Source organism: Variovorax sp. GW821-FHT10D07 (assembly GCF_059415325.1).
This window is the reverse complement of sequence record NZ_JBWKMZ010000021.1, coordinates 1-53,953: the sequence shown is the minus strand read 5'-3', so window position 1 is coordinate 53,953 and position 53,953 is coordinate 1. Positions and strand designations below refer to the sequence as shown.

60 protein-coding genes (1 of these 60 cut by a window edge) are annotated in these 53,953 nt (G+C 69.9%); 38 read left to right on the top strand and 22 right to left on the bottom strand.

Annotated features, from left to right (window positions below):
- The 19 genes from AC07PU_RS38115 to AC07PU_RS38025 form a co-directional block, all read left to right on the top strand.
- Positions 1–53, top strand: partial view of a gamma-butyrobetaine hydroxylase family protein gene (locus tag AC07PU_RS38115; RefSeq protein WP_093340991.1) — the final stretch only. 361 nt of this gene lie to the left of the window's left edge; 53 of the gene's 414 nt are visible here — the last part of the coding sequence; its start codon lies off the left edge, out of view; the stop codon is at positions 51–53.
- Positions 54–200: 147 nt separating this feature from the next.
- On the top strand, positions 201–932 hold the full coding sequence (gene ubiE, locus AC07PU_RS38110) for a bifunctional demethylmenaquinone methyltransferase/2-methoxy-6-polyprenyl-1,4-benzoquinol methylase UbiE (RefSeq protein ID WP_057592061.1): 732 nt from the start codon (positions 201–203) through the stop codon (positions 930–932).
- Between the two features lie 31 nt (positions 933–963).
- A complete protein-coding gene (locus AC07PU_RS38105; RefSeq protein ID WP_203202632.1) occupies positions 964–1,980 on the top strand; it encodes a Tim44 domain-containing protein in 1,017 nt (338 codons plus the stop codon).
- A 51-nt stretch (positions 1,981–2,031) separates the two neighbouring features.
- The gene (locus tag AC07PU_RS38100; RefSeq protein WP_296795472.1) at positions 2,032–2,598 is read left to right on the top strand and encodes a hypothetical protein; all 567 of its coding nucleotides are present in this window, start codon (positions 2,032–2,034) and stop codon (positions 2,596–2,598) included.
- Complete coding sequence (gene ubiB / locus AC07PU_RS38095) at positions 2,595–4,160, top strand: ubiquinone biosynthesis regulatory protein kinase UbiB (RefSeq protein ID WP_495323117.1); 1,566 nt, start codon at positions 2,595–2,597, stop codon at positions 4,158–4,160. Before AC07PU_RS38100 ends, ubiB begins: the two co-directional genes overlap by 4 nt.
- Positions 4,161–4,236: 76 nt before the next feature.
- Positions 4,237–5,685, top strand: a complete 1,449-nt coding sequence (locus tag AC07PU_RS38090; protein ID WP_287753028.1) for a high affinity choline transporter 1 — start codon at positions 4,237–4,239, stop codon at positions 5,683–5,685.
- Between the two features lie 106 nt (positions 5,686–5,791).
- Entirely contained in the window at positions 5,792–6,118 is a 327-nt protein-coding gene (locus tag AC07PU_RS38085; protein WP_296787535.1) for an FmdB family zinc ribbon protein, read from the top strand.
- A gap of 42 nt (positions 6,119–6,160) precedes the next feature.
- Positions 6,161–6,796, top strand: coding sequence for a DUF502 domain-containing protein (locus tag AC07PU_RS38080; RefSeq protein WP_093340983.1), 636 nt, complete (start codon positions 6,161–6,163; stop codon positions 6,794–6,796).
- A 35-nt stretch (positions 6,797–6,831) separates the two neighbouring features.
- Positions 6,832–8,643: an aspartate--tRNA ligase gene (gene aspS, locus AC07PU_RS38075; RefSeq protein WP_093340982.1), complete on the top strand. Its 1,812-nt coding sequence runs from the start codon at positions 6,832–6,834 to the stop codon at positions 8,641–8,643.
- Between the two features lie 64 nt (positions 8,644–8,707).
- Positions 8,708–8,989, top strand: a complete 282-nt coding sequence (locus tag AC07PU_RS38070) for a type II toxin-antitoxin system prevent-host-death family antitoxin (protein ID WP_495323116.1) — start codon at positions 8,708–8,710, stop codon at positions 8,987–8,989.
- On the top strand, positions 8,990–9,301 hold the full coding sequence (locus tag AC07PU_RS38065; protein ID WP_495323115.1) for a CcdB family protein: 312 nt from the start codon (positions 8,990–8,992) through the stop codon (positions 9,299–9,301). It abuts the gene before it with no gap.
- Complete coding sequence (gene nudB / locus AC07PU_RS38060; RefSeq protein ID WP_495323114.1) at positions 9,291–9,767, top strand: dihydroneopterin triphosphate diphosphatase; 477 nt, start codon at positions 9,291–9,293, stop codon at positions 9,765–9,767. Before AC07PU_RS38065 ends, nudB begins: the two co-directional genes overlap by 11 nt.
- Entirely contained in the window at positions 9,764–10,519 is a 756-nt protein-coding gene (locus AC07PU_RS38055; RefSeq protein WP_093340976.1) for an endonuclease/exonuclease/phosphatase family protein, read from the top strand. Before nudB ends, AC07PU_RS38055 begins: the two co-directional genes overlap by 4 nt.
- A gap of 72 nt (positions 10,520–10,591) precedes the next feature.
- Positions 10,592–11,323, top strand: coding sequence for a GTP cyclohydrolase I (folE, locus tag AC07PU_RS38050; protein WP_093340974.1), 732 nt, complete (start codon positions 10,592–10,594; stop codon positions 11,321–11,323).
- Position 11,324: 1 nt separating this feature from the next.
- Positions 11,325–11,747, top strand: coding sequence for a BLUF domain-containing protein (locus tag AC07PU_RS38045; protein WP_093340973.1), 423 nt, complete (start codon positions 11,325–11,327; stop codon positions 11,745–11,747).
- 74 nt (positions 11,748–11,821) lie between these two features.
- A complete protein-coding gene (locus AC07PU_RS38040; RefSeq protein WP_495323112.1) occupies positions 11,822–12,703 on the top strand; it encodes an EamA family transporter in 882 nt (293 codons plus the stop codon).
- Positions 12,704–12,706: 3 nt separating this feature from the next.
- Positions 12,707–13,552 carry a DUF429 domain-containing protein gene (locus AC07PU_RS38035; protein ID WP_495323111.1) on the top strand — a complete coding sequence of 282 codons (846 nt, stop codon included), beginning with the start codon at positions 12,707–12,709 and terminating at the stop codon, positions 13,550–13,552.
- Between the two features lie 147 nt (positions 13,553–13,699).
- Entirely contained in the window at positions 13,700–13,897 is a 198-nt protein-coding gene (locus tag AC07PU_RS38030; RefSeq protein WP_093340968.1) for a CsbD family protein, read from the top strand.
- A gap of 68 nt (positions 13,898–13,965) precedes the next feature.
- Positions 13,966–14,472, top strand: coding sequence for a BON domain-containing protein (locus tag AC07PU_RS38025; protein WP_093340967.1), 507 nt, complete (start codon positions 13,966–13,968; stop codon positions 14,470–14,472).
- 86 nt (positions 14,473–14,558) lie between these two features.
- On the opposite strand, the gene AC07PU_RS38020 is transcribed toward AC07PU_RS38025, so the two are convergent.
- From AC07PU_RS38020 to AC07PU_RS37995, 6 genes are all read right to left on the bottom strand, one after another.
- The gene (locus tag AC07PU_RS38020; protein ID WP_093340965.1) at positions 14,559–15,113 is read right to left on the bottom strand and encodes a ferritin-like domain-containing protein; all 555 of its coding nucleotides are present in this window, start codon (positions 15,111–15,113) and stop codon (positions 14,559–14,561) included.
- The gene (locus tag AC07PU_RS38015) at positions 15,110–15,646 is read right to left on the bottom strand and encodes a hypothetical protein (RefSeq protein WP_495323110.1); all 537 of its coding nucleotides are present in this window, start codon (positions 15,644–15,646) and stop codon (positions 15,110–15,112) included. Before AC07PU_RS38015 ends, AC07PU_RS38020 begins: the two co-directional genes overlap by 4 nt.
- Entirely contained in the window at positions 15,633–16,016 is a 384-nt protein-coding gene (locus tag AC07PU_RS38010) for a hypothetical protein (protein ID WP_093340962.1), read from the bottom strand. The genes AC07PU_RS38015 and AC07PU_RS38010 overlap by 14 nt, the downstream gene beginning before the upstream one ends.
- 33 nt (positions 16,017–16,049) lie before the next feature.
- Complete coding sequence (locus AC07PU_RS38005) at positions 16,050–16,421, bottom strand: hypothetical protein (RefSeq protein WP_093340961.1); 372 nt, start codon at positions 16,419–16,421, stop codon at positions 16,050–16,052.
- Positions 16,422–16,472: 51 nt separating this feature from the next.
- A complete protein-coding gene (locus AC07PU_RS38000) occupies positions 16,473–16,637 on the bottom strand; it encodes a DUF1328 domain-containing protein (protein WP_082321940.1) in 165 nt (54 codons plus the stop codon).
- Between the two features lie 213 nt (positions 16,638–16,850).
- Positions 16,851–18,161, bottom strand: a complete 1,311-nt coding sequence (locus AC07PU_RS37995) for a CHASE3 domain-containing protein (protein WP_296787548.1) — start codon at positions 18,159–18,161, stop codon at positions 16,851–16,853.
- Between the two features lie 131 nt (positions 18,162–18,292).
- On the opposite strand from AC07PU_RS37995, the gene AC07PU_RS37990 reads away from it, so the two are divergent.
- Positions 18,293–18,925: a response regulator gene (locus tag AC07PU_RS37990; RefSeq protein ID WP_057592041.1), complete on the top strand. Its 633-nt coding sequence runs from the start codon at positions 18,293–18,295 to the stop codon at positions 18,923–18,925.
- A 24-nt stretch (positions 18,926–18,949) separates the two neighbouring features.
- Here AC07PU_RS37990 and AC07PU_RS37985 read toward each other — a convergent pair whose 3' ends face one another.
- Complete coding sequence (locus AC07PU_RS37985; RefSeq protein WP_093340958.1) at positions 18,950–19,348, bottom strand: response regulator; 399 nt, start codon at positions 19,346–19,348, stop codon at positions 18,950–18,952.
- Between the two features lie 282 nt (positions 19,349–19,630).
- Here AC07PU_RS37985 and AC07PU_RS37980 point away from each other — a divergent pair, with 282 nt between their 5' ends.
- Positions 19,631–21,649 (top strand): AsmA family protein, encoded by a 2,019-nt coding sequence (locus AC07PU_RS37980; RefSeq protein ID WP_495323109.1) that lies wholly within the window; start codon positions 19,631–19,633, stop codon positions 21,647–21,649.
- 16 nt (positions 21,650–21,665) lie between these two features.
- On the opposite strand, the gene AC07PU_RS37975 is transcribed toward AC07PU_RS37980, so the two are convergent.
- The 3 genes from AC07PU_RS37975 to gpmA all read right to left on the bottom strand — a co-directional run bounded on the left by AC07PU_RS37975 (position 21,666) and on the right by gpmA (position 24,818).
- Positions 21,666–22,430, bottom strand: coding sequence for a HesA/MoeB/ThiF family protein (locus AC07PU_RS37975; RefSeq protein ID WP_495323108.1), 765 nt, complete (start codon positions 22,428–22,430; stop codon positions 21,666–21,668).
- Positions 22,431–22,522: 92 nt separating this feature from the next.
- Entirely contained in the window at positions 22,523–23,965 is a 1,443-nt protein-coding gene (locus tag AC07PU_RS37970; RefSeq protein WP_093340955.1) for a S41 family peptidase, read from the bottom strand.
- A gap of 109 nt (positions 23,966–24,074) precedes the next feature.
- The gene (gpmA, locus tag AC07PU_RS37965) at positions 24,075–24,818 is read right to left on the bottom strand and encodes a 2,3-diphosphoglycerate-dependent phosphoglycerate mutase (protein WP_093340953.1); all 744 of its coding nucleotides are present in this window, start codon (positions 24,816–24,818) and stop codon (positions 24,075–24,077) included.
- 108 nt (positions 24,819–24,926) lie between these two features.
- On the opposite strand from gpmA, the gene AC07PU_RS37960 reads away from it, so the two are divergent.
- The 6 genes from AC07PU_RS37960 to nadA all read left to right on the top strand — a co-directional run bounded on the left by AC07PU_RS37960 (position 24,927) and on the right by nadA (position 29,278).
- On the top strand, positions 24,927–25,310 hold the full coding sequence (locus AC07PU_RS37960; RefSeq protein ID WP_281077002.1) for a rhodanese-like domain-containing protein: 384 nt from the start codon (positions 24,927–24,929) through the stop codon (positions 25,308–25,310).
- A gap of 20 nt (positions 25,311–25,330) precedes the next feature.
- On the top strand, positions 25,331–25,597 hold the full coding sequence (gene grxC, locus AC07PU_RS37955; protein WP_093340951.1) for a glutaredoxin 3: 267 nt from the start codon (positions 25,331–25,333) through the stop codon (positions 25,595–25,597).
- A 130-nt stretch (positions 25,598–25,727) separates the two neighbouring features.
- Entirely contained in the window at positions 25,728–26,192 is a 465-nt protein-coding gene (gene secB, locus AC07PU_RS37950) for a protein-export chaperone SecB (RefSeq protein ID WP_093340950.1), read from the top strand.
- Between the two features lie 29 nt (positions 26,193–26,221).
- Entirely contained in the window at positions 26,222–27,250 is a 1,029-nt protein-coding gene (locus AC07PU_RS37945) for an NAD(P)H-dependent glycerol-3-phosphate dehydrogenase (RefSeq protein WP_495323107.1), read from the top strand.
- Positions 27,251–27,275: 25 nt separating this feature from the next.
- Positions 27,276–28,151 (top strand): carboxylating nicotinate-nucleotide diphosphorylase, encoded by an 876-nt coding sequence (nadC, locus tag AC07PU_RS37940; protein WP_495323106.1) that lies wholly within the window; start codon positions 27,276–27,278, stop codon positions 28,149–28,151.
- 11 nt (positions 28,152–28,162) lie between these two features.
- Entirely contained in the window at positions 28,163–29,278 is a 1,116-nt protein-coding gene (nadA, locus tag AC07PU_RS37935; protein ID WP_495323105.1) for a quinolinate synthase NadA, read from the top strand.
- Between the two features lie 9 nt (positions 29,279–29,287).
- Here nadA and AC07PU_RS37930 read toward each other — a convergent pair whose 3' ends face one another.
- From AC07PU_RS37930 to AC07PU_RS37895, 8 genes are all read right to left on the bottom strand, one after another.
- On the bottom strand, positions 29,288–30,142 hold the full coding sequence (locus AC07PU_RS37930; protein WP_495323104.1) for a 5'-nucleotidase, lipoprotein e(P4) family: 855 nt from the start codon (positions 30,140–30,142) through the stop codon (positions 29,288–29,290).
- A gap of 154 nt (positions 30,143–30,296) precedes the next feature.
- Entirely contained in the window at positions 30,297–30,659 is a 363-nt protein-coding gene (locus AC07PU_RS37925) for a 6-pyruvoyl trahydropterin synthase family protein (protein ID WP_208507614.1), read from the bottom strand.
- Positions 30,660–30,687: 28 nt separating this feature from the next.
- On the bottom strand, positions 30,688–31,326 hold the full coding sequence (gene queE, locus AC07PU_RS37920; RefSeq protein WP_495323103.1) for a 7-carboxy-7-deazaguanine synthase: 639 nt from the start codon (positions 31,324–31,326) through the stop codon (positions 30,688–30,690).
- Between the two features lie 61 nt (positions 31,327–31,387).
- Positions 31,388–32,239 (bottom strand): pantoate--beta-alanine ligase, encoded by an 852-nt coding sequence (gene panC, locus AC07PU_RS37915; protein WP_398501226.1) that lies wholly within the window; start codon positions 32,237–32,239, stop codon positions 31,388–31,390.
- A gap of 47 nt (positions 32,240–32,286) precedes the next feature.
- Positions 32,287–33,180: a 3-methyl-2-oxobutanoate hydroxymethyltransferase gene (panB, locus tag AC07PU_RS37910; RefSeq protein WP_395350388.1), complete on the bottom strand. Its 894-nt coding sequence runs from the start codon at positions 33,178–33,180 to the stop codon at positions 32,287–32,289.
- A gap of 70 nt (positions 33,181–33,250) precedes the next feature.
- Positions 33,251–34,840 carry an L-aspartate oxidase gene (gene nadB / locus AC07PU_RS37905; RefSeq protein ID WP_495323102.1) on the bottom strand — a complete coding sequence of 530 codons (1,590 nt, stop codon included), beginning with the start codon at positions 34,838–34,840 and terminating at the stop codon, positions 33,251–33,253.
- Between the two features lie 127 nt (positions 34,841–34,967).
- Complete coding sequence (locus AC07PU_RS37900; RefSeq protein ID WP_057597651.1) at positions 34,968–35,810, bottom strand: segregation and condensation protein A; 843 nt, start codon at positions 35,808–35,810, stop codon at positions 34,968–34,970.
- Positions 35,811–35,885: 75 nt separating this feature from the next.
- Positions 35,886–36,092: a DUF3460 family protein gene (locus tag AC07PU_RS37895; protein WP_057597652.1), complete on the bottom strand. Its 207-nt coding sequence runs from the start codon at positions 36,090–36,092 to the stop codon at positions 35,886–35,888.
- 41 nt (positions 36,093–36,133) lie between these two features.
- On the opposite strand from AC07PU_RS37895, the gene AC07PU_RS37890 reads away from it, so the two are divergent.
- The 4 genes from AC07PU_RS37890 (at position 36,134) to AC07PU_RS37875 (ending at position 42,919) form a co-directional block, all read left to right on the top strand.
- Positions 36,134–36,640, top strand: a complete 507-nt coding sequence (locus AC07PU_RS37890; RefSeq protein WP_281077866.1) for an outer membrane protein assembly factor BamE — start codon at positions 36,134–36,136, stop codon at positions 36,638–36,640.
- Between the two features lie 26 nt (positions 36,641–36,666).
- A complete protein-coding gene (locus tag AC07PU_RS37885; protein WP_495323100.1) occupies positions 36,667–37,437 on the top strand; it encodes a response regulator in 771 nt (256 codons plus the stop codon).
- A complete protein-coding gene (locus tag AC07PU_RS37880; protein WP_495323099.1) occupies positions 37,437–39,254 on the top strand; it encodes a sensor histidine kinase in 1,818 nt (605 codons plus the stop codon). The genes AC07PU_RS37885 and AC07PU_RS37880 overlap by 1 nt, the downstream gene beginning before the upstream one ends.
- A gap of 131 nt (positions 39,255–39,385) precedes the next feature.
- Positions 39,386–42,919, top strand: coding sequence for an autotransporter outer membrane beta-barrel domain-containing protein (locus AC07PU_RS37875; protein ID WP_495323098.1), 3,534 nt, complete (start codon positions 39,386–39,388; stop codon positions 42,917–42,919).
- 4 nt (positions 42,920–42,923) lie between these two features.
- On the opposite strand, the gene AC07PU_RS37870 is transcribed toward AC07PU_RS37875, so the two are convergent.
- A complete protein-coding gene (locus tag AC07PU_RS37870; RefSeq protein WP_495323097.1) occupies positions 42,924–44,357 on the bottom strand; it encodes an amidase in 1,434 nt (477 codons plus the stop codon).
- Between the two features lie 142 nt (positions 44,358–44,499).
- Here AC07PU_RS37870 and AC07PU_RS37865 point away from each other — a divergent pair, with 142 nt between their 5' ends.
- Positions 44,500–45,252 (top strand): response regulator transcription factor, encoded by a 753-nt coding sequence (locus AC07PU_RS37865; protein WP_495323096.1) that lies wholly within the window; start codon positions 44,500–44,502, stop codon positions 45,250–45,252.
- Positions 45,253–45,275: 23 nt separating this feature from the next.
- Here the strand turns inward: AC07PU_RS37865 and AC07PU_RS37860 are convergent, their stop codons facing one another.
- Both AC07PU_RS37860 and metG read right to left on the bottom strand, forming a co-directional pair.
- Positions 45,276–45,494, bottom strand: a complete 219-nt coding sequence (locus AC07PU_RS37860) for a hypothetical protein (RefSeq protein WP_490879950.1) — start codon at positions 45,492–45,494, stop codon at positions 45,276–45,278.
- Between the two features lie 29 nt (positions 45,495–45,523).
- Positions 45,524–47,620: a methionine--tRNA ligase gene (gene metG, locus AC07PU_RS37855; RefSeq protein ID WP_495323095.1), complete on the bottom strand. Its 2,097-nt coding sequence runs from the start codon at positions 47,618–47,620 to the stop codon at positions 45,524–45,526.
- A 109-nt stretch (positions 47,621–47,729) separates the two neighbouring features.
- Here metG and AC07PU_RS37850 point away from each other — a divergent pair, with 109 nt between their 5' ends.
- From AC07PU_RS37850 to AC07PU_RS37830, 5 genes are all read left to right on the top strand, one after another.
- Entirely contained in the window at positions 47,730–48,368 is a 639-nt protein-coding gene (locus AC07PU_RS37850) for an LbetaH domain-containing protein (RefSeq protein ID WP_495323094.1), read from the top strand.
- Complete coding sequence (locus AC07PU_RS37845; protein ID WP_495323093.1) at positions 48,365–48,730, top strand: DUF4180 domain-containing protein; 366 nt, start codon at positions 48,365–48,367, stop codon at positions 48,728–48,730. Before AC07PU_RS37850 ends, AC07PU_RS37845 begins: the two co-directional genes overlap by 4 nt.
- 112 nt (positions 48,731–48,842) lie before the next feature.
- Complete coding sequence (locus AC07PU_RS37840) at positions 48,843–49,874, top strand: isocitrate/isopropylmalate dehydrogenase family protein (RefSeq protein ID WP_093340921.1); 1,032 nt, start codon at positions 48,843–48,845, stop codon at positions 49,872–49,874.
- Between the two features lie 26 nt (positions 49,875–49,900).
- Positions 49,901–50,629, top strand: coding sequence for a phosphodiester glycosidase family protein (locus tag AC07PU_RS37835; protein ID WP_431510238.1), 729 nt, complete (start codon positions 49,901–49,903; stop codon positions 50,627–50,629).
- Between the two features lie 31 nt (positions 50,630–50,660).
- Entirely contained in the window at positions 50,661–51,341 is a 681-nt protein-coding gene (locus AC07PU_RS37830) for a YceH family protein (RefSeq protein WP_296792017.1), read from the top strand.
- A gap of 11 nt (positions 51,342–51,352) precedes the next feature.
- Here AC07PU_RS37830 and AC07PU_RS37825 read toward each other — a convergent pair whose 3' ends face one another.
- Positions 51,353–52,570 carry a patatin-like phospholipase family protein gene (locus AC07PU_RS37825; protein ID WP_495323092.1) on the bottom strand — a complete coding sequence of 406 codons (1,218 nt, stop codon included), beginning with the start codon at positions 52,568–52,570 and terminating at the stop codon, positions 51,353–51,355.
- Between the two features lie 76 nt (positions 52,571–52,646).
- Here AC07PU_RS37825 and apbC point away from each other — a divergent pair, with 76 nt between their 5' ends.
- Positions 52,647–53,738: an iron-sulfur cluster carrier protein ApbC gene (gene apbC, locus AC07PU_RS37820; RefSeq protein WP_495323091.1), complete on the top strand. Its 1,092-nt coding sequence runs from the start codon at positions 52,647–52,649 to the stop codon at positions 53,736–53,738.
- Positions 53,739–53,953 lie beyond the last annotated feature (215 nt).

Here is a 53,953-nt window from a genome sequence, read left to right as displayed (position 1 = left end):
ATCGCGACGCACCGATGGCCGAGAAGGGCGGCCACGCCTGCGGCAGCCATTGACCGGCGTTTGCTATTGAAAGCATAGCTTCGTCGGTAGACGTGACGGGCGTTACAAGACCTCAGCGTTTGCAGAAAAAGCAACAAATGACCGCCGGTACAGCGGGGTCGTCGTCTTGATGCGAGGACGAACGGCCTAACATCGGTCGCATGACCACCACCCATTTCGGCTTCGAGAAAGTCGACGAGAGCGAGAAGGCCGGCCGCGTGCGCGGCGTGTTCGACTCGGTCGCCACGCGCTACGACCTGATGAACGACCTCATGTCGATGGGGCTTCACCGCGCATGGAAGGCCTACACCGTCATGGTCGCGAACGTGGGCGAAGGCTCGCGCGTGCTCGACATCGCGGGCGGCACCGGCGACCTCGCGCTGGCCTTCGCGAAGAAGGTCGGCGCCAGCGGCCAGGTGGTCCACACCGACATCAACGAAGCCATGCTGCGCACCGGCCGCGACCGCCTGCTCGACGCCGGCGTGGTGCTGCCCACCACGGTCTGCGACGCCGAGAAGCTGCCGTTCCCCGACGACCACTTCGACGTCGTCACCGTCGCCTTCGGCCTGCGCAACATGACGCACAAGGACGTCGCGCTCAAGGAGATGAACCGCGTGCTCAAGCCGCGCGGCAAGCTCCTGGTGCTCGAGTTCTCGAAGGTCGCGAAGCCGCTCGAGAAGGTCTACGACTGGTATTCCTTCAACGTGCTGCCGCGCCTGGGCAAGGTGGTGGCGGGCGACGACGCGAGCTACCGCTACCTGGCCGAATCGATCCGCATGCATCCGGGCCAGGACGAGCTCAAGTCCCTCATGAAAGAGGGCGGTTTCGGGCATGTGGACTATCACAACATGACGGGTGGCGTGGTCGCCCTCCATGTTGGAATCAAGTGTTGATCAGACGAGATTTCGTTCGAGAGGAGACCTTATGAAGAGTTTGAGTACTTTGCTTCTGGCTGGCGCACTCGCGCTCGTCAGCATCCAGGCCGACGCGGCGCGCATGGGCGGCGGTAAATCCGTCGGCCGCCAATCCTCGAACGTGACGCAACGCCAGGCCACGCCGCCGGCCGCGCCCGCGCAACAGAACGCCACCAATGCGGCCGCCAAGCCCGCCACGCCGGCGCCCGCCGCCGCGGCACCGAAGCGCCCGTGGGGCGCCATGCTCGGCGGCCTGGCCGCGGGCCTGGGCCTCGCATGGCTCGCGAGCTCGCTGGGCCTGGGCGCGGGCTTCGGCAACATCCTGCTGATCGGCCTGCTGGTGCTGGCCGCGGTGTTCGTGTGGCGCATGATCAAGTCGCGCTCGCAACCCGCCGGTGCACGCCAGGGCGGCTTCGCCTTCCAGGGCGCGGGCGGTCCGGGCAACCCGGCAGCGCCGGCGCAGTACAGCCCGAGCAACGTCGGCAACGACGCCTCGGCCCGTCCGTGGGAGCGCAACGCCACCAACTTCGATGCCACGCCCGCCGCGACCTCGCACGGCAGCAGCCTCTCGTCCGCGGGTGCCGCGGCCGGTGGCGGCAGCATGATCGGTTCGGCCCTGGCCGGTTCGCAGAGCTGGGGCATCCCGGCCGGCTTCGATGTCGACGGTTTCCTGACCGCCGCCAAGCGCAACTTCGTGACCCTGCAGGATGCCTGGGACCGTGCCGACATCACCATGCTGCGTTCGATGATGACCGACGAGATGATCGAGGAAATCCGCAGCCAGCTCGCCGACCGCGCCAGCCACACCGGTGGCGTGTCGAACAAGACCGAGGTGGTCATGCTCGACGCCAAGCTGCTCGGCATCGAGGAACTGGCCGATGCCTACATGGCCAGCGTGGAGTTCTCCGGCATGATCCGCGAAGACGCCTCGGCGGGCCCGGGCCCGTTCCGCGAAGTCTGGAACATGACGCGTCCGACCACCGGCGGCAACGGCTGGCTCGTGGCCGGCGTGCAAGCCCTGCAATAAGCAGCGGCTTCGAGGGCGGCCCGGCCGCCTGCAGAAAGGATAATGGGGACCATGGCCACACCATCGTCCCCTTTTTCTTTGCTCGGCGATCTGTTCAATCGCGTCGGCGAGCGCCTGCAGCCGCCGCCCTGGGCCGTGCACGAGATCCAGCACCGCGCCGTGCTGTTCCTCAACCACGTGCTGCAGCAGGAGCCCGAGGCCCAGCAGCGGCTGGTGCGCCAGCAGGGCCGCGTGGTGCGCTTCCAGTGGCGCTTCGTCACGATGGAGCTGGTGGCCACGCCCGCCGGCCTGCTCGACCTGGCGCCGCCGGGCTCGCTGCCCGAGCTCACGCTGTCGGTCACCGATGACAACCCCTTCGAGATCGCGCGCGCCACGCTGCGCGGCGACAAGCCCTCGGTGCAGATCGTGGGCGACGTGCAGCTCGCGGCCGAGGTCAACTGGCTGGTCGACCACGTGCGCTGGGACGTCGAGGACGATCTCGCGCGCGTGATCGGCGACGTGCCCGCGCATGCCATCGGCAATGCGGTGCGGCGCGTGGTGGGCGCGTTGCGCCAGTTCGTGGGCAACCGCGCGGCGGCCGGCAGATCCGGTATCGGTTCGGCGGGCGCCGCCGAATGAGCCGCTTCTATCGCAGCCTCTTCATCGTCTGGGTCGCGCTGCGCTACGGCCTCGACGAGCTCGTGCTCACGAGCTTCCAGAAGCCCTGGCTGCGGGTGGTCGCACGCATCGTCTCCTTCGGCCGCCGGCTCGACGCACCGCGCGGCCAGCGCTTGCGCGAGGCGCTCGAGCGGCTGGGCCCGATCTTCGTCAAGTTCGGCCAGGTGCTCTCCACGCGGCGCGACCTGTTGCCGCCCGACATCGCCGACGAGCTGACCTTCCTGCAGGACCGCGTGCCGCCGTTCCCCTCGGCGGTGGCCGTGGCGACCATCGAGCGCGCATTCCGCCGACCCGTCGGCGACGTGTTCGTGCAGTTCGACGAAACGCCGATCGCGAGCGCCTCGATCGCGCAGGTGCATTTCGCGACCATCCGCACCGGCGACGGCCAGCTGCGCGAGGTGGCGGTCAAGGTGCTGCGCCCCAACATGCGCGGCGTGATCGAGAAGGACCTGGGCCTCATGGCCATGATGGCCGGCTGGGTCGAGAAGCTGTCGCCCGACGGCAAGCGGCTGAAGCCGCGCGAGGTGGTGGCCGAGTTCGACAAGTACCTGCACGACGAGCTCGATCTGGTGCGCGAGGCCGCCAATGCCGCGCAGCTGCGCCGCAACATGGCCTCGCTCGACCTGGTGCTGATCCCCGAGATGTTCTGGGACTTCTGCCATCCCGAGGTGATCGTGATGGAGCGCATGAACGGCGTGCCGATCGCGCAGCTCGAGCGGCTGCGCGCCGCGGGCGTCGACATCCCGAAGCTCGCGCGCGACGGCGTCACCATCTTCTTCACCCAGGTGTTCCGCGATGGCTTCTTCCATGCCGACATGCACCCGGGCAACATCCAGGTCAGCCTCGAGCCCCAGACCTTCGGGCGCTACATCTCGCTGGACTTCGGGATCATCGGCACGCTCACCGAGTCCGACAAGGAGTACCTGGCGCAGAACTTCGTGGCCTTCTTCCGGCGCGACTACAAGCGCGTGGCCGAGCTGCACCTCGAGAGCGGCTGGGTGCCCGAGGGCACGCGCATCGACGAGCTCGAGGCCGCGATCCGCACCGTCTGCGAACCCTACTTCGACCGGCCGCTCAAGGAGATCTCGCTCGGCATGGTGCTGATGCGGCTGTTCCAGACCTCGCGCCGCTTCCATGTCGAGATCCAGCCGCAGCTGGTGCTGCTGCAGAAGACCCTGCTCAACATCGAGGGGCTGGGCCGCCAGCTCGATCCCGAGCTCGACCTCTGGCACACGGCCAAGCCCTTCCTCGAGAAGTGGATGGTCGACCAGATCGGGCCCAAGAAGCTGTTCCAGCAGCTCAAGGACGAGGCGCCGCGATACGCCAAGCTGTTGCCGGAATTGCCGCGCCTGCTGCACGATTTCCTGGAGAATCGGCCGCCCGACCACCGGCGCGAGCTGCTGGAGCTGCTGGCCGCGCAGAAGCGCACCAACCGGTTGCTCCAGTCCATCCTCTACGGTGGCATAGGTTTTGTATTGGGTCTGCTGGCCATGCAGCTGCTGGTGCGCGTTCGGATTTTCTGAACCGCGGCACTGTCCGCCACGGCCTGGAAAAAGATGGGCGTGCTGCCTTGGAATCGAGGAAAGAGGAGAACCTGACGTGCTGCTGACCCTGGTCATCGTCTATCTGTTGCTCACTATCGCCATCGGCCTGTATGCGGCCCGGCGCGTGAAGAACACCACCGACTTCGCGATCGCCGGGCGGCACCTGCCGCTCTTCATGATCGTCACGACCACCTTCGCGACCTGGTTCGGTTCCGAGACGGTGCTGGGCATTCCGGCCAAGTTCATCGAGGGCGGCCTCAACGGCGTGGTCGAAGACCCGTTCGGCGCCGGCACCTGCCTGATCCTCGTGGGCCTGTTCTTCGCGGGCAAGCTCTACCGCATGACCTTGCTGACCATCAGCGACTACTACCGCGAGCGCTACGGCCGCGGCGTGGAAGTGGCCTGCACGCTGATCATCATGCTGAGCTACCTGGGCTGGGTCTCGGCGCAGGTCACGGCGCTGGGCCTGGTGTTCAACGTGCTCTCGGGCGGCGCCATCGGGCTGTCGACCGGCATGGTGATCGGCGTGGTCTCGATCCTGGCCTACACGCTGTTCGGCGGCATGTGGTCGGTGGCGGTCACCGACTTCATCCAGATGATCATCCTGGTGGCCGGCCTGGCCATCATCGCGATGTTCGCGGGCAACATGGCCGGCGGCGCCGACAAGGTGGTCGCTTTCGCGGTCAGCAAGGACCTGTTCAAGTTCTGGCCCGAGCCCAACTGGCACGACATGGTCTTCTTCTTCGCGGCCGCCATCACCATGATGCTCGGCTCGATCCCGCAGCAGGACGTGTTCCAGCGCGTGATGTCGGCCAACAGCGTCAAGGCCGCCACGCGCGGCCCGGTGATCGGCGGCCTGGCGTACATCCTGTTCGCCTTCGTGCCGATGTTCCTCGTGGCCAGCGCGCTCCTGATCATGCCGGAGCAGACCGCCACGCTGCTCAAGGAAGATCCGCAGAAGGTGCTGCCCACGCTGGTGCTCGAGAAGATGCCGTTCGTGATGCAGGTGCTGTTCTTCGGCGCGCTGCTGTCGGCCATCAAGTCGACCGCCTCGGCCACCTTGCTGGCGCCCAGCGTCACCTTCACCGAGAACATCTGGCGCCAGTTCCGCCCCGCGGGCACCGACCGCGAGAACCTCCGGACCATGCGCATCACGGTGCTGCTGTTCAGCGCCGCGGTGCTGGCCTATGCGATCCGCATGCAGGGCACGCCGATCTACGAACTGGTCTCGGGCGCCTACCAGGTGCCGCTGGTCGGGGCCTTCATCCCGCTGGTGTTCGGTCTCTACTGGAAGCGCGCCACCACCCAGGGCGCGATCGCCGCGATCCTGTTCGGCATCGGCACCTGGCTGCTGTTCATGGCGATGCCCTGGGGCGCGGTGTTCCCGGCCCAGCTCGCGGGCGTGCTGGCCTCGTTCGCGGGCATGGTGCTCGGTTCGCTGGCGCCGCAATGGGTGGTGAACACTCACACGCCGCACCGCCCGCTGGCGACCGAAACGGCCTGAATCTCGCGCCAGGCGCAATCCCCGGGGCGCCGGCCGGCCGGGGGGCGCCCCTATAATCGAGGGCTTTGCGAGCGGCCGCCCGGTCGCTTTCCCCACTCGATTTCCCATGCCCATCTACGCCTACAAGTGCAGCGCCTGCGGCTTCGCCAAGGATGCCCTGCAGAAGATGTCCGATCCGCCGCTCACGGTGTGTCCGGCATGCGGCGCGAGCGCATTCGAAAAGCAGGTCACGGCGGCCGGATTCCAGCTCAAGGGCTCGGGCTGGTACGTCACCGACTTCCGTGATGGCGGCGGCAAGAAGTCCGAAGCCGCCACCGCGCCGGCCGCCTCGGGCGACGGCGCCGCCAAGTCCGCCGATGCACCCGCCGCCGCGCCCAGCCCGGCTCCCGCGCCGGCCCCTGCGCCCGCGCCGGCCGCCAAGAGCGCCGACTGAGGCGCCGAACCGCCCGTCGCTCTCCAGAGAAGAAACCTCCCCATGCTCGCCCTGCGCAAATGGTTGCTGTCCGGCCTGCTGGTGATCGTGCCGCTGGTCATCACGCTCGGCGTGCTGAACTGGATCATCGGCACGCTCGACCAGACGCTGTGGCTGCTGCCCGAGCAGTGGCAGGTCTGGCTCAGCGACCACCGGGTGCGCGGCCTGGGCGTGCTGCTCACGCTGGCGATCCTGCTGGTGGTGGGCGCCGCCGCGAGCAATTTCGTCGGCAAGCGCCTGCTCGGCTGGGGCGACGCCGTGGTGCGCCGCATCCCGGTGGTGCGTTCGATCTACTCGAGCGTCAAGCAGGTCTCCGACACGCTGTTCTCCGAGAACGGTAACGCTTTCCGCACCGCGGTGCTGGTGCAGTGGCCGCGCGAGGGCGTGTGGACCATCGCCTTCGTCACCGGCGCGCCCGGCAACGAGGTCGCGGAACACCTGGGCAACGAGGAGTTCCTCAGCGTCTACGTGCCCACCACGCCCAATCCCACGGGCGGCTACTTCGTGATGCTCAAGCGCAGCGACTGCATCGAGCTCCTGATGAGCGTGGACGAGGCGCTCAAGTACATCGTCTCGATGGGGGTCGTCGTTCCCGGCAGTCCCGCCAGCATCGCGACGACCAAACCGTCCAACCCATAAAAACGAACGCGCCGCAACGGCGCCGGAATCTAGCCATGGCCATGCGTACTCACTATTGCGGTCTCGTGACCGAAGCCCTGTTGGGCCAGACCGTCACCCTTTGCGGCTGGGTCAACCGTCGCCGTGACCACGGCGGCGTGATCTTCATCGACGTGCGCGACCGCGAAGGCTACGTGCAGGTGGTGTGCGACCCCGATCGCGCCTCGACCTTCGCCGTCGCCGAGAACCTGCGCAACGAGTTCTGCGTGCAGATCACGGGCCTCGTGCGCGCACGCCCCGAAGGCACCACCAACGACCAGCTCAAGAGCGGCAAGATCGAAGTGCTGGCGCACGAGCTCAAGGTGCTCAACCCCTCGGTCACGCCGCCGTTCCTGCTCGACGACGACAACCTGTCGGAAACCACGCGCCTCACGCACCGCGTGCTGGACCTGCGCCGCCCCGCGATGCAGCGCAACCTGATGCTGCGCTACAAGGTGACGATGGAAACGCGCAAGTTCCTCGACGCCAACGGCTTCATCGACATCGAGACCCCGATGCTCGGCAAGTCCACGCCCGAAGGCGCGCGCGACTACTTGGTGCCCAGCCGCGTGCACGACGGCAGCTTCTTCGCGCTGCCGCAGTCGCCGCAGCTGTTCAAGCAGCTGCTGATGGTGGCCGGCTACGACCGCTACTACCAGATCGTGAAGTGCTTCCGCGACGAGGACCTGCGCGCCGACCGTCAGCCCGAATTCACGCAGATCGACATCGAGACCTCGTTCCTCGCCGAGGAAGAGATCCGCGAGATGTTCGAAGGCATGATCCGCAACGTGTTCCGCAACGCCGCGGGCATCGAGCTGCCGGTGTTCCCGACCATGACCTACGGCGAGGCGATGTTCAAGTACGGCTCGGACAAGCCCGACCTGCGCGTGAAGCTCGAGTTCACCGAACTCACCGAGCTCATGAAGCGCGTGGAATTCAAGGTGTTCTCGAACGCCGCCACGATGAAGGGCGGTCGCGTGGTCGCGCTGCGCGTGCCGGGCGGCGGTGCCGAGGGCGGCCTGTCGCGCGGCGAGATCGATGCCTACCAGGAGTTCGTGAAGATCTACGGCGCCAAGGGCCTGGCCTACATCAAGATCAACGATGCGGCCGCGGGCCGCGAGGGCCTGCAGAGCCCGATTGTGAAGAACCTCGACGACAACGCGCTGGCCGAGATCATCGCCCGCACCGGCGCGCGCAACGGCGACATCCTGTTCTTCGGTGCCGACAAGGAGAAGGTGGTCAACGACGCCATCGGCGCGCTGCGCGTGAAGATCGGCCACAGCGCCTTCGGCAAGAAGAGCGGCCTGTTCGACGACCGCTGGGCACCGCTGTGGGTGGTCGACTTCCCGATGTTCGAGTTCGACGAGGAAGGCCAGCGCTGGAGCGCCGTGCACCACCCGTTCACCGCGCCGAAGGACGGCCATGAGGACCTCATGGACACCGCGCCCGAAAAGTGCATCGCCAAGGCCTATGACATGGTGCTCAACGGCATCGAGATGGGTGGCGGCTCGGTGCGTATCCACCGCGAGGAAGTGCAGAGCAAGGTGTTCCGCGCGCTGAAGATCAGCGCCGAGGACGCGCAGCTCAAGTTCGGCTTCCTGCTCGACGCGCTGCAGTACGGCGCGCCGCCGCACGGCGGCATCGCCATCGGCCTGGACCGTCTCGTCATGCTGATGACCGGCGCCGAGTCGATCCGCGACGTGATCGCCTTCCCGAAGACCCAGCGCGCGCAGGACCTGCTGACGCAGGCGCCGAGCCCGGTCGACGAGAAGCAGCTGCGCGAACTGCACATCCGGCTGCGCAACGTGCAGCCGCAGCAGGCGGCCTGATCGGCGGCGCTTGCTCCGGGAAGGGCGGTGGCTAAAATGGCTAATCACTCCCCGGGAGCCAGCCATGCAGATCACCGCCACCGAAGCCAAGAACCGATTCGGCTACTACCTCGGCCAGGCCGAGCGTGAGCCGGTGCATGTGATGAAGAACGACCGCGTGGCGGTCGTTCTCGTTTCTGCGGCGCGCTTTGCGGAACTCGAAGCGCTGGAGCAGAAGAAATCGATGGCTCAGCGCAAGCGCGAGTTCAATGCGCAATACAAGGACTGGATCGCCGAGCAGAACGAACTGGTGGAGAAGCAGGGGTTGTGGTGCGAGGGGATGGTGGCCTGGCAGGAGGCGTCTTGAATGGCGCAGTTCGACATCTACGAGAACCCTCGGTCTGAAGCGCGCCGAACGGTTCCCTACGTCGTCGACGTGCAAAGCGGGCTGCTCGATCACTTGTCGACCCGCCTTGTCATTCCCGTGTTTCGCGTCGGCGCGCGCCAGGCACCGGTCAACTTGTGCCCGCCGGTGGAAATGGGCGGGGAGACCTTGTCCCTGATGCCGCACCTGGCGGCCCCTCTGTCGGCCAAGCTTCTCAAGAAACCGGTCGCCTCGCTCGCTTCCCGCGCCGGTGAGGTCGCAGCCGCCATGGATGCCGTGCTCAGTGGCTTCTGATACGCGCCCCTTCAAGATCCCCCAGTCCGTACTGGTCGTGATTCACACGCCCGCCCTCGACGTGCTGCTGATCCGCCGCGCCGACGCCGAGACCGAGTTCTGGCAGTCGGTCACGGGCAGCAAGGACGCGGAGGACGAGCCGCTGGCGCTCACGGCCGCGCGCGAGGTCGCGGAGGAGACCGGCATTCTGTGCGGGCAGGGCAGTGCGCTCGCGGCGCAGCTGGTCGACTGGGGCCTGTGCAACGTCTACGAGATCTATCCGCGCTGGCGTGCGCGCTATGCGCCGGGCGTCACGCAGAACACCGAGCACCTGTTCGGCCTGTGCGTGCCCGAGCGCGTCGCGCCGGTGCTGGCGCCGCGCGAGCACACCGACTGGCGCTGGCTGCCGTACCGCGAGGCCGCCGACGCCTGCTTTTCCCCATCGAACGCCGAAGCCATTCTGTTGCTGCCAGAATTTGCGCGATGAACTCGCAGACGCCCAACTTCCGGGTCGCCACCTACAACATCCACAAGGGGGTGCAGGGCATCGGGCCCGCGCGGCGGCTCGAAATCCACAACCTCGGCCATGCCATCGAGCAGCTCGACGCCGACATCGTCTGCCTGCAGGAAGTGCGCAAGATGAACCGTCAGGCGGCGGTGCGCTTTCCGCGCTGGCCCGAGCTGCCGCAGGCCGATTTCCTCGCGCCCGAGGGCTACACGGCGGTCTACGAGACCAATGCCATCACGCGCCACGGCGAGCACGGCAACGCGCTGCTCACGCGCTGGCCGGTGCTGCGCACTAACCACCAGGACATCTCCGACCACCGCTTCGAGCAGCGCGGCCTGCTGCACGTGGTGATGGAGGTCGAAGGGCGGCCGGTGCACGCCATCGTGGTGCACCTGGGGCTCATCAAGGGCAGCCGCGTGCGGCAGGTGGCGCGGCTGCGCGAATTCATCGAGCGCGAGGTGCCGAACGGCGAGCCGGTGGTGGTGGCCGGCGACTTCAACGACTGGGGCGCGCGCATGCGCTACGCGATGAACGCCATGGGCCTGCGCGACACCAGCGACCTGCGCGGCCCGCGCACGCTGACCTATCCCTCGCGGCTGCCGGTGGCGCAGCTCGATTTCATCTACGGCCGCGAGATCGAACCGCTGACCAGCAGCGTGCCGCGCGGCCCGATCTGGGCCCGCATGTCGGACCACCTGCCGCTGGTCACCGACTTCTTGCTGCCGAATTGATAGCAAGGCCCGCAGAAGGAGCGGGCATTCGCGGCCCGAACGGCGGCATGCATTCACTGGTACGATGGCCCGATGCTGAGGAAAACCGAAGTGGACACGCTCCCCGTTCCCAAAGACGACGACGAGGGCACGCCCGTCTCCGTGAAGATCCGCGAACGCCTGCACGCGGCGCGCCGGCGCTTCAACGCCAACGACAACATCGCCGAGTTCATCCAGCCCGGCGAGCTCGAGGCCCTGCTCGACGAGGTCGAGGTCAAGATGAAGGGCGTGCTCGACAGCCTGGTGATCGACGTCGAGAATGACCACAACACCGACAACACCGCGCGGCGCGTGGCCAAGATGTACGTCAACGAGGTGTTCCGCGGTCGCTACGTGCCGCCGCCTTCGCTGACCGAATTCCCCAATGCCGAGCACCTCAACGAGCTGATGATCGTCGGCCCGATCACGGTGCGCAGCGCCTGCTCGCACCACTTCTGCCCGATCATCGGCAAGCTCTGGATCGGCGTGATGCCCAACGAGCACACCAACGTCATCGGCCTGTCGAAGTACGCGCGCCTCGCCGAATGGGTGATGGGCCGTCCGCAGATCCAGGAAGAGGCCGTGGTGCAACTGGCCGACCTGATCCAGGAAAAGACCCAGCCCGACGGCCTCGCGCTGGTGATGGAGGCCGAGCACTTCTGCATGGCCTGGCGCGGCGTGAAGGAAATGGACAGCAAGATGATCAATTCCGTGATGCGTGGCGTGTTCCTCAAGGACCCGAGCCTGCGCCGCGAATTCCTGTCTCTCCTGCCCCGAAAGAGCTGACATGCTGGTCCGACTCCTCTACGCCAGCCGCGCCGTCGACACCAGCCCCGCGGCCATCGAAGCGATCCTCACGCAATCGCGCTCGCACAACACGACCTGCGGCATCACGGGCATCCTCTGCTACGGCGGCGGCACCTTCCTGCAGGCGATCGAAGGCGGCCGCATGGCGATCAGCGAGCTCTACGGCCACATCCAGCGCGATGCGCGCCACAAGGACGTGGTGCTGCTGCACTACGAGGAAATCTTCGAGCGCCGCTTCGGTGGCTGGACCATGGGGCAGGTCAACCTCTCCAAGCTCAACGCCTCCACGCTGCTGAAATACTCCGAGAAGCCCGAGCTCGACCCGTACAAGGTCTCGGGCAAGGTCTCGCTGGCGTTGCTCGAGGAGCTGATGGCCACGGCGGCCATCGTCGGGCGCCACTGAAATGCGTCGGGGGCTTCGGCCCCCTTTTTGTTGCCCGCCGGCCGGTGGGCGAGCGACTTCCCTGATCTGATCCCGTGCCTCTTTCCGCATTCGCGCTGATCCTGCTTGCAGGGCTCATCCACGCGGGCTGGAACATCGTCGCCAAGAAGGCCAACGGCGACGTGCGCTTCAGCTTCCAGACCAGCGTGTTCAACATGCTCATCTGGGCGCCGGTGGGCATCGTGCTGGGCTGGAACGTGGTGCCCCACTGGGGCGCGACCGAGTGGGGCTTCGTCGTGCTCAGCGGCGTGCTGCACATCTTCTATTTCATCGTGCTGCTGCGCGGCTACCGCAAGTCGGACCTCACGGTGGTCTATCCGCTGGCGCGGGGCTCGGGGCCGTTGCTGTCGTCGCTGGTGGCGGTGCTGTTCCTCGGCGAGAAGATCAGCCTCGTGGGCGTGGCGGGCATCCTGGGCGTGGTGGGGGGCGTGTTCCTGGTCGCTGGTGGCCCGAAGCTCTGGCACAAGGCGCACGACCCGGCGCAGCGCGAGCGCGTGCACAAGGGCATCCGCTACGGCGTGCTGACCGGCGGCTTCATCGCGGCCTACACCGTGGCCGACAGCTACGCCGTCAAGTTCCTCGCGATGTCGCCGATCCTGCTCGACTACTTCGGCAACCTCGTGCGCCTGGTGCTGCTGCTGCCGGCCGCGCTGCACGACCGCACCACCACCGCGCGCATGTGGCGCGCGCAGTGGAAGTACGCGCTGGTGGTGGCGGCCGTGAGTCCGGTGTCGTACGTGCTGGTGCTCTACGCGGTGCAGCAGGCGCCGATCTCGCATGTGGCGCCCGCGCGCGAGGTGTCGATGCTGTTCGCGGCGCTAATCGGCGGCCACCTGCTGCGCGAGGGCGACCGGCTGCTGCGCTTGCTGGGCGCGCTCTTCATCGCCGCGGGCGTGGTGGCGCTCGCGCTGGGCTGAGCCATGAGCCAGACGCGTCCGGGCCCGCTGCTGTTCGGCTGCGATTTCTCGAGCGCACCGACCGCGCGCAAGCCGATCGTGGTCGCCACCGGCGAACCGATGCCCGATGGCGCCGTGGTGTTGCACGAACTGCGGCGCTTCAGCGCGCTCGATGCCTGGGGCCGCTGGTTGCACACCACGCCGGCCTGGGTCGGCGGTTTCGACTTTCCGTTCAGCCTGCCGCGCGAACTGGTCGAGCACCTGGGCTGGCCCGTGCGCTTCGAGCCGCTGATCGCGCATTACGCCGCGCTCACCCGCGCCGAGATCCGCGAGACCTTCGCGGCCTTCTGCGCCGCGCGGCCGGTGGGCGGCAAGTTCGCGCACCGCGCCACCGATGCGCCCGCGGGTTCCAGCCCGTCGATGAAGTGGGTCAATCCGCCGGTGGCCTTCATGCTGCACGCCGGGGTGCCGCCGCTGCTGTCGGCCGGTGCCCATCTGCCGGGGCTGCGCGCGGTGCAGCCGGCCGATCGGGTGGCGCTCGAGGCCTACCCCGGGCTGCTGGCGCGCGAGCTGATCGGCCGCCGCAGCTACAAGAGCGACGAGCTCGCCAGGCAGACGCCCGAGCGCCGCGCGGCGCGCGCCGAACTGCTGGCCGCGCTCGAGGCCGGCCGCACGCGGCTCGGCCTGCGCCTCGTGCTCTCGGCCGGGCAGCGCCGCGAACTGCTCGACGACCCGCGCGGCGACGACCTCGATGCCGTGCTGTGCCTGGTGCAGGCCGCCTGGGGCATGCAGCGCGCGGACAGCGCGGGCCCCGGTTACGGCCTGCCCACGGGCATCGATCCGCTCGAGGGCTGGATCGTTTCCGCCTGACCCTGGCCGGGCCCGGTTGTCCTACAGCGCTTCGAGCCGCCGTCGCGGCGCCATCGCCCGATCCCGTCGCTAGATTGACGTCATGGGCCGCCGGCCCATGCGCCCGATCTCCGGGTGCTTCGTGACCGAATCAGGAAGGACATCGCAATGAACAAGGATCAAGTGGCAGGCCGCGTCGACCAGGCCAAGGGCAAGCTCAAGGAAGTCGCCGGCAAGGTCGTGGGCAACGAGAAGCTCGAAGGCGAAGGCGTTGCCGACCAGGCCGCCGGCAAGGTGCAGAGCACCTACGGCGACGTGAAGGAAAAGGCCAAGGACGCGATCAAGTCCGGCGCCGACAAGCTCTGAGGCGACATGGCTGCGGCCCGCAAGGGCGCAGCCTTTTTTCTTTTCATTCCATCGATGTGGAGGTTCCCATGACCATTTCGATACAGCCGTCCGCTTCGCGCACGCGCACCTGGCTCGCCGTGCTGGCGATCGCCGGCGGCAGCCTCGCGCTGGCCGCCTGCGACAAGAACGATGGCCGCACCGCCGGCGAGAAGCTCGACAGCGCCGTGGCGCGCACCGAGCAGGCCGTCGACACCGCGCGCGACAAGACCGTGAAGATGGCCGAGGAGGCCAAGACCCGGATCGATTCGCAGAGCGTGAAGGATGGCGCGGCCAACGCGAAGGAAGCCGTGAAGGACGCCGGCAGCGCCGTCGCGAACACGGTGGACGACGCGGCCATCACCGCCGCCATCTCGGCCGGCCTGGCGAAGGATCCCGACCTCAGCGCCATCAAGATCGATGTCGACACCAAGGCCGGTGCCGTGAGCCTGCAGGGGCCCGCGCCGAGCGCCGCCGCCAAGGAGCGCGCCGAGCAGATCGCCAAGGGCGTGCAGGGCGTGACCTCGGTCGACAACCGGCTCGAGGTGAAGGGCTGAGTTTTTCCGAGTCTTCGGACTCGTTTCCTCCCGCCCCCAAAGAAAAAGCCCGGCATGTCCGGGCTTTTTCCTGGGTGGCCGCCGGGTTAGTGGCCCAGCCAGTCCTTCAGCTCGTCGGCGTGCTCTTCCTCGTCCGAGAGGATGTCCTCGAGCATGCGGCGGGTGGTCGGGTCCTTGTCTCCGATCAGATTGATCATCTGGCGGTACGACTCGACCGCGATGCGCTCGGCCACGAGGTTGGCGCGCACCATGGCCTGCAGGTCGGTCGATTCGTCGTAGCCGGCATGGCTGCGTTCGCGCAGGTGATCGGGCGCGAAATCGGGTTCGCCGCCCAGCTGCACGATGCGTTCGGCGATGCGGTCTGCATGGCCCGATTCCTCGTTGGCATGCACCAGGAATTCGTCGGCGATGGCCGGCGACTCCACGCCGTTGGCGGTGAAATAGTGGCGCTTGTAGCGCAGCACGCAGACCAGCTCGGTGGCGAGCGCGTCGTTCAGCAGCTTGACGATGTCGTCGCGCCACGGGCCGTAGGCCGGGGTGACGGCGCCGTCGTCGAGGCTGTGGGCCGCGGCATCGAGGCCCTTCTGGTCCAGCACCAGGTGCTGGTGGTCCTTCGCCGGAGTGGAGGCATTGGCTTTCATGGGGGATCCTTTCGTGGGGGAGTTGTTTTCTGCTGCATGAGCGTGTTCACGATGTCGGCCAGGTCGGAGGTCTTGAGCACCGCGGCCAGCACCGCCGTCACCGACAGCAGCCGCCAGGGCCTGACCAGCACCACCACCGCGCCGGTGGCCGCGGCAATGGCCATCAGCTTGGCCGGCTCCTTGCGCGCGTAGCGCTCGAGCAGCGGCCGGGCCAGCTGGCCCGCCGCATGCGCCGGATGGCGGCGCCACCAGCGCTCGGCCATGCTGCGCGCGACCGAGGCCCAGACGCGGGCATTGCCGCCGCGTCCATCGCCCGCATCGTGCGCGCGCTGGCCTTCGAAGGCGGCGCCGGCATCGTCGGGGTCGGACTGCGCGAAGGCCGCTTCGGCATCGCGCCGGGCGCGTTCCTGCTGCGGCGTGCGCGGTTCCGGCTCGAGTTCGCGGCCGCCGTTGAGTTCGCGCACCAGGGCGCGGCGCGACAGCGCCAGCCGTTCCTTCGGCGTCAGCAGCGCGCGGGGATCAGTGCCGGCCATGGCGGCCTCCGGCTTCGTGAAGGGCCTGCAGGTCGGCGTCGACCTGCGCACGCAGATCGTCGAACCCATGGGCGATGAAGGGACGGGATGCGATCCAGGCACAGATCGCGGCGATCGCCAGCGCCACGCCGGGAACCGCGATCAATACCCAATGAAAACTGCCGTGCAGCACGCCCAGCAGCACCGCCACGCCGATGAGTCCCAGCGCCAGCACGAAGGTGGCTGCGGCCAGGATGCCCGCGACGATGCGGGCGATCAGCCCGCGGGCCGCGGTGCCGGATTCCTGCCGGACCAGGGCCGCGTAATTGGCGATGTGTTCGGCGATGAGCTCCGGGTGCCCGAGCACCGTGGAAAAGATCGGATGAAGCATGGTGCTGCGGAGCGGGGCCGATGCTTCAGGCGATCAATAGTCGTCCCGACGGCGGCTGGCCAGCACGATCAGTGCGGTGATGGCGGCACCGGCCGCGGCGGCGATCAGCACCGAGCGCACGGGCTGGTCGGAGATGTAGCGGCCGGTCGAGTCGGCGGCCTGTTCGAGGCGGCGCTGGGCACGGGCGCTGGTGGTCGATGCGGCATCGAGGCCGCGCTGCACGGCCTGCTGCACGCGCGCTGCGAGCTGTTCGACCGCCGGTTCCGCGTCGCGACGCAGCTCGCGGACCTTTTCGCCCGCCGCATTCACCGCATTCTGTGCATAGGCACGCGTGGTATCGACAGCGTCGTTGGCGGTCTGGCGTGCGTCATCGGCGAGTTGCTGGGGGGTCTTGGTCGTGTTCATGAAAAGTCCTTTCCGGGAATGATTTGCGAGAGCCTGTGAATCGTACCGACGCTACTTGCTTCGTAGCAAGCCGGCCAGGAAGCTCGCGATGGCGAGTACGGCGAAGATCACGAAGAGGATCTTGGCGATGCCGACGGCGCTGGCGGCGATACCGCCGAAGCCGAACAAGGCGGCGATCAGCGCGATGACCAGAAAGACCACTGCGTAGTGCAACATGCGGAACTCCTTGGAGGCTACCCTCGTTGTTGGAAAAGCCGCGTGTCCGATGGGGAGGAACACGGCATGGACAGACCTTAAGGGTCGGCCCATGGCGGACCTGTCAGTGGCAGGGGGGGCGGGGCGTAGGAGATGGCCGAGTCCGCCCGGCCGCCCATCAAATCGCGTGAAATCCGGCACGAATGCGCCGGCACACGAGGCAGGGCTTCGGGCCTATGCCACCGGCAGCATCGCCGCGATGCGCGTGCCGTGCCCGGGCGTCGATTCCACCGTGAGCTTGCCGTGCGCCGCTTCCACGCGGTGGCGCATGCCGGCCAGCCCGTGGGTCGACGGGCGCATCTTCAGGGCGTCAAAGCCCTTGCCGTTGTCGACCACCTCGACCACCACGTGCGTGCCGTGGTCCTTCATAGAGATCGTGGCCTCGGTGGCCTCGGCGTACTTGCCGATGTTGGTCAGGCTCTCCTGCACCATCCGGTAGATGGTGAGCTGGCGCGACTCGTCGGTGCTGACCGGCTCCAGCTGCATGTCGACGTGGATGCCCGAACGTTCGCCGAACTCGCGCCCGAGGATCTCGAGCGAGGCCACCAGCCCCAGGTTGGCCAGCGAGGAAGGGCGCAGGTCCTCGATGATGCGGCGCTTGAGCGCGATGCCGCTGTTGAGCAGCTCGGTCAGATGCTGCAGCCGCTGGATCGCATCGGGCGAATCGGCCAGCCGCGACTTGAGCCGCGCCACGTCGAGCTTGGCGGCGGTCAGCAGCGAGCCCAGTTCGTCGTGCAGCTCGCGCGCCAGGAAACCGCGCTCGGTCTCGCGCACGTCCTGCAGGTGGGTCGCCAGCTCGGCCAGCGAGGTGGTGCGCTCGCGCACTTCGTCCTCCAGGGCATTGCGCTCGCGCTGCAGGGTCTCCTGCTGGCGCTCGCCGATCGAGCGCAGCACGTGCGTCTGGCGCAGGTACAGGAAGAAGGCGAACAGGGCCGCCAGCGCCACGATGCTGGTGCCGAAGCGCGCCAGCCGCAGCGACAGCATCACCTGGGTCTGGCTGTCGTGCAGGGTCTTGTTGCTGAGCTCCACCAGGCCCCGGGCCTTCTCGCGGATGGAATCCATCTCCTCGCGGCCGACGTCGGTGGTGATGACGAACTTCCAGGCGTCCTCCTTGCCGTCCGAGCGCAGGCGCACGCTCATGTCCATCTCGGACACCTTGCGCAGCACGTGTTTCGACAGCTCGGCCAGCTGGGCCGTCTCGGCCGGCCGGCCGGCATACTGCTGGCGCAGGCTCGCCAGGTTGCCGTCGATCTGCTGGATGGCGTTGTCGTAGGGTTGCCGATAGGCGGCTTCCCCTGTCAGCAGATAGCCGCGCTGGCCCGTTTCTGCATCGAGGATGTTCTGCAGCAGCTGGTTGAGCACGCTGCGCACCTTCTGGGCGGCATCGATCTCGGCCAAGGCGATACTGGACTGCCGGTAGCCCGCCTCGTTGATGCCGACGAGCGCCAGCGCCGCCAGTGCCGCGAGCAGCAGGCTCAGGGCCATTTTGGGGAAGGCTAGCCAACGCATGAAACTATTGAGTCCGCTTTCAAGACAAGATCGTGAATAATTGACAACGATCAGGGAACCGGCATGTTGCGGCCCGCGGACCGGCAACACAACGACGAAAGTAACAGATGATCAAAATTGGAATTGTGGACGACCACGCCATCGTGCGATCGGGCCTCAGGCAGTTCTTCTCCGAGCACGTGGATCTGCGCGTGGCCGGCGAGGCCGCCAGCGGTCGCGAGGCGATCGAACTCGTGCGCACGACCGAACTCGACGTGCTGGTGATGGACCTGTCGATGCCGGGCCAAAGCGGGATCGATGCGCTCGCCATGATCCGTGCCAAGGCGCCCGACGTCGGCATCCTGATCCTGAGCGGGTACCCCGAGGAACACTACGCGATGAACCTGATCCGGCAGGGCGCGAGCGGCTACCTCAACAAGGAGTGCGATCCGATGGAGATCGTCAACGCGATCCGCACCATCGCGCTGGGCCGCCGCTACATCACCCCCGCCGTCGCCGAACTGCTGGCCCGCCAGCTCGACCGCAAGGACGACGCCGCGCCGCACGAGCAGCTCTCGGAACGCGAGTTCCAGGTGTTCCTGAAGCTGGCCAAGGGCGAGACCGCGGGCGACATCGCCAAGACGCTGTCGCTGTCGGTGAAGACCGTGAGCACCTACCGCACGCGGCTGATGGAGAAGATGAACCTCTCCTCCAACAGCGACCTCACGTACTACGCCCTCAAGAACAAGCTGATCGACTGAGAGAGCCACCGTTCGCGCCGGGGCTCAGCCCGGCCCCGGTGGCTGCGACGCCACCGCGCGCAGGCAGAAATCGACCAGCGCGTCGATCTCGTTGGACTTGTCGAACACCGCGTCCACGCCGAACTGCGCACAACGCCTGCGGATGTCGGGCGTCGCATAGTTGCTGAGCACCACCACCTTCTGTTCGGGGCGCCGCTCGGTGCAGGCCTTCAGCACGCCCAGCCCGCTGCCCTGCTTGAGGAACAGATCGACCACCGCGAGGTTCCATTCGGCGGCATGGGTGCGCAGCCATTCGATCGCGTGGTCTTCGGTTTCCGCATAGCCGACCACCACGGTGCGCGCCAGTTCTTCCAGGGTGCCGATGAGGTTTTCACGGATCGTGAGGTTGTCCTCGACGATGTAGGTCTTCAATCTGGAATCCATGACGAACCGCGCTTCCTCCGACGTTGCCCGAATGATGTGTGCCGCGCGGCCGGCGCTCTGAGACAGAGGGCTGGTGCTGGCTGGACCGGGCTCTGGACGATGAGGCCTCCCTGCCGCGCATCATGCAGGGTTCAGTGCGAGGCATCTGTAGGCGGGTTCCGACGCACCCGCAGGCGAGGGCCCTGGCGTCGCTCGGCGCGCGGTAGGTGATGCCGTACGCGGGTTGCGGCCCTGCGCCGACCTGGACGGCGCGCGCGATGCGGTCATCATGCAGGCATGGCGATGGATCACACCCGCACCCTCCCGCGCAGATTTCCGCTGTGGCAGAAGCTGATCGTGCTGCTGCTCGCGCTGTTCGCGGCGCTGGTGATCGCCATCCTGTTCTTCCCCTGGGACGTGCTGCGCGAGCCGGTCAACCGCTACGTGAGCGAGAAGACCGGCCGCAAGTTCGAGATCACGCGCCGGCTCGACGTCGATCTCGGCTGGCGCCGCGCCACCGTCAAATTTGACGGCATCGAGTTCGCCAACCCCTCGTGGGCGCGCGATCCCTACCTCGTGAAGGCCGAGCGCGCCGAGTTCGACATCCGACTCTGGCCGCTCATCTCGCGCCGCATCGAGATCCCGCGGCTGGTGCTCGCCTCGCCCACCGTGGGCCTGCAGATGGAGGCCGACGGCCGGCGCACCTGGGCCTTCGGCAAGGACACCTCCGACGCCGGCACCGCGCCCGTGATCGGCACCATCGAGATCGACGGCGGCGCCATCGACTTCCTGGCCAAGCACCTGGGCGTGGACATCCATGCCGACGTCAGCTACGACACCGCTCGCGGCGCGCTGCCGGTGCACTACCGCATCAAGGGCCGCTACAAGGGCCAGCCGCTCACGGCCCAGGGCCGCACCGGCAACGTGATGCAGATCAACGCGGCCGGCGCGCCGCCGTTCCCGCTCGAGATCGACGCGGCCGCCGGCCAGACCAAGCTCAAGGCCAGCGGCACCGTGGGCTCGCTCGCCGACCTCGACGGCATCGATGCCAAGTTCGACATCCGCGGCCAGACCCTGGGCGCGCTGTTCCCGCTGCTGGGCATCGCGCTGCCGCAGACCTCGCCCTACGCGGTGCGCGGCACCCTGAGCAAGCGCGGCAGCCTGTGGGAGGCCAAGGCGCTGCAGGGCAAGCTGGGCCTGTCCGACATCGGCGGCGACATGCGTTTCGACCAGGCCGCCCAAGTGCCCTACCTCGCGGGCGAGCTGCGCTCCAAGGTGATGGACATGGACGATCTCGGCCCGCTGATCGGCCTGCCGCCCACCGCGCGCACCGCCGCCACCGTCGAGGGCGTGGCGCCGCCGCCGACCGTGACCCAGGTCAAGCGCCCGGGCGGCAAGGTGCTGCCGACCGCGCCGCTGGACTTCGAGCGCCTGCGCGCGATGAATGCCGACGTGAAGTACACGGCCGAGCGCATCCGCAACGTGCGCGAGGTCCCGCTCGACAGCGGCAGCGTGCAGGTCAAGCTCAAGGACAGCGTGCTCACGCTCGACCCGCTCGAGCTCGGCGTGGCCGGCGGCAAGCTGGCCGGCGCGATCCGCATCGACGGCTCGAAGAACCCGGCCGACATCCGCGCCGCGCTCGACGTGCGCGCGATGCAGCTCGCGCGGCTGTTCCCCAAGCTCGAGACCACCGGCAACAGCCTGGGCCGGCTCGATGGCCGCATCAACCTCTCGGGCTCGGGCAGCACCGTGGCCAACTGGCTCGGCGGCGCCTCGGGCGACGTGGCGGTGCTGGCCGGCCGCGGTCAGTTCGGCAATCTGCTGCCGGTGTTCGCGACGCTGGTGGGCGGCGACATCCTCAAGTTCCTGCTGCGCGGCGACCGCGACGTGGAACTGCGCTGCGCGGCCGTGGCCTTCGACGTGAACAAGGGGCTGGCGACCGGCCGCACCCTGCTGGTGGACACCACCAATGCGCTGTTCACGGCCACGGGACAGGCCAATTTCGCCACCGAGGGGCTGGATTTCGTGATCCACCAGGAGCCCAAGAGCAAGAGCCTGCTGTCGATCCGCACGCCGCTGGTGGTCAGCGGCAGCTTCGGCGATCCCAAGGGCGGGCTGCAGGTCGGGCCGCTGGCGGGCCGTGGACTGGCGGCCCTGGCACTGGGCGCGGTCAACCCGCTGCTGGCGCTGGCCGCGACCATCGAAACCGGCCCCGGCGAGGATTCCGATTGCAAGGCGGTGCTGGCCCAGGCCAACAAGCCGACCGCCGGCGCCGCCGCCAACGGCGCGGCGCGGGCCAAGGGCGCGAAGCAGCAGCCCTGACCCCGAGCGGGGCTGGCTAGGGTGTGGCGCGCTGCGCCGCGCAGACGCCGCAGTGCGGATCGCGTGCCACGCGCAGCGTGTCGAACGAGGCGCTGCGCCCGTCGAACATCAGCAACCGGCCCGCCAGCGACGGCCCGATGCCCGCGAGCAGCTTGAGCGCCTCGAGCGCCTGCAGGGTGCCGATGGTGCCGACCACCGGCCCGAACACCCCGAGCACCGCGCACAGCGTCTCCTCGAAGGCCGCGTCGGGCGGGAACAGGCAGGCATAGCAGGGCGAGGCCGGATCGCGCACGTCGTACACGCTGAGCTGCCCGTCGAAGCGGATCGCGGCCCCCGCCACCAGCGGCTTGCCGTGCGCCACGCAGGCGCGGTTGACGGCCTGGCGCGTCACGAAGTTGTCGGTGCAGTCGAGCACCACGTCGGCCGCGGCGACCAGCGCCGACAGCTGCTCGGCGTCGGGGCGCAGCACATGGGTCTCGATGGCGATGCCGGGATTGATGTCGCGCATGGCCTGCGCCGCCGATGCCACCTTGGGCTGGCCCACGCGCGCCTCGGTGTGGGCGACCTGGCGTTGCAGGTTGGTGAGATCGACCTCGTCGTCGTCGACCAGCACGATGCGCCCCACGCCCGCCGCCGCAAGGTAGAGCACGGCCGGCGATCCCAGCCCGCCGGCGCCGATCACCAGCACCCGGCCGGCGCTCACGCGCGCCTGGCCATCGATGCCGAACTCCTCGAGCAGGATGTGGCGCGAATAGCGCAGCAGGTCGTCGTCTTCGTTCATGGCGGGGGAGAAAGCAAAAGGGACCGGTCTGGCCGGTCCCCTGCGGTGGGATGCGAAGTCGGAGCGTCCGGAGGGGCTCGCGCCCCGGCCGGTCAGTTCTCCTTCTTCTCTTCCTTGTTGTCGACGATCACCTGCGTCTTGCTGACCAGCACCGGCTGGCCCTTGAGGCGGTTGAGCGCCTGCACCAGCGGGAAGTCCTTGTCGGAGCCGAACTCGGGCACCTTGCGGTCCTGCGGCGGCTTCTTGGCTTCTTCCTCGAGGCGCTTGCGGGCCTCGTCGCGGGCCTTCTCGCGCTCGGGGTCCTTCACCTCGGGGCCCTGGCCGCTGGCCAGGTGCTTCTCGAGGTCGGCCTCGCGCATGCGCAGCGCGGCGAAGGGGCTGCCCTCGGCGCTCTCGTCGACCAGCACGTTCGGCACGATGCCCTTGGCCTGGATCGAGGTGCCGCTGGGCGTGTAGTAGCGCGCGGTGGTGATCTTCAGGCCGGTGTCGGGGCCGAGCGGGCGCACGGTCTGCACCGAGCCCTTGCCGAAGGTCTGGCTGCCCATGATGGTGGCGCGCTTGTGGTCCTGCAGCGCGCCCGCGACGATCTCGCTGGCCGAGGCCGAGCCTTCGTTCACGAGCACCACCAGCGGCACCGACTTCAGCGAGGCCGGCAGGCTGCGCAGCGGGTCGCTGCCGGAGCGGCGCTGGTAGAACTCGGGCGCCGCCTTGTAGACCGCCTTGCTCTCGGCGAGCTGGCCGTCGGTGGTGACCACCGTGGCGTTCTCGGGCAGGAAGGCCGCCGACACCGCCACGGCCGCGTCGAGCAGGCCGCCCGGGTCGTTGCGCAGGTCGAGCACCAGGCCCTTGAGGTTCGGGTCTTCCTTGTACAGGTCGTCGATCTTCTTCACGAAGTCGTCGACCGTGCGCTCCTGGAACTGCGACAGGCGGATCCAGCCGTAGCCCGGCTCGATCATCTTGCCGCGCACCGATTGGGTGCGGATTTCCTCGCGCGTGATCGTGACCGGGAAGGTGCGGCTCTCGTCCTTGCGGAAGATCGTCAGCAGCACCTTGGTGTTGGCCTCGCCGCGCATGCGCTTGACCGCCTCGTTGAGCGACAGGCCGCGCACCGCGGTGTCGTCGATCTTGGTGATCAGGTCATTGGGCTTGAGGCCGGCGCGGAACGCGGGCGAGCCCTCGATCGGGGAGACCACCTTGATCAGGCCGTCTTCCTGCGAGATCTCGATGCCCACGCCGACGAAGCGGCCGGTGGTGCCTTCCCTGAATTCCTTGAAGGACTTCTTGTCGAAGTACTGGGAATGCGGGTCGAGCCCGGCGACCATGCCGGAGATGGCGTCGGAAATCAGCTTCTTCTCGTCGACCGGTTCGACGTAGTCGCTCTTGACCATGCCGAACACGGCAGCGAGCTGCTGCAGTTCCTCGAGCGGCAGTGGCGCGAGCGAGCCGCGCGCGACGGTCTGCAGCGAGGCGGTGGTCAGGACGCCTGCAACGGCGCCGGCGGCGACCCAGCCGGTGATCTTGAGTTTCTGGCCCATGGGTAAGTGTCCTTGTCGGCTGTCGAACCAATATACACAGCTTGGAAACAAATTGCCCGCCGGGGTTCCACGGGTGGAGCGGCGGGCACGGTTTTTCTACAGCGCGGCTTCAGCCTTTGCCTTGCGAGGCGACCGCGGCGGCGGCTTTCTCGGCGGCGGCGGCATCGCCCAGATAGTAGTGCCGCAGCGGCTTGAGATCGTCGTCGAGCTCGTACACCAGGGGAATGCCGTTCGGGATGTTCAGGCCGACGATGTCGTCGTCCGAGATGCCGTCCAGGTACTTCACCAGCGCGCGAATCGAGTTGCCATGCGCCGCCACCACGAGGCGGCGGCCGGTGCGGATGGCCGGGGCCATCGACTCGTTCCAGAACGGCAGCACGCGCGCCACCGTGTCCTTCAGGCATTCGGTCAGCGGGATCTGCTCGGGCGAGAGCTTGGCGTAGCGCACGTCGCTGCGTTCGCTGCGCGGGTCGTCGGCTTCCAGCGGCGGCGGCGGCGTGCTGTAGCTGCGGCGCCAGACCAGCACCTGCTCGTCGCCGTACTTCTTGGCCGTTTCGGCCTTGTTCAGGCCCTGCAGGCCGCCGTAGTGGCGCTCGTTGAGGCGCCACGAATGCACCACCGGCAGCCAGGTGCGGTCGAGCTCGTCGAGCGTGTGCCACAGGGTGCGCGTGGCGCGCTTGAGCACGCTGGTGTAGGCCACGTCGAAGTCGTAGCCCTCGGCCTTCAGCAGCCGGCCCGCCTGCTTGGCCTGCTCGACGCCGGTCTCGGTCAGGTCGACGTCGGTCCAGCCGGTGAAGCGGTTTTCGAGGTTCCAGGTCGATTCGCCGTGGCGGATCAGTACCAGTTTGTGCATGTCGGAGGCCTTTGGCAGCGCTTTGTAAACCCGACATTCTAAAATCCCGGGTTTGCCTCTCTCCAAGGAACCCTCGTGAAATTGATCGAATTCGTCACTGCGAACTGGATGCTGGTCCTGATCGTGCTCAGCTCGGGCGCCATGCTGGCCTGGCCGCTGATTCGCGGCGCGGGGGGCGGCACGCTGACGGCCGACGCGGCGGTGCACCTCATCAACCGCGAGCGCGCGGTGCTGGTCGACCTGCGCGATCCCGAGGAATTCGCTGCCGGCCACATGATCGGCGCCAAGAACGTGCCGCTGGCCCAGCTCGAGGAAAAGCTCGCCTCCACGGTCAAGAACAAGAACGTGCCGCTGCTGCTGGTGTGCGAGAACGGCTCGCGCGCGCAGCGTGCGGTGGCCGCGGCCAAGAAGCTGGGTTACGAGCAGGCCCAAGCGGTGTCCGGCGGGCTCAAGGCATGGAAAGCGGCTAATCTGCCGGTTGAAAAGGCCTGAACCCCACCGAGATACGAACCATGCAAGCCGTCAAGATGTACACCACCGCCGTGTGCCCCTACTGCACACGCGCCAAGCAGATCCTCAAGTCCAAGGGCGTCGAGCAGATCGAGGAGATCCGCATCGACAGCGATCCCCAGGCGCGCATCGCCATGATGGAGATCACCCAGCGCCGCACGGTGCCGCAGATCTTCATCGGCGACACCCACGTGGGCGGCTGCGACGACCTGATGGCGCTCGACAGCCGCGGCGGCCTGGTGCCGCTGCTGCAGGGCCAGCCGGCCTGATCCGAGCCCGGCCGACCGCCGGTCCGAAGCCGTCACATCGCCGGGCGATAATCGCCCGCTCACCCATCTGCGGCCCGCCGCGGGAAACCATCCCCCGGCGGGCCTTGTTTTGACCCTCGAAAGTTCAGCCATGGCCGACCAGCAAGCCCAAGATCCCGTGTTCCAGATCCAGCGCGTCTACCTCAAGGACCTGTCGCTCGAACAACCCAACTCGCCCGCGATCCTGCTGGAACAGGAACAGCCCACCGTCGACATCCAGCTCGGCGTGGACGCCCAGCCCGTGGCCGACGGCATCTTCGAGGTGTCGGTGTCCGCCACCGTGCAGACCAAGATCGGCGACAAGACCGTGTTCCTGGTCGAAGCCAAGCAGGCCGGCATCTTCGAGATCCGCAACCTGCCCGAAGACCAGATGGGCCCGATCCTCGGCATCGCCTGCCCGCAGATCGTCTACCCCTACCTGCGCGGCAACGTGGCCGACGTGATCCAGCGCGGCGGCTTCCCGCCCGTGCACCTGGCCGAAATCAACTTCCAGGCCATGTACGAGCAGCAGCAGGCTCAGGCCGCCGGCCAGCCTTCGCCCATCATCACGCAGTAAGCCCGACGGTACGCAACGCCGCGACGCCGATGAAGATCTGCGTTCATGGCGCCGGCGCCTGGGGCACGGCGGTGGCCGTCAATGCGGCCGCCCGCCACGAGGTCACGCTGTGGGCCCGCGACGCGGCCCAGGCCGAGACCATCTCCCGGGCCCGCGAGAACACCCGCTACCTGCCGGGGCTGGCACTGCCGGCCTCGCTCGCGGTGCGCGCGGGCGGCATCGGCCAGGCGCAGGCCGGCGCCGACCTTGTCATCGTGGCCACGCCCATGGCGGCGCTGCGCCAGCAGCTCGAGACCCTGCGCGACAGCGGCACCCGCGTGCCGGTCGCCTGGCTCTGCAAGGGCGTCGAGCCCGCGCAGGCCGCGAACACCACCGCTTCCTCCTTCGGCCTGCTGGCCCACGAGATTCGCGCGCAGGTCGCGCCCGATCTGCTGGCCGGCGTGCTCAGCGGCCCGAGCTTCGCGCAGGAAGTGGCCGAGGGCCGCCCCACCGCGCTGGTCGCCGCCAGCCCGCATGCCGCCGTGCGCGACGCGCTGGTCGATGCCTTCCACGGACCCGCGCTGCGCGTCTATGCCAACGACGACATCGTCGGCGTCGAGGTCGGCGGCGCGGTCAAGAACGTGCTGGCCATCGCCACCGGCCTGTGCGACGGCCTCGCGCTGGGCCTCAACGCACGCGCCGCGCTGATCACGCGCGGCCTGGCCGAGATGACCCGCTTCGGCCTCGCGCTCGGCGCCCGCACCGACACCTTCATGGGCCTGTCGGGCCTGGGCGACCTGGTGCTCACCGCCACCGGCGACCTGTCGCGCAACCGCAAGGTCGGCCTGCTGCTGGCCCAGGGCCGCACCCTGGCGCAGGCGGTCGATTCGCTGGGCCACGTGGCCGAGGGCGTCTACTGCGCCCGCACCGTGGTGCAGCGCGCGCGCGGGCTGGGCGTGGAAATGCCCATCGCCGAGGGCGTGGTCGCGCTGCTCGACGGCCGCGTGAGCCCGGCCGATGCCGTGGCTGCGCTGACCGGGCGCGACCCGGTGCCCGAATCGGTCCGGCCGCCCCCATAACAACATCCGGAAGACAAACCGCCCCATGCGTTCCCGTTTCGATTTCTCCGCGCCGGCCATCGCCGCGCTGGCCCAGGCCGATGCGGCCCGCGCACTGCAGGAGGACGTCGCCGACGGCGACCTCACCGCCTCCCTGGTCGATGCCGGCCGCCGCGCCCAGGCGCGCGTGCTGGTGCGCGAGCCGGCCGTGCTGTGCGGCGCGCCCTGGGTCGAGGCCACGCTGGCGCAGCTCGATCCGCAGGTGCGCATCGACTGGCGCTGCGCCGAGGGCGGGCGCTGCGAGCCGAACCAGGTCGTGCTCGAGATGGAAGGCCCGGCCCGCGCGCTGCTGACCGCCGAGCGCACCGCGCTCAATTTCCTGCAACTGCTGAGCGCCGTCGCGACCAAGGCCGCGCTCTACAGCGACATCGTCGAGGGCACGCGCGCGCGCATCGTCGACACGCGCAAGACCCTGCCGGGCCTGCGCCTGGCGCAGAAGTACGCGGTGCGCACCGGCGGTGGCCTCAACCACCGCATCGGCCTGTACGACGCCGTGCTGATCAAGGAAAACCACATCGCCGCGGCCGGTGGCGTGGCCGCCGCCCTGCGCGCCGTGGCCCCCGCGGCCGAGCGCGCCGACTTCGTCGAGATCGAGGTCGAGACCCTGGCGCAGCTGCGGGAGGCGCTCGAGGCCGGCGCGCGCATGGTGCTGCTCGACAACATGGACCTGCCGACCCTGCGCGAGGCGGTGCGCATCAACGACGCCGCGGGCGAAGGCCGCGCGGTGCTCGAGATCTCGGGCGGCGTCACGCTCGACGGCCTGCGCGAACTGGCCGAGACCGGCGTCGACCGGATCTCGGTCGGCGCGCTGACCAAGGACGTCAAGGCCATCGATTTCTCGATGCGCTTCCAGGACCGCTGAGGGAGACGCACATGGCTTCCTCCGCCGTCATCGATGTCGAGTACGAGCAGCCGGCCGAAGGGAGCGTCTGCGACACCCGTCGCGCCTGGGCCCGCGTGCCGCCCGAGCCCACGCCCACCGAGCGCGAGGCGCTCAAGGAGCGCATCCGCCGCCTGCTGCGCGAGCGCAACGCGGTCATGGTGTCGCACTTCTACGTCCACCCCGACCTGCAGGACCTGGCCGAGGAAACCGGCGGCATCGTGAGCGATTCGCTCGAGATGGCGCGCTTCGGCCGCGACCATGCGGCCGGCACGCTGGTGGTGTCGGGCGTGCGCTTCATGGGCGAGACCGCCAAGATCCTGTCGCCCGAGAAGCGGGTGCTGATGCCCGACCTCGACGCCAACTGCTCGCTCGACCTGGGCTGCCCGGTCGACGAATTCAGCGCCTTCTGCGACGCGCATCCCGACCGCACCGTGGTCGTCTACGCCAACACCAGCGCCGCCGTGAAGGCGCGCGCCGACTGGCTCGTCACCTCGAGCTGCGCGCTCGACGTGGTGGGCGCGCTGCATGCGCAGGGCCGCAAGATCCTCTGGGGCCCCGACCGCCACCTCGGCGACTACATCCAGCGCCAGACCGGTGCCGACATGGTGAGCTGGAACGGCGCCTGCATCGTGCACGACGAGTTCAAGGCGCTCGAGCTCGAGCTGCTCAAGCAGGCCCATCCGCGTGCCAAGGTGCTGGTGCACCCCGAATCCTCGGCCGAGGTGATCGCGCTGGCCGATGCCGTGGGCTCGACCTCGGCGATCCTCAATGCCGCGCGCCAGCTCGACGCGACCGAGTTCATCGTCGCGACCGACAACGGCATGCTGCACAAGCTGCGCGCGCTCAACCCGGGCAAGACCTTCATCGAGGCCCCCACGGCCGGCAACGGCGCCACCTGCAAGAGCTGCGCGCATTGCCCGTGGATGGCGATGAACGGCCTGGCCGACCTCGCGAACGCGCTCGAGACCGGTGCCGGCGAGATCCACGTCGACCCGGCGCTGGGCCTGCGCGCGCGCGTGCCGATCGACCGCATGCTGGCCTTCACGGCCGGGCTGAAGAACGGCATCGCGCCGGGCAGCCTGGTGGCGGGGATCGGCGCGGCCTGACGAAGCCCCTCAGCGCCCGTCCCAGGCGGAGCGGGTCGCGGCCTTCTTGAACAGCTGGCGGTTGGCGTCGCTCGCCGGCGGCTCCGAGTCGCCGAAGATCGCGGCCATCCAGTGGCCGTCGGTCGGGTTCGGGAACAGCACGTACTTGCGGCCGAACTGCTCGCGGTCGGCTTCCATCGCCTGCATCCGCTGGTCCACGTTCTTCACGTAGTACTTGCGCCGGAAGTCGTTGAGGTTGTCGCCGAGGTAGACCACCACGTCGAACTGCTGCGCGATCTGCTCCTGCCGCGGCTGCTTGTTGCTGCTGTCGCGCAGCACGGTCAGGTGCTCCTTGTCGGCATAGGGCGCGCCCAGCACCTTGAGGTGTTCCATCGCGTACTCGTAGGTGCGTTCGCCCTGTTCGCGGCTGGTCACGTAGAACACCTCCACGCCGTTCTCCCGGCAGAAGCGCAGGAACTCCTGCGAGCCGGGCGAGGGCACGATCTGGTTCTTCGGAATCCACGCGTCCCACTTCGGATCGTCGAAGAAATCCTGGCCCTCGTTGATCAGGTAGCCCCAGTAGGCGAGCGGCAGCAGGATGGTGTCGTCCATGTCGGTCACCACCGCCAGCGGCTTGTCGCCCGGGCGGCGCTTCTTCAGCGCCGCCTCCACGTGCATGCGCGCCACGTTGAAGCCCTGGTGATAGAGCGCGCGGTACTCGGCCGCGGTCTGCTTCCAGGCCACGGCGCCGATCAGCAGGTTGTTCGTGCCGGCGCCCGCGGCGGCGGGCGGGGCCTGCGTCTGGGCGCAGCCCGCGGCGAGCAGCAGCGCGGCCGTGGCGCCGGCGATGGCCGCGAAGCGGCGTGGGGTCGAATGGGGTTTCAAGCTGCAATCCTCCCTGGATCGTGTTGTAAAAAAAGGGGCGACCGCCGTTGTATCAAACCGGCTTCGTCGTCCGGCTTTCCTTGCGCAGCGGTTCTCATCGATGGCCCTCGGGCTTGCGGATGCGCTGGCCACGGCGCCGCGCGGGAGCGCTGAGTCAGAACTCCAGCGTGCAGGAGTCGCCGAGCGCCTCGCGCCACACCCGCACGCGCGCCAGCGAAGCCTGAAGTTCGCCCAGCGCCTCGGCGATGAACAGGCACAGGTTCTCCAGCGTGGGCGGATGCAGCCCCGGCACCTCGTCGAGCAGCCGGTGGTCGAGCTGCTCGCGCACCGCCTCGAGCCGGCGCCGCAGCAGGCCCAGGTCGATCACCATGCCGGTCGCGGGATCGCGCTCGCCCGCGAGCCAGACCTCGGCGTGGTAGGTGTGGCCGTGGATGCGGCGGCTGCCTTCGGCCTCGATCTCGCGTTTCAGGGTGTGGGCGGCGTCGAAGAAGAAGCGTTGGCTGATCGTGAATCGCATGGGGAACGGAAGAACGGAAAGGCGGGCATCAGCGGATGCCGGTGAACTTGTGGGTCTGCACGCTGAGGCGCCAGCGCGGCTGGCGCAGGCAGGCGTCGATGCACAGCGCGGTGTTGGCGGCCTGCCGCGGGCCGTCCATGGGTTGCAGGAAGCAGTGCGCGAACTCGCCGCTGCGCGCCATCGCGTCGAGGTCGATGCCCTCCTGCGGCCACACCAGCTTGAGCTCCTGGCCGCGCCGCTGCACCCAGGGCGCGCCGGCCTTGGGGCTGATGCAGAGCCAGTCGATGCCCTCGGGCGCGGCCACGGTGCCGTTGCTCTCGACGGCGATGCGGAAGCCGCGCGCATGCAGCGCATCGATCAGCGCGGCGTCGACCTGCAGCAGCGGCTCGCCGCCGGTCAGCACCACGAGGCGGTGGCCGGCATCGTCGGCGGGCCACTGCGCGGCGATGGTGTCGGCCAGCGCGTCGGCTTCCTTGAACTTGCCGCCCAGCGTGCCGTCGGTGCCGACGAAATCGGTGTCGCAGAAACGGCAGACGGCGCTGGCGCGGTCGGCCTCGCGGCCGCTCCAGAGGTTGCAGCCCGCGAAGCGGCAGAACACGGCCGGCATGCCGGCCTGGCCGCCTTCGCCCTGCAGCGTGTAGAAGATCTCCTTGACGCTGTAGCTCATAGAAACACCTTCGTGCTTCGCACTGCGGTGCGAGCTTGCTTGGGGCGGCCCGGCGCGGCGCTCATGGCTTTGCCGCCCAGGGCTCGATCTCGAGGTTGTCGATCAGCCGCGTGCTGCCCAGGCGCGCGGCCGCGAGCGCCACCAGCGGCTCGGCGCCGTCGAGCGCGGCCGGCGGCTGCAGGTCGAGGCGGCGGCGCACCGTCAGGTAGTCGGGCTGCCAGCCGCGCTGCGCCAGCGCCTGCATCGCGCGCCCCTCGATCGCCGCGAGCTCGCCGCCGCCGCGCACGGCCTCGGCGATCTCCTTGAGCGCGCGCGAGAGCTGCACCGCCTCGGCGCGCTCGCCTTCGCTCAGGTAGCCGTTGCGCGAGGAGAGCGCGAGGCCGTCGTCGGCGCGGCGGGTCTCGCCGCCCACGATCTCGATCGGCAGCGCGAACTGTCGCACCAGGTGGCGGATCATCATCAGCTGCTGGTAGTCCTTCTTGCCGAACACCGCCACGCGCGGCTGCACGCAGCTGAACAGCTTCATCACCACGGTGCACACGCCGACGAAGAAGCCGGGCCGGAAGTGGCCCTCGAGGATGTCGGCCAGCGCCGGGTCGGGATGCACCTTGCAGGTCTGGGGCTCGGGATAGAGCGCCTTCTCGTCGGGCGCGAACAGCACGTCGCAGCCGGCGGCTTCCAGCTTGGCGCAGTCGCTGTCCCAGGTGCGCGGATAGGTGTCGAAGTCCTCGTGCGGCAGGAACTGCAGCCGGTTCACGAAGATGCTCGCGACGGTGGCGTCGCCCAGCGGCTTCGCCTGCGTGACCAGCGCGATGTGGCCGTCGTGCAGGTTGCCCATGGTCGGCACGAAGGCGGGGCGCTCGAAGCGCGCCAGGTGGTCGCGCAGTTCGGGGATGGTGCGGGCGATGAACATGGGACGGTTCTCCTTGGAGTGAGGAAGGAAAGAAAAAACGGGGTGGGTTACCAGGCGTGCAGCCGGTCGTCGGGAAAGCTGCCGTCCTTGACGGCGCGCACATAGGCCGCGAGCGCCTGCGGGATGCCGCCGGCGCCGTCCATGAAGTTGCGCACGAACTTCGGCATGCGGCCCAGGTTCAGGCCCAGCATGTCATGCAGCACGAGCACCTGGCCCGCGGTGCCGCGGCCGGCCCCGATGCCGATGGTGGCGCAGCGCGTCAGTTCGGCCGTGAGCGCGGCGGCCAGCGCGGCCGGCACCATCTCGAGCACCAGCATCGCGGCGCCCGCGTCCTGCAGCGCCTGGGCCTCCTCGCGCAGCCGGGCCGCGGCGGCGTCGCCCTTGCCCTGCACCCGGTAGCCGCCGAGCGCATGCACGGTCTGCGGCGTCAGGCCCAGGTGCGCGCACACCGGGATGCCGCGCTCGACCAGGAAGCGCACGGTCTCGGTGGTCCAGCCGCCGCCCTCGAGCTTCACCATGTGGGCGCCTGCCTGCATCAGCACGGTGGCGCTGCGCAGCGCCTGTTCGCGCGACTCCTGGTAGCTGCCGAAGGGCAGGTCGGCGATCAGCCAGGCCGTGCCCTGCACGCGGCGCAGCCCGCGCGAGACGCTGTCGGTGTGGTGGCGCATGGTCTCGAGCGTGACGCCGACCGTGCTCGAGAGACCCTGGCAGACCATGCCGAGCGAATCGCCGACCAGGAGGCATTCGACGCCCGCGGCATCGGCCACGGCCGCGAAGGTGGCGTCGTAGGCCGTGAGCATCGCGATCTTCTCGCCGCGCGCATGCAGCTCGGCCAGCCGCGGCAGGCTCAGCGGCTTGCGCGTGGCGGGCTGCGAGGCCGGCGGCAGCGTGCCGTAGGGCGTGGCGGCGGTGGCTTCGTTCGGGGTGGAGGCGTTGGACATGGTTGGGTTTCTCCCTGCGGGCGTCGGTGGCCGGGCATCCTGGGGTTGAAGAAAGCGGGAACGGGTGGGGCTATCGGTCGGCCGGCACCAGCACCGTGGGTGCGGTGGGCTCGGCGAGCGAAGGATAGTCGCGGCTGAAATGCAGACCCCGGCTCTCGTGGCGGGCCTGCGCGGAACGCACGATCAGCTCGGCCACCTGCACCAGGTTGCGCAGTTCGAGCAGGTCGCGCGTGACGTGGAAGTTGGCATAGAACTCGTGGATCTCGGCCTGCAGCAACGCGATGCGGTGGCTGGCACGCTCCAGGCGCTTGTTGGTGCGCACGATGCCCACGTAGTCCCACATGAAGCGGCGCAGCTCGTCCCAGTTGTGCGAGATCACCACCGCCTCGTCGGCATCGGTCACGCGGCTCGCGTCCCAGGCCGGCAGCGCCACCGCCTCGCGTGCCGGCGCGGCGCCGATGGCCGCCGCGGCCGCGCGCGCGAACACCATGCACTCCACCAGCGAATTGCTGGCCAGCCGGTTCGCGCCGTGCAGTCCGGTGCAGGCGGTCTCACCGATCGCGTAGAGGCCCGGCAGGTCGGTGCGGCCGGCCAGGTCGGTCACCACGCCACCGCAGGTGTAGTGGGCGGCCGGCACCACCGGGATCGGCTCGCGCGTGATGTCGATGCCTAGCTCGGCGCAGCGCGCGAGGATGTTCGGGAAATGCGCGCGCAGGAACTCGGGGCTCTGGTGCGAGATGTCGAGGTGCACGCAGTCCAGGCCGTGCTTCTTCATCTCGAAGTCGATCGCGCGCGCCACCACGTCGCGCGGCGCGAGTTCGGCGCGCTCGTCGTGCTGCGGCATGAAGCGGGTGCCTCCCGCCGATTCAGGCAGTTTCAGCAGCCCGCCTTCGCCGCGCACCGCTTCGCTGATCAGGAAGGACTTGGCATGCGGGTGATACAGGCAGGTCGGGTGGAACTGGATGAACTCCATGTTCGACACCCGGCAGCCCGCGCGCCAGGCGGCGGCGATGCCGTCGCCGGTGGCGGTGTCGGGGTTGGTGGTGTAGAGGTAGACCTTGCCCGCGCCGCCCGTGGCCAGGATGGTGTGCGGCGCGCGGAAGGCCAGCACCTCGCCGCTGGCGTCGTCGAGCGCGTAGAGGCCCGCGCAGCCCGCCTCGGGCGCACCGAGCCGCTCGCCGGCGACCAGGTCGACCAGCGTGTGGTGCTCGAACAGCGTGACGTTGGGCGTGCGGCGCACGCGCTCGATCAGCACCTGCTGCACGGCCGCGCCGGTGGCGTCGGTCACATGCACGATGCGGCGCTGGCTGTGGCCGCCCTCGCGCGTGAGGTGCAGGTCGCCGTCCTCCTCGGAGAAGGGCACGCCGAGCTCGCGCAGCCAGCCGATGGCCTCGGGCGCGTGCTCGACCACGAAGCGCGTGGCGGCCGCATCGCACAGGCCGGCGCCGGCCACCAGCGTGTCGTCGACATGGGCGTCGAAGCTGTCGCCCGCGGCCAGCACCGCCGCGATGCCGCCCTGGGCCCAGGCGCTCGAGCCGTCGGCCAGCGCGCGCTTGGTCAGCACCGCCACGCGGTGCGTGGGCGCCAGCAGCAGGGCCGCGGAGAGCCCGGCGAGGCCGCTGCCGACGATGAGGACGTCGAAATCGAGGGAGGAGGCCATGGCGCGCGGGAAGGGACGAGGGTCAGGATCGGTGGTGCGGCAGCGCACCGGTCCGGCCCGACGGCAGGGTGAGAGGGAGGTGCCGCGCCGCCGGGCGGCGCGCGAAGGATGTGGGCCGCATGGCGCTTCAGGCGGGAGAGTAGGCCAGCCGCACGTAGATCGGCGCGAAGGCCTCGGCCTGCGTGATCTCGATCAGCGTTTCCTTGGCCAGCTCGAGCATCGCGATGAAGGTCACGACCATCACCGGCGCGCCGCGCGAGATGTCGAACAGCTTCTCGAATTCCACGAAGCGCTGGCCCTGCAGGTGGCGCAGCACGATGCTCATGTGCTCGCGCACGCTGAGCTCCTCGCGCGAGATCTTGTGGTGCTGCACGAGCTTGGCGCGCTTCATGATGTCGGCCCAGGCATCGCGCAGGTCGACCACCGCCACCTCGGGGAAGCGCGGCTTGAGCGACTGCTCGATGTAGACCTGGGCGCGCCAGAAGTCGCGCCCGTAGGTCGGCATCGCGTTGAGCGAGGCGGCCTGCAGCTTGGTCTGCTCGTACTCGAGCAGCCGGCGCACGAGCTCGGCGCGCGGGTCCTCGGCTTCCTCGCCCTCGGCCGCCTTCTTGGGCGGCAGCAGCATGCGCGACTTGATCTCGATCAGCATCGCGGCCATCAGCAGGTATTCCGCCGCGAGTTCGAGATTGGTCTGGCGGATCTCGTCGACGTAGCTCAGGTATTGCCGCGTCAGCGCGGCCATCGGGATGTCGAGGATGTTGAAGTTCTGCTTGCGGATCAGGTACAGCAGCAGGTCCAGCGGGCCCTCGAAGGCCTCGAGGAAGACCTGCAGCGCCTCGGGCGGGATGTACAGGTCCTTCGGCATCGCGAACAGCGGCTCGCCGTAGAGCCGGGCGAGCGCGACCTGGTCGACCACCTCGGGCATGGCCACCACCAGCGTGTCGCTGTCCTCGTCGCGCGGTCCGCTCATCGGGCAGGCGCTATCGAAAAGGTAGCGCCGTGCCCAGCATTGGCGGGCGACGGATGCCGCATCGGCATCATCTTCTTACTTGGCCTGGGTCTGGTAGACGTAGGGCTGCTGCGGCACGCGGGCTTCCGCGTATTCCTCGAGCAGGCCGCGGTCGAGGTGCTTGTCCCAGAGCAGGGCGCGGCCCGCGCGCTGTTCCGCCTCGAGCGTCGGCTTCTTGGTTTTCATCTCGTCGATGAAGCTGGTGATCTCGGAGGTGTAGTGGGGGCGGCGGAAGATGGACATAGACTGAACCTTTGTGGGCGCGAATTTTACCGGGGGACGGCATGGGGCAGGTACGAGTCTGGCGGATCGGGGTGGCGGCCGTGTGGCTGGCGGCGGTGGCGGCCCTCTTTGCGGGCTGCGATTCGCAGCGCATCGAGCAGCTCGAGGAGGGTGTGTCGACCGAGGCCGACGTGCGCGCGCGCTTCGGCGAACCCGAGAACGTCTGGGACGCGCCCGGCGGCCGGGTGTTCGAATACAACCGCCAGCCCCAGGGCCAGAAGAACTACATGGTCACCATCGGCGCCGACGGCAAGATGAGCGCGCTGCGCCAGGTGCTCACGCCCGAGAACTTCGCGCGCGTGACCAACGGCATGGCGATGGAGGACCTGCGCAAGATGCTCGGCAAGCCGGCCAAGGTCACGCCCTATCCGCTGCGCCGCGAGTACGAATGGGAATGGCGCTGGCTGCAGCCGCCCAACTCGCCGATGGTGTTCACCGCGGTGCTCAACGACGACCAGCGCGTGGTGCGCAGCGGCTCCTCGCCCGACCGCGGCACCGAGGCGCCCTGAAACTGGAAACGCGCCCCGGTCACCCCATGAAAATGGGGGGCGCGAAGCGCGCGGCGCCGACTAAGCTCGGCGCCACCGCCATGCCCGACGCCGCCGCCACCCCCGCCGCTTCCACCTCCGCGCTGCGCTGGCGCGTCGCATTGCTCGAGGACGATGCCGAGGTCCGGCATTTCTTCGAGGCCTGCATCGCGGCCCATCCCGAGCTCGAGCTGGTCGCCTCGCTGGGCCTGATGGCCGAGGCCGTGGCCTGGTTCGACAGCCACCAGGCCGACATCCTGCTGACCGACCTCGCGCTGCCCGACGGCCACGCGCTCGAGTTGCTGCGCCAGGTGGTGCGCAGCCAGCCGGCGTGCGAGGTGCTGGTGGTCTCGGTCTTCGGCGACGAGGACACGGTGCTCGACTGCGTGCGCGCGGGCGCGGTGGGTTACATCCAGAAGGATTCCTCGCCGGCCGATATCGCCCAGGTGATCGTCGACATCAAGCACGGCGCCTCGCCGATCTCGCCGATGATCGCGCGCAAGCTGCTGCTGCACGTGCGCGGCGGCGAGGCGAAGCCCGCCGCATCGGCCGCGCCCGACCCGGCCGCCGCCATGATGCTGACCCCGCGCGAGACCGAGGTGCTGGAGCTGATCTCGCGCGGCTACTCGTACGGCGAGATCGCGCGCCTGCAGGGCGTGACCAAGCACACGGTGCAGGGCCACATCAAGAACCTCTACAGCAAGCTCGCGGTGCATTCGCGCGGCGAGGCCGTGTTCGAGGCCAGCCGCATGGGGCTGCTGGGGCGCATGCTGGGCTGATGCGCCGTCTGCTGCTCGCCGTCCTTGTGCTGGTCGCCGCGCTGCTGGCACCCGCTGCGGCAGGCGCCGCCAGCGAGGTGCTCGCACTCGACCGCGGCGAACTGCAGCTGCGCTTCGTCGGCCGCCCTTCGCCGCCACCGGCCGAGGTCACGCTGCCGCTGCACTGGGACGCCCACTGGCCGCGCGCCGTCGGCTGGGCCCAGCTGCGCATCCGCTTCGCCGCGCCCGCGGGCCATGCCGACGAGCCGCAGGCGCTGCTCGTCAGCCGCATCGGCAACGCCTACCGCGTGAAGCTCAACGGCCAGGTGATCGCGGCCGCCGGCAAGCTCGAGCAGATCAACGACGGCTGGTCGAACCGCCGCCCGCTGTGGCTGCGCGTGCCGCCCTCGCTGCTGCGCGACGGCGAGAACCTGCTCGAGATCGCCGTGCGCGCCGATCCCTCGCGCCGCGCCGGCATCGCGCCGGTGCGCCTGGGCGCCGAGCGCCTGCTGCAGCCGCAGTGGGACGCGCTCGAATGGCGCCACGTCACCCTGCCGCGCGTGATCACGCTGTTCAGCCTGCTGGTGGCGGTGTTCTGCCTGATGCTGTGGGCGCAGCAGCGCGAGGCCGTCTACGGCTGGGCCGCGCTGTGCGAGGCGCTGTGGAGCCTGCGCATCGCCGCCACCTGGTGGGAGGAGGGCCTGCTCGCCTGGCCGAGCTGGTTCAAGGTGGTGCTCGCGGTGTTCTGGCTCGGCCACATCGCCACCTACCTCGTGATCCGGGAGGTCTGGCACGGCCGGCCGCGGCGCGAGCAGTGGCTGGTCTGGGGCGTGCTGGGCCTGGGCCCGGTGGCGCTGGCGCTCGGCACGCTGCAGCAGACGCAGAACTGGGTGCTCGGCTGGATCCTGCTGCTGGTGGCCGGCTGGCTGGCGCTGTCGCTGCGGCTGGGCTGGGAGACCTGGCGCCAGCGGGCCGGCGAGCGCGCCTGGATGCTGCTGATCCTGGTCGCGGGCTGGGTCGCGCTGGTGCGCGACAGCGTGATCGCGCGGCTTTTGGTCGAGCGCTTCGACGAGGCCGGCTGGACCAAGTTCGCGGCCGTGCTGGTGAGCCTCGCGATCCTCGCCATCGTGGGCATCCGCTTCCAGCGCACGCGCGAGGAACTGCGCCAGTTGCACCTGTCGCTCGAGGACCGCATCCGCCTGCGCGAGGCCGAGCTGGCCGACAAGCATGCCGAGCTGCGCCGGCTCGAGCATGCGAGCACGGTGGCGGCCGAGCGCGCGCGCATCCTGCGCGACATGCACGACGGCGCCGGCGCGCACCTGATCACCGCCATGCTGCAGCTCGAGCGCGGCGTGGCCACCAAGTCGGAGGTGATGCAGACCCTGCGCGAATCGCTCGACCAGCTGCGGCTGTCGATCGATGCCATCAACCTGCCGGCCGGCGATGCCAACGCGCTGCTCGCGAGCATGCGCTTCCGGCTGCAGCCGCGCATCGAGGCCGCGGGGCTCGCGCTCGACTGGTCGGTGGCGAACCTGCCGCGCTGGCGCTGCGATTCCGACGAGGCCACGCGGCACCTGCAGTACATGCTGCTGGAGGCGATCTCGAACGTGCTGCAGCATGCGCGCGCACGCGTGCTCGCGGTCAGCGCGGCGGTCAGCACGACGGTCGGTGGCGATGCCATCGAGATCGTGCTGCGCGACGACGGCTGCGGCCTCGGCGAGGCGCGCGGCAACGGCCTGCGCTCGATGCGCCAGCGCGCCGCGCAGGCCGGCGTCGAACTGCGCATCGAGAAGGCCGAGCCCGGCACGCGCGTGGTGCTGCGGCTGCCGCTCGCGTAGCGACCGCCATCTTTATGGGGCGCGCCGCGCGCCGCGTTTTCCTAGATTCGAACGCAGCCCCCGCTGCGCATCGCACAGGCCCGCCAGGCCCCGCGCGCACGGGTCGTTCCACCCCTTCGCGCCTCCTCGCCATGACACCTGCTTCCCGGCCGCGTGCCGTCTTCACGCCGACCCTGATCGCCGCCGCCGTCGCCGGCCTGGTGTGCGCGTCCGCCTTGCCGCGCGCCGTTGCGCAGAGCGCGTGGACCTCCGCGCCGCCCTATGCCGACACGGCGCGCGCCGACTGGTTCAACGCCGCCAACTGGAGCGCGGGTGTGCCCGGCGCCGGCACGGCCGTGACCGTGAACCTGGTGCCCGGCACCGTCGTCGGCATCGTCTCGGGCCCGGCCAGCGCGGCTTCGGTCGATGCCTCCAACGGCACGCTGATGGTGGTGGAGGGCGCGGGCCGGCTCGACACGGGCCTGTTCAACCTCGGCAGCAGCGACGGCCGCGACGTGCAGACCCTGCTGCGCATCGGCAGCGGCGGCATCGTGAATGCCGTGCGCTTCGTCTCGCAGGGCGGCGGCGGCACCGAGAACACGGTGTCGCTGAGCGGCGCGGGCAGCGCGCTCAACGTCGCCGGCGAGCTGCAGATCGGCCGCAGCGGCACCGGGATGATGCAGCTCGACGAGGGTGCGCGCGTGAGCGCGGGCACGCTGCAGATCGGGCAGGCGGGCACCGCCGACGGCCATGTGCTGGTGATCGGCGAGACCCCGGTCGACGCGCTGGTGGCCCAGCGCATCGTGCTCGCCACGCCGGGCTCGACGCTGGAAATCTCGCGCGCCGGCACGGCGCCGCTGGTGCTGGGCGCGGCGATCTCCGGCCCGGGCCGGCTCGAGGTCTCGAGCCCGGTCACGCTGACCGGCGACAACACCCAGAGCGGCGACATCGTGCTGGGCAGCACGCTGCGCGTGGGCGACGGCGCGAACGCCGGGTCCGTCACCGGCAACCTCTCGGGCTTCGGCCGCGTGGTGTTCGACCGCGGCCCGGGCCGCGTGGCCTACGACGGCGCCATCGGCGGCAGCATCGCGATCGACAAGGAGAACGCCGGCACCCTGGCGCTCGGCGGCGCGCACGACACCGACGGCCGCACGCGCGTGCTCGGCGGCACGCTGCTGGTCAACGGCGCGCTGCCGCGCAGCACGGTCGAGGTGGCGGGCGGCGCCACGCTGGGCGGCCTCGGGCAGGTCAAGGCGGCCACCGTGCGTGCGGGCGGCACGCTGGCGCCCGGCGACAGCGGCGTGGGCACCTTCGCCGTGCTCGGCGACCTGGCGCTCGATCCCGGCAGCCGATTGCACTACGACCTCGGCACGCCGGGCGTGCCGGGCGCCGGCGACCTCGTCACCGTGGCCGGCAATCTCACGCTCGACGGCAGCCTCGACGTCAGCGAGCGCGTGGGCTACGGCAACGGCGTGCAGACCCTGATGCGGGTCGACGGCAGCATCGCCGACAACGGCCTCGAGCTCGGCGCCATGCCCACGGGCTTCACGCACGCGGTGCACGTGCGCGGCTCGACCGTGGAGCTGGAGGTCAGCGGCGGCGCGGTCGGCTCCAACCAGTTCTGGGACGGCGGCGGCACCGCCGGCGATGGCGTGGTCGCGGGCGGCGACGGCAGCTGGCGCTACCTCGAGCCGCAATGGACCGACATCGCGGGGCGCAACGCGGAGGCCTGGAACGGCAACATGGCGATCTTCCAGGGCCGCGCGGGCGCGGTCACCATCGACGGCCTGTTCGACTTCAAGGGCATGCAGTTCCGCAGCGACGGCTACCGGCTCGAGGAGGGCTCGCATGCCGAGGGCTCGCTGCCCGGGCGGCTGGTGCCGCAGCTGGACGAAGCGCCGGTGCGCGTCGACGCGGGCGCCACCGCCACCTTCAACGTGGGCATCGAGGGCTCGGGCGGCATCCTCAAGACCGGCCCCGGCACGCTGGTGCTCGCGGGCCGCAATGACCACAGCGGCCTCACCGCGGTCGACGAGGGCGTGCTGCGCGCGGGCCGCGCCCACACGCTGAGCCAGGCCTCGCACCACGACGTGCGCCGCGGCGGCACGCTCGACCTCGCGGGCCACGACCAGACCGTGGCCGGCCTCACGGTGGCGGGCACGGTGTCGCTGGTCGGCACCGAGCCCGGCACGCGGCTGACCGTGCGCGGGCCCTATGTCGGGCAGGACGGCACCTTGCGCCTGGGCACGCGGCTCGGCGACAGCGGCAGCCTCAGCGACCGGCTGGTGATCGACGGCGGCGGCCGCGAGGAGACCCGCGCCCTGAAGGCCGGCACCGTGAGCGCCACCGCGACCGGCCTGCGCGCCAATGCGGCCGCCAGCGTCACGGGCCGCACCCAGGTGCAGATCGTCAACCTCGGCGGCCTGGGCGCGCTGACCACCGGCGACGGCATCGAGGTCGTGAGCGCGATCAACGGCGCCACCACCACCGCGCAGACCACGCGCGATGCCTTCGCGCTCGTGGGCGGCCACGTGGACGCGGGTGCCTTCGAATACCGGCTGCACGCGGCCGATGCGCAGGGGCTCGGCGAGAACTGGTACCTGCGCTCGAGCGTGGGGGTGACGCCACCGCCGCCCCCTCCGCCTCCCGCGCCGCCTTCGTCCGGTGGCGGCACCGCGGAGCCGCCCGCGCCCCCGCCGACGCTGCCGCCGGCCCCCGCGCCGGTCGAGCGCCCGGCCTACCGCGTGCAGGTGCCGATGCTCGCCGCGCTGCCCGCGCAGCTGCGCGAGAGCGACCTCACGATGCTGTCGAACCTGCACCAGCGCAGCGGGGCGCCGCAGGTCGCCGGCGACGGCCCGCCCATGCGCCGCGCCTGGGGCCGCGTCATCGTGGCCGACCCGACGCTGGCGCAGCGCGGCGCGGTCGACCCGCGCAGCGAGATGCACCTGAGCGGCTTCCAGGCCGGCACCGACCTCTGGGCCGGCAGCGCATGGCGCGCTGGCGTCTACGTGGGCCAGCTCGAGGGCAAGGCCGACGTGCAGGGCTTCGCGAGCGGCCTGTGGGGCGCGGTCGGCCGCACCGACCTGCGCAGCCGCTACCTCGGCGGCTACGCCACCTTTGCCGAGCCCGGCGGCTTCTATGCCGACGTGGTGCTGCAGTTCGGCCGCCACGACTACACGGCGCAGCCGCTGGCCGCGCTGCCGATCGAGGGCAAGGGGCGCAGCACCGTGGCCTCGCTCGAGATCGGCCAGTCCTTCGAGCTCGGCGCGGGCTGGGCGCTCGAGCCGCAGCTGCAGCTGATCCACCAGAGCCGCTCGATCGACGAGGCGCTGATCCCCGCCGCGGTGGTGTCGCAGGACAGCGCCAACGGCTGGATGGCGCGCGCCGGCCTGCGGCTGAAGGGCCGCATCGCCGCGGGCGAGGGCGTGGTCGAGCCCTATGGCCGGATCAACCTCTACCGGATGGCCGCGGGCGCCGACATCGTGCGCTTCGCGGGGCCGGCCGCGTCCACCGACATCGCGAGCGGCGCCAGCGGCAGCGCGGCCGAACTCGCGGGCGGTTTCTCGTGGCGCCTCGGCCCCGCGGTCAGCGTCTACGGCGAACTGGGCCGCCGCTTCGCGCTCGGTGGCGGCCTGCGCTCGCGCGCCTCGGTGCAGGCGAGCGCCGGGGTCAACGTGCGCTGGTGAGGACTCAGGCCGCCGCGTGCAGCGCCGGCCGCCGCGCGCTCCAGGGCATCGCCTGCTCGAGCTGCGCCGCGAGTTGCAGCAGCGTGGCCTCGTCGCCCATCGGCGCCATGCACTGCACGCCGATCGGCAGGTCGCCGGCCATCGCCAGCGGCAGCGAGATCGCGGGCTGGCCCGTGAGGTTGGCCAGCGGGGTGCAGGCGGCGTAGTCGAACAGGTGGTCGAAGAAGCCCTGCGCGTCGCGCGCGGCGTCGTCCTGGTCGAGCACGCCCAGCGCCACCGGCGGTGTGCGCATCGTGGGCGAGAGCAGGATGTCGTGCCGCGCGAAGAAGGGCGCGACCTCGCGCGACACCGCGTTCATCTGCATCAGCGCCAGTTCCAGGTCGAGCGCGCTCAGGCGCAGCCCGTGCTCGGCGGTGACGCGCGTGCAGGCCTGCACCTGGGCCAGCGCCTGGTCGACGGTGATCTGCAGCGCCTGCGCCACCCCCGCCACGCCGGCCGCGAGGAACGAGGACCAGAAGGTGCGCGTGGCCGCGAGGAAGGCCTCGTGCGCGTAGGCGGGCGTGGCCCATTCCACGACGTGGCCCAGATCGGCGAGCACCGCCGCCGTGGCCTCGACCGCCTCGACGCAGGCGCGCGCGGCCGGCTGCGTGCCCGGGAACTGCGTCGTGACCGCGATGCGCAACCGGCGCGGCGGCGTGCCGATGGCCTGTGCATAGGGCTGCGCGGGCGGCGCCATCAGGAAGGGATCGCCGAGCTCGGGGCCGTGCATCGCGTCGAGCGCGCCGGCGGCATCGCGCACCGTGCGGCACACCACGCCCTCGATGCCCAGCCCCATCAGCGGCAGGCCGTAGCCCGGGCCCGCGCTCACGCGGCCGCGGCTGGGCTTGAGCCCGACCAGGCCGCAGGCCGCGGCCGGAATGCGGATCGAGCCGCCGCCGTCGTTGGCATGCGCGACCGGCACGATGCCCGCGGCCACCGCCGCGGCCGAGCCGCCGCTGGAGCCGCCCGTGCTGTGCGCCGGGTTCCAGGGGTTGCGCGTGGCGCCGCCGAAGGCGCTCTCGGTGGTGGCGTTGAAGCCGAACTCGGGCGTGTGCGTGCGCCCCAGCGTGGCGAAGCCGGCGCGGCGGAAGCGCGCCATCAGCGCGCTGTCGGCCGGCGCGGGCAGGCCCGGGCCGAACAGCCGGCTGCCGGCCTGGCAGCGCACGCCCTCGGCCTGCAGCACCAGGTCCTTGATGAGGAAGGGCACGCCGCCGAACGGACCTTGCGCCTCGTGCGCGAGCGGCGCGTCGAACAGCTCGATGATGGCGTTGAGTCGCGGGTTCAGCGCGGCCGCGGCCTCGCGCGCGCAGCGCTGCGCCTCGGCGGCGGTGGTCTCCTTGCGGCGGATGGCGTCGGCGAGCGCGGTGGCGTCGAGGCGGCTGTAGTCGGCGAGATGCATGGCGGCGGGGTCCTGTGTCTTCGTTGGAGTGAAAGGCCGCCCGCAGCGTAGGTGGGCCTCGGCAATCGCGGCAGTCGTTCAGATGAACGATGCGGGAATCTCCGTGCCCCAGGCGCACCGGGCGCGCCTAAGATCGCGCCGCATGGCGCAGCAGGCTTTTCCGTCGGTGTCGGGCGTTCCCGCCGAACAGCTCGGTGCGATGCTGCTCGGCCTCTATCCGCTGGCCGCCGAGCCCGAGCGGCTGGGCGCGGGCGCGCTGCTCGACTGGCTGGCGCGCCACATCGCCTTCGACGGCGCCTGGTTCGGCCGCTCGCTGTTCGAGGCCGGCACCCTGCGACCGCAGGGCGGCCACACGCGCGGCCTGGCACCCGATTTCGTGAACGACTGGTGCCGCGTGCGGCACATCGATCCCGTGGTGCCGGCCGCCATGGCGCAGCCCGGCCATGGCGTCGCGCTGGCCGCGCACGAGTTGCCGCCTGTGGCCTCGATGCGCGCCTTCGCGGCCGACCATGGCATCGGCCAGGCGCTCAGCGTGATCGTGCCCGCGCCCGGTTCGCCGTGGTGGATGCACCTGTCGCTCTACAGCCGCGAGGCGGCCGGCCTCGGCGCGCGCGCGCAGGCGCTGGTCGAGCTGCTGATGCCGCACCTGGTGCTGGTGCAGGGGCTGGGATTGCACGAGGCGCCGATGCCGGCGCCGGCCGCCCTCACGCTGCTGAGCCGCCGCGAGGCCGAGGTGGCGCGGCTGTTCGCGCAGGGGCAGAGCTACAAGATGGTGGCGCGCACGCTCGGCAGTTCGCCGGCCACGGTGCGCCATCACCTGCGGCAGGTCTATGCCAAGCTGGGCGTCACGAGCAAGGTGCAGATGGCGCGGCTGGTGGGCGCGCAGGCCGCATAGGCCCGAACGCGGCGCCTGCTCGCTTACTTGTCGCCGTCGGGAATCACCGCATCGGCCGCCGCGCCCACCGCCTTGCCGGTGATGCGCGCGGTGCCGATCGCCGCGTCGGCCGCGAGGCCCACGGCGCCCGCGGTCACGCTGACCGCGGTGCTCGCCACCGAGACCACCGCGCAGCCGCCGAGCACGGCCAGCAGCGCCGCCGCGAGGGTGGCGCGAAAGAAAGTCGGCAGCGGTGTCGTCATGGCGGGACCTCTTCGGGGGAACGCGAAACTCAGCGCACGCGCATGCCGGGCGTGGCGCCGGGCCAGGGCTCGAGCACGTGGATGCCCGGCTGGGCCTTCTCGTCGGCGTGGCTGGCGGCGAGCACCATGCCTTCGCTGACGCCGAACTTCATCTTGCGCGGCGCGAGGTTCGCGACCAGCACCGTGAGCTTGCCCACGAGCTGCTCGGGCTGGTAGGCCGAGGCGATGCCGCTGAACACGTTGCGGGTCTTGCCTTCGCCGGCGTCGAGCGTGAGGCGCAGCAGCTTGGTCGAGCCCTCGACCTTCTCGCAGGCCACGATCTTCGCGATGCGCAGGTCGATCTTCACGAAGTCGTCGATGCCGATGGTGGGCGCGATGGCCTCGCCGCCGGGCAGCGCATCCGCCGCGGGTGCGGCGGCGGGGGCGGCCACCGGCTCGGGCGCGTCGAACAGCTGGTCGACCACCTTGGCGTCGGCACGCTGCATCAGGTGCTTGTACTCGCCGATCGCATGGCCCGCGGGCAGCGCCTGCGCGGCATCGGTCCACTCGAGCGGCGTGATCTTCAGGAAGGCCTCGACGTTCGCGGCCAGCGCCGGCAGCACCGGCTTGAGGTACAGCGTGAGCAGGCGGAAGGCCTCGATGCAGACCGTGCACACGTCGTGCAGCCGCGCCTCGGCGCCTTCCTTCTTGGCCAGTTCCCAGGGCTTGTTCTGGTCGACGTACTCGTTGACCTTGTCGGCCAGCGCCATCACCTCGCGCAGCGCGCGTGCGTAGTCGCGGCCGTCGTAGAGCGCGTGGACCTCGCCGGCCGTCTCGCGCAGCGCGAACAGCAGCGCGTCGCCATCGGCCGACACCTCGCCCAGCTTGCCGCCGAAGCGCTTGCCGATGAAGCCGGCCGCGCGGCTCGCGATGTTGATGTACTTGCCCACCAGGTCGCTGTTGACGCGCGCGACGAAGTCCTCGGGGTTGAAGTCGATGTCCTCGTTGCGGCCGTTGAGCTTGGCCGCGATGTAGTAGCGCAGCCATTCGGCGTTGAGGCCGAGCGACAGGTACCTGAGCGGGTCGATGCCGGTGCCGCGGCTCTTGCTCATCTTCTCGCCGCTGACCGTCAGGTGGCCGTGCACGTAGACCGCGTCGGGCGCCTTGCGGCCGCTGAAGTGCAGCATCGCGGGCCAGAACAGCGTGTGGAAGGTGATGATGTCCTTGCCGATGAAGTGCACCTGCTCGAGCTCGGGATCGGCCATGTACTCGGTGTACGAGATGCCGTCGCCGCCCAGTTCGATGCAGCGCTTGTCGAGCAGGTTCTTGAGCGAGGCCAGGTAGCCCACGGGCGCGTCGAGCCAGACGTAGAAGTACTTGCCCGGCGCATCGGGGATCTCGATGCCGAAGTAGGGCGCGTCGCGGCTGATGTCCCAGTCGCCGAGGCCGCCCTTGCCCTCGTCGTCCTTGTAGAGCCACTCGCGGATCTTGTTCTGCACCTCGGGCTGCACGTGGCCGGGCGCGGCGGTCCATTCCTTGAGGTAGGCCTCGCAGCGCGGGTCCGACAGCTTGAAGAAGAAGTGCTCGGAACTGCGCAGCTCGGGCTTGGCGCCCGACAGCGCCGAGTAGGGATTGATCAGCTCGGTAGGCGCGTAGACCGCGCCGCAGACCTCGCAGTTGTCGCCGTACTGGTCCTTCGAGTGGCAGTTCGGGCACTCGCCCTTGATGAAGCGGTCGGCCAGGAACATGCCCTTCTCGGGGTCGTAGAACTGTTCGACGCTCTTGGTGCTGATCAGGCCGTTGGCGCGCAGGTCGCGGTAGATGTCCTGCGCCAGCTGGTGGTTCTCGGGGCCGTCGGTCGAGTGCCAGTTGTCGAAGGCGATGTGGTAGCCGTCGAGGTACTGCTTGCGGCCCGCGGCGATCTCGGCCACGAAGGCCTGCGGCGTCACGCCGGCCTTGTCGGCCGCGATGGTGATCGCCGCGCCGTGCGCGTCGTCGGCGCAGACGAAGTTGACGTCGGCACCGTTCATTCGCTGGTTCCGCACCCAGATGTCGGCCTGGATGTACTCCATCATGTGGCCGATGTGGAACTTGCCGTTGGCGTACGGCAGGGCGGTGGTGACGAAGAGCTTGCGCGGGGCGGACATCGGGGGAGGCGCTTTCGGAGTTGCGGGAGCGTCGGAAGCGACGCAGCGGGAGAACCGGGCATTTTAGGTGGCGCCGCGTTCCGGCGGGTTCGATGGCAGCATCGACCCCATGCCGCACCCCGCCGATTCCGATCTTCTCCAGGCCCACGTCGCCACCCTGGCCGCCTCGCCGCTCGCGCCCTGGGCCGCGCTGGCGCCCTGGGCGCTGCCGCCGCAGGCGCCGGCCATCGTGCGCCGGCTGCTGGCGGCGCTGCCGGCCGCCGACTACGCCATCGACGGCGACGTGGCCGTGCACCGCAGCGCCACCGTCGAGCCGGGCGCGGTGCTCAAGGGCCCGCTGGTCGTGGGGCCGGGCTGCTTCATCGCCGCGGGCGCCTACCTGCGCGGCGGCAACTGGCTCGACGCGCGCTGCAGCATCGGGCCGGGCGCCGAGCTCAAGTCCTCCTTCGTGTTCGCGGGCACCGCGCTCGCGCACTTCAACTTCGTCGGCGATTCGGTGCTGGGCGCGGGCGTCAACCTGGAGGCCGGCAGCATCGTCTGCAACCACCGCAACGAGCGCGCCGCCAAGGAGATCCTGGTGCGCGGCGCGGACGGCGCGCTGCGGCCCACCGGTTGCGAGAAGTTCGGCGCCCTGGTCGGCGACGGCGCGCGCATCGGTGCCAACGCGGTGATCGCGCCGGGCGCGCTGCTGGCGCCGGGGCGGGTCGTGGCGCGGGCGTCGCTGCTCGACCAGGAGATCGCGCCATGAACGCGTCCGCCCGCCACCTGCTGCTGGTCCACGGCCCGGCGCGCATCGTCGAATGGACCGACCCGCTGACCGACGCCCGCGAGGCCACCGACGTGGTCGGCGCCTGCTTCGAGCACGACACCGACCGCGTGCTGCTCGACGAGGCCGTGCTGCCGCCGGCCTTCTTCGCGCTGCGCACCCGCTTCGCGGGCGAATTCCTCGAGAAGCTGCAGACCTACCGCCTGCGCGCGGCCGTGGTGGTGTCGCCCGCGGCCGAGCATGGCGAGCGCTTCGCCGAATACCTGCGCGAGGCCCGCCAGGGCCGCTACTGCCGTTTCCTCGACAGCCGCGAGGAGGCGCTGGCCTGGCTGGCCCGCGAATGACCCTCGCGGCGCCGGGCCTCGTCAAGGCGGTGCCATGGGCCCGGCGTTATTCTTCGGCCTCCGCGCGCCCCGGCGGCCGCGACTCCCCATTCCTCGACCAAGGGCGCCCCTCATGACCACCCCCATTCCCGCAACCCTGATCCCCGGCGACGGCATCGGCCCCGAGATCGTCGACGCCACGCTGGCCGCGCTCGACGCGCTGAAGGCACCCTTCGAATGGGACCGCCAGATCGCCGGCCTGGGCGGTGTCAAGGCCTCGGGCGATCCGCTGCCCGCGGCCACGCTCGACAGCATCCGCCGCACGCGGCTCGCGCTCAAGGGCCCGCTCGAGACGCCCTCGGGCGGCGGCTACCGCTCGTCGAACGTGCGGCTGCGCGAGGAGTTCGAGCTCTACGCCAACCTGCGCCCGGCGCGCACCATCATCCCGGGCGGGCGCTTCGACAAGATCGACCTGATGGTGGTGCGCGAGAACCTCGAGGGCCTGTACATCGGCCACGAGCACTACGTGCCGATCGACGGCGACCCGCATGCCGTGGCGATGGCCACCGGCATCAACACGCGCCAGGGCAGCCGCCGCATCCTCGAGTACGCGTTCCAGACCGCCGTGGCCACCGGCCGCAAGAAGGTCACGATCGTGCACAAGGCCAACATCATGAAGGCGCTCACGGGCATCTTCCTCGAGACCGGCCTGGACCTCTACGAGAAGAAGTACAAGGGCCAGTTCGAGCTCGACACGGTCATCATCGACGCCTGCGCGATGAAGCTGGTGCTCAACCCCTGGCAGTTCGACATGCTGGTCACCACCAACCTGTTCGGCGACATCCTGTCGGACCTGGTGGCGGGCCTGGTCGGCGGCCTGGGCATGGCGCCCGGCGCCAACATCGGCACCAACGCCGCGATCTTCGAGGCGGTGCACGGCTCGGCGCCCGACATCGCGGGCAAGGGCATCGCGAACCCGATCGCGCTGATGTTGGCGGCCGCGCTGATGCTCGATCACTGCAAGCTGCCCGAGCTCGCCACGCGCCTGCGCCAGGCCATCGACGACACGCTCAACATCGACCAGGTGCGCACCGGCGACCTGGGCGGCAGCGCCGGCACCGAGGCCTTCACCAAGGCGCTGGTGGCGCGCATCCAGAACGCCTGAGGCGCGCCGCACCGGCGACGATCCCGATGCCCAGGCGCCTGCTGTGGCTGTCGATGCTGGTGGCGGGGCTCGTGCTGGGCCTGGCCGCGTCGGCACGCGCCGAGCCGGCGCGCTACACGGTGGTGCGCGTCGACCTGCGCAAGGAGCGGCTCTCGCTGTTCCTCAACGACGACAGCGGCACCGCCTTCAAGCGCTTCGACCGGCTGCAGGCCTGGCTGGCCGAGCGCGGGCGCCGGCTCGACTTCGCGGTGAATGCCGGCATGTACCACGCCGACTTCGCGCCCGTGGGCCTGCTGGTGCGCGAGGGCCGCGAGGAATCGCCGCTCAACCTCGAGGCCGGCACCGGCAATTTCTTCCTCCGGCCCAACGGCGTGTTCCTGGTCTCGGACGAGGGCCCGCGCGTGATCGAGTCGTCGGAATACCCGGCGCTCGCGCCGCGGCTGCGCGGCCTGTCGATCGCCACCCAGTCGGGGCCGCTGCTGCTGCGCCATGGCGCGGTGCATCGCTCGTTCATCGTCGACTCGCCCTCGCGCAAGATCCGCAACGGCGTCGGCGTGTCGGGCCACACGGCGATCTTCGTGCTCAGCGAGACGCCCGTGAACTTCCACGAGTTCGCGCTCTACTTCCGCGACGTGCTGCACTGCCGCGACGCGCTCTATCTCGACGGCACCGTCTCGGCCCTGCATTCGACCGCGCTGGGGCGCAGCGACTTCGTGCGCGAGCTGGGGCCCATACTCGCGGTCGTTTCGCCCTGAATCCCGTCCCCCTTCGTTTTCCTGCCGAGCCATGACCACTGCGCTGCCCGTCCTGTCCCTTGTCGAAACCCGCGTCCTTGGCGTGCTGGCCGAAAAGCAGCGCACCGTGCCCGACAGCTATCCGCTGACGCTCAACGCGCTGGTGTCGGGCTGCAACCAGAAGACCAGCCGCAACCCGGTGCTCGAGCTCAGCGAGTCGCAGGTGCAGGCCGCGATTGACAGCCTCAAGGGCTACAGCCTGGTGGCCGAGACCAGCGGCGGCCGCGCCTGGCGCTACGAGCACAACATCGACCGCGTGCTGCGCATTCCCTCGCAGTCGGTGATCCTGCTCACGGTGCTGATGCTGCGCGGCCCGCAGACCGCGGGCGAGCTGCGCATCGCCTGCGACCGCATGCACAACTTCGCCGACATCTCCTCGGTCGAAGGCTTCCTCGACGAGCTGTCCGAGCGCTCGGCCGGCGCGCTGGTGGTGAAGCTCGCGCGGCTGCCCGGCGCGCGCGAGAGCCGCTGGGCGCACCTGCTGAGCGGCACGCCGGCCGAGGAGCCCGCACCCGCGGGCGGCTACGAGGCGCCGCGCGCCGCACACGATGTCTCGCTGGGCGAGGTGGCGGCGCTCAAGGCCAACGTGGCGCGGCTCGAGGCCGAGGTGGCGCAGCTCAAGGCGCTGCTCGGGCGGGTGTGCTCGGAGCTCGGGATTTCCGAGGAGGGCTGAGCGGTCGGCACTCAGGCGGCCGTCGACTCCGGCTGCTTCGCCTCCTCCCAGCCGAAGAAGCGCAGCACCTCCTCGCGCTGCCGCATCGCATCGGCATGCCCGAGCGCCATCAGCTCGCGCGTGTAGCCCGACTCGAACAGCAGGTAGCTCGCGAGCGCGCCGCCCTTGACGTCGGCCGCGACCTGCGAGCCGCCGAGCAGGTGGCGCACGGCGCCGGGCAGGGCGTCGACGTGGCGCGCGGCGATCACGTCGAGGCGTTCCGAGGGCGAGATCACCAGCAGGTCGATCGGGCGCAGCGCGCTCGCGGCGCGCGCCTCCTCGGGGATCAGGCCCAGGGTGTGGTTGATGCGGCGCAGGCGCTCGATGTCGACCGCGAGGGCGTCGAGGAAGATGCTCGACAGCGCGTGGCCCGCGATCTGCGCCATGGTCGGATAGCCGCTGTGGGTGTTGGGCGCGGGCGCCTCGCGCGGCTCGTGCATGCGGCCCGCGCCGATCACCACGATGCGCTGCGCGCCCAGGTGGATGGCCGCGGCGATCGGGGCCGACTGGCGCATCGAGCCGTCGCCGAAGTACTCGGTGTGGCCCTCCATCGGCAGCGCCGTGGCCGGAAAGACGAAGGGGATCGCGGCCGAGGCCAGCAGGTGGGCGTGCGAGATGCGGCAGCCCACCGACAGCCGCTGCGAGCGCACCCAGGGCTCCATCGGCGTGCCCGATTCGAAGAAGGTCACGTGCTCGCCCGAGCTGTAGCTCGAGGCCGTGACCGCCAGCGCCTGCAGGTGGCCCTGCTGCATCAGCTTCGGCAGGCGGTCCAGCGGCACCATGCGCTCAAGCATCTCCGACAGCGGCGTGTTGTCGAGCAGCGAGCGCGGCTTCACGCGCATCCAGTTGGCCGCGAAGCGCCCCAGGCCCAGCAGCATGCGCCAGCGCGCGCCGCTGCCGATGACCGAGAGCGAGTCGGCGCGGTAGACCTGGCCGGCGCGGAACTCGCCCCAGAACTGCGCGATGTGGGCCACCACGGCATCGAAGTCGTCGGCGCCGCAGGCCAGCACGGCCGCGTTGATGGCGCCGGCCGAGGTGCCGGTGATGACCGGGAAGGGGTTGCCGCCACCGGCGGCGCCGGCCGCGCGCCGGATCTCGGCGATGGCCTGCAGCACCCCCACCTGGTAGGCGGCGCGGGCGCCGCCGCCGGTGAGCAGCAGGCCGGTCGTCGCGGGGCTTGTCTCTGGCATTTTTCGGTTATTCGAAGCGTTGGGAGTCGGCCCCGACGGGGCGCACTAGACTACCCGCCTTCCAGGAGTTAGATCAATGGCCATCACCCCCGAGGCGATCTCGAACGCCCTCCAGAGCGTCGCAGACCCCAACACCGGCAAGGACTTCGTGTCCACCCGCGCGCTCAAGAACCTGCAGATCTCGGAGGGCGACGTGTCCTTCGACATCGAGCTCGGCTATCCCGCGAAGAGCCAGCATGCGGCGCTGCGCAAGGCGCTGGTGGCCGCGGCCAAGACGGTGCCGGGCGTGGACAACGTATCGGTCAACATCACGACCAAGGTCATCAGCCACGCGGTGCAGCGCGGCGTGCAGCTGATGCCCAACGTGAAGAACATCGTGGCCGTGGCCTCGGGCAAGGGCGGCGTGGGCAAGAGCACCACCGCGGCCAACCTGGCGCTGGCGCTGGCGGCCGAGGGCGCGCGCGTGGGCCTGCTCGACGCCGACATCTACGGCCCGAGCCAGCCGATGATGATGGGCATCGAGGGCCGCCCCGAGAGCGTCGACAACAAGACCATGGAGCCGCTGGAGAACCACGGCGTGCAGGTGATGTCGATCGGCTTCCTGGTCGACGCCGACCAGGCCATGATCTGGCGCGGCCCGATGGCGACGCAGGCGCTCGAGCAACTGCTGCGCCAGACCAACTGGAAGGACCTCGACTACCTGATCGTCGACATGCCCCCGGGCACCGGCGACATCCAGCTCACGCTGAGCCAGCGCGTGCCGATGACCGGCGCGGTGATCGTGACCACGCCGCAGGACATCGCGCTGCTCGACGCCAAGAAGGGCATCAAGATGTTCGAGAAGGTCGGCGTGCCGATCCTCGGCCTGGTCGAGAACATGGCGGTGCACGTGTGCTCGAACTGCGGCCACGTCGAACACATCTTCGGCGCCGATGGCGGCAAGAAGCTGGCCGAACAGAACGGCATGGCCTACCTGGGCGCGCTGCCCTTGTCGATCGACATCCGGCTGCAGGCCGACAGCGGCAAGCCCACGGTGGTGGCCGATCCCGAAGGCGAGATCGCCGGACTCTACCGCGCCGTGGCGCTGCAGGTGGCGGTGGGCATTGCCGAGAAGGCCAAGGATTTCTCGGCGAAGTTTCCGACGATCACGGTCAGCAAGAGTACCTAGGATGGGTTTCGGGGGGGCGATCAGTTGCAGGTGGGGGTGGGCTCACGCCGATGGGGTACTCCCCTCCGCGAATGTCCCCCGGCCTTCGGCCTCCTCCTTTATTTCGCTGCGGGGAGTACCCCATCGACGTGAGCCTGAGGCAGGGCGGTTGAACCGGCCCGCACAACGACTGCGCCCACGTGCACAGGGCAGTGGGTGCTTCCCGCAGCGAAATA

What these genes read in the sequence shown, in the direction of transcription:
- AC07PU_RS37970 (WP_093340955.1), bottom strand. Translation starts at nt 23,965, where the DNA reads ATGGGCCAGAAACTCAAGATCACCGGCTGGGTCGCCGCCGGCGCCGTT.
- aspS (WP_093340982.1), top strand. Translation starts at nt 6,832, where the DNA reads ATGGCCATGCGTACTCACTATTGCGGTCTCGTGACCGAAGCCCTGTTG.
- AC07PU_RS37990 (WP_057592041.1), top strand. Translation starts at nt 18,293, where the DNA reads ATGATCAAAATTGGAATTGTGGACGACCACGCCATCGTGCGATCGGGC.
- AC07PU_RS37890 (WP_281077866.1), top strand. Translation starts at nt 36,134, where the DNA reads ATGGGGCAGGTACGAGTCTGGCGGATCGGGGTGGCGGCCGTGTGGCTG.
- AC07PU_RS37865 (WP_495323096.1), top strand. Translation starts at nt 44,500, where the DNA reads ATGGCGCAGCAGGCTTTTCCGTCGGTGTCGGGCGTTCCCGCCGAACAG.
- grxC (WP_093340951.1), top strand. Translation starts at nt 25,331, where the DNA reads ATGCAAGCCGTCAAGATGTACACCACCGCCGTGTGCCCCTACTGCACA.
- AC07PU_RS37945 (WP_495323107.1), top strand. Translation starts at nt 26,222, where the DNA reads ATGAAGATCTGCGTTCATGGCGCCGGCGCCTGGGGCACGGCGGTGGCC.
- AC07PU_RS37845 (WP_495323093.1), top strand. Translation starts at nt 48,365, where the DNA reads ATGAACGCGTCCGCCCGCCACCTGCTGCTGGTCCACGGCCCGGCGCGC.
- AC07PU_RS37985 (WP_093340958.1), bottom strand. Translation starts at nt 19,348, where the DNA reads ATGGATTCCAGATTGAAGACCTACATCGTCGAGGACAACCTCACGATC.
- nadA (WP_495323105.1), top strand. Translation starts at nt 28,163, where the DNA reads ATGGCTTCCTCCGCCGTCATCGATGTCGAGTACGAGCAGCCGGCCGAA.
- AC07PU_RS37825 (WP_495323092.1), bottom strand. Translation starts at nt 52,570, where the DNA reads ATGCCAGAGACAAGCCCCGCGACGACCGGCCTGCTGCTCACCGGCGGC.
- AC07PU_RS37895 (WP_057597652.1), bottom strand. Translation starts at nt 36,092, where the DNA reads ATGTCCATCTTCCGCCGCCCCCACTACACCTCCGAGATCACCAGCTTC.
- AC07PU_RS37900 (WP_057597651.1), bottom strand. Translation starts at nt 35,810, where the DNA reads ATGAGCGGACCGCGCGACGAGGACAGCGACACGCTGGTGGTGGCCATG.
- gpmA (WP_093340953.1), bottom strand. Translation starts at nt 24,818, where the DNA reads ATGCACAAACTGGTACTGATCCGCCACGGCGAATCGACCTGGAACCTC.
- AC07PU_RS37870 (WP_495323097.1), bottom strand. Translation starts at nt 44,357, where the DNA reads ATGCATCTCGCCGACTACAGCCGCCTCGACGCCACCGCGCTCGCCGAC.
- AC07PU_RS38025 (WP_093340967.1), top strand. Translation starts at nt 13,966, where the DNA reads ATGACCATTTCGATACAGCCGTCCGCTTCGCGCACGCGCACCTGGCTC.
- panC (WP_398501226.1), bottom strand. Translation starts at nt 32,239, where the DNA reads ATGTTCATCGCCCGCACCATCCCCGAACTGCGCGACCACCTGGCGCGC.
- metG (WP_495323095.1), bottom strand. Translation starts at nt 47,620, where the DNA reads ATGTCCGCCCCGCGCAAGCTCTTCGTCACCACCGCCCTGCCGTACGCC.
- AC07PU_RS38005 (WP_093340961.1), bottom strand. Translation starts at nt 16,421, where the DNA reads ATGAACACGACCAAGACCCCCCAGCAACTCGCCGATGACGCACGCCAG.
- AC07PU_RS37885 (WP_495323100.1), top strand. Translation starts at nt 36,667, where the DNA reads ATGAAAATGGGGGGCGCGAAGCGCGCGGCGCCGACTAAGCTCGGCGCC.
- AC07PU_RS38010 (WP_093340962.1), bottom strand. Translation starts at nt 16,016, where the DNA reads ATGCTTCATCCGATCTTTTCCACGGTGCTCGGGCACCCGGAGCTCATC.
- AC07PU_RS37925 (WP_208507614.1), bottom strand. Translation starts at nt 30,659, where the DNA reads ATGCGATTCACGATCAGCCAACGCTTCTTCTTCGACGCCGCCCACACC.
- AC07PU_RS38080 (WP_093340983.1), top strand. Translation starts at nt 6,161, where the DNA reads ATGCTCGCCCTGCGCAAATGGTTGCTGTCCGGCCTGCTGGTGATCGTG.
- AC07PU_RS38000 (WP_082321940.1), bottom strand. Translation starts at nt 16,637, where the DNA reads ATGTTGCACTACGCAGTGGTCTTTCTGGTCATCGCGCTGATCGCCGCC.
- AC07PU_RS38070 (WP_495323116.1), top strand. Translation starts at nt 8,708, where the DNA reads ATGCAGATCACCGCCACCGAAGCCAAGAACCGATTCGGCTACTACCTC.
- queE (WP_495323103.1), bottom strand. Translation starts at nt 31,326, where the DNA reads ATGAGCTACAGCGTCAAGGAGATCTTCTACACGCTGCAGGGCGAAGGC.
- AC07PU_RS38105 (WP_203202632.1), top strand. Translation starts at nt 964, where the DNA reads ATGAAGAGTTTGAGTACTTTGCTTCTGGCTGGCGCACTCGCGCTCGTC.
- AC07PU_RS37850 (WP_495323094.1), top strand. Translation starts at nt 47,730, where the DNA reads ATGCCGCACCCCGCCGATTCCGATCTTCTCCAGGCCCACGTCGCCACC.
- AC07PU_RS38045 (WP_093340973.1), top strand. Translation starts at nt 11,325, where the DNA reads ATGCTGGTCCGACTCCTCTACGCCAGCCGCGCCGTCGACACCAGCCCC.
- nadB (WP_495323102.1), bottom strand. Translation starts at nt 34,840, where the DNA reads ATGGCCTCCTCCCTCGATTTCGACGTCCTCATCGTCGGCAGCGGCCTC.
- AC07PU_RS38085 (WP_296787535.1), top strand. Translation starts at nt 5,792, where the DNA reads ATGCCCATCTACGCCTACAAGTGCAGCGCCTGCGGCTTCGCCAAGGAT.
- AC07PU_RS37880 (WP_495323099.1), top strand. Translation starts at nt 37,437, where the DNA reads ATGCGCCGTCTGCTGCTCGCCGTCCTTGTGCTGGTCGCCGCGCTGCTG.
- AC07PU_RS37835 (WP_431510238.1), top strand. Translation starts at nt 49,901, where the DNA reads ATGCCCAGGCGCCTGCTGTGGCTGTCGATGCTGGTGGCGGGGCTCGTG.
- nadC (WP_495323106.1), top strand. Translation starts at nt 27,276, where the DNA reads ATGCGTTCCCGTTTCGATTTCTCCGCGCCGGCCATCGCCGCGCTGGCC.
- ubiE (WP_057592061.1), top strand. Translation starts at nt 201, where the DNA reads ATGACCACCACCCATTTCGGCTTCGAGAAAGTCGACGAGAGCGAGAAG.
- AC07PU_RS37830 (WP_296792017.1), top strand. Translation starts at nt 50,661, where the DNA reads ATGACCACTGCGCTGCCCGTCCTGTCCCTTGTCGAAACCCGCGTCCTT.
- AC07PU_RS38055 (WP_093340976.1), top strand. Translation starts at nt 9,764, where the DNA reads ATGAACTCGCAGACGCCCAACTTCCGGGTCGCCACCTACAACATCCAC.
- secB (WP_093340950.1), top strand. Translation starts at nt 25,728, where the DNA reads ATGGCCGACCAGCAAGCCCAAGATCCCGTGTTCCAGATCCAGCGCGTC.
- AC07PU_RS38065 (WP_495323115.1), top strand. Translation starts at nt 8,990, where the DNA reads ATGGCGCAGTTCGACATCTACGAGAACCCTCGGTCTGAAGCGCGCCGA.
- panB (WP_395350388.1), bottom strand. Translation starts at nt 33,180, where the DNA reads ATGTCCAACGCCTCCACCCCGAACGAAGCCACCGCCGCCACGCCCTAC.
- AC07PU_RS38100 (WP_296795472.1), top strand. Translation starts at nt 2,032, where the DNA reads ATGGCCACACCATCGTCCCCTTTTTCTTTGCTCGGCGATCTGTTCAAT.
- AC07PU_RS37840 (WP_093340921.1), top strand. Translation starts at nt 48,843, where the DNA reads ATGACCACCCCCATTCCCGCAACCCTGATCCCCGGCGACGGCATCGGC.
- AC07PU_RS37875 (WP_495323098.1), top strand. Translation starts at nt 39,386, where the DNA reads ATGACACCTGCTTCCCGGCCGCGTGCCGTCTTCACGCCGACCCTGATC.
- folE (WP_093340974.1), top strand. Translation starts at nt 10,592, where the DNA reads ATGCTGAGGAAAACCGAAGTGGACACGCTCCCCGTTCCCAAAGACGAC.
- AC07PU_RS37975 (WP_495323108.1), bottom strand. Translation starts at nt 22,430, where the DNA reads ATGAACGAAGACGACGACCTGCTGCGCTATTCGCGCCACATCCTGCTC.
- AC07PU_RS37980 (WP_495323109.1), top strand. Translation starts at nt 19,631, where the DNA reads ATGGATCACACCCGCACCCTCCCGCGCAGATTTCCGCTGTGGCAGAAG.
- AC07PU_RS38035 (WP_495323111.1), top strand. Translation starts at nt 12,707, where the DNA reads ATGAGCCAGACGCGTCCGGGCCCGCTGCTGTTCGGCTGCGATTTCTCG.
- apbC (WP_495323091.1), top strand. Translation starts at nt 52,647, where the DNA reads ATGGCCATCACCCCCGAGGCGATCTCGAACGCCCTCCAGAGCGTCGCA.
- AC07PU_RS37960 (WP_281077002.1), top strand. Translation starts at nt 24,927, where the DNA reads ATGCTGGTCCTGATCGTGCTCAGCTCGGGCGCCATGCTGGCCTGGCCG.
- AC07PU_RS37860 (WP_490879950.1), bottom strand. Translation starts at nt 45,494, where the DNA reads ATGACGACACCGCTGCCGACTTTCTTTCGCGCCACCCTCGCGGCGGCG.
- AC07PU_RS38020 (WP_093340965.1), bottom strand. Translation starts at nt 15,113, where the DNA reads ATGAAAGCCAATGCCTCCACTCCGGCGAAGGACCACCAGCACCTGGTG.
- AC07PU_RS38030 (WP_093340968.1), top strand. Translation starts at nt 13,700, where the DNA reads ATGAACAAGGATCAAGTGGCAGGCCGCGTCGACCAGGCCAAGGGCAAG.
- ubiB (WP_495323117.1), top strand. Translation starts at nt 2,595, where the DNA reads ATGAGCCGCTTCTATCGCAGCCTCTTCATCGTCTGGGTCGCGCTGCGC.
- AC07PU_RS38015 (WP_495323110.1), bottom strand. Translation starts at nt 15,646, where the DNA reads ATGGCCGGCACTGATCCCCGCGCGCTGCTGACGCCGAAGGAACGGCTG.
- AC07PU_RS37995 (WP_296787548.1), bottom strand. Translation starts at nt 18,161, where the DNA reads ATGGCCCTGAGCCTGCTGCTCGCGGCACTGGCGGCGCTGGCGCTCGTC.